Below are 57671 nucleotides of genomic sequence, written 5' to 3' on the forward strand. Positions count from 1 at the left end.
CGCGCCATTGGCCGTAGGCATCCAGAGCTGTAAATCCATCGGGGAAACGTGGCGTGACTTCCTTGTCGAGAAACGCCCGCCAGCGCGCGACATTGGCCTGATCATTCTCGCTGTCCAGCAAGCCCAGCGAAAAATACAATTCCGTGCGTAACCATATCGCTTGCGGCGGACGACCGCTGTCGCCCTGCAAGGTGGAAGTGCCTGGGTCAGTCGTGTGAACGGGAAGAGCGGGAGACGCGGAACAACCGACCAGCAGCATAAACAGGCCGGGTAGTAACAGGCGTGGCAACATCAGGGATTCCTGCAGTGGCATCGATAAAGAGGCTCACTATAAGAAGCCGGGCTAATGGTTAGAAATAATAAAAAACCTGTTTCCTGAAGCAAAAAGAATAAGCAAACTCCAACCCCGGTAAGAGCGAATTGATTCGTGAGACGTCATTGAAGGCGATACATCCTCTTCAAAACCAGTTCGCGAATGAATTCGCTCCTATGTATGCTCAAGGCGCCTTGATGGCCGCCGCAACCGAATCTTCAAAACGCTCCAGAACCATACCCACTTCCTCTTCGCTGATGGTCAGTGCCGGCAGGAATCGCAACACGGAGCTGTGGCGTCCTCCGGTTTCGATCATCAGGCCATTCTCGAAGCAGTTGAGCTTGATGGCACGTGCCAGTTGCGAGTGGCCTGGCCCGGTGCGTCCCTTTTCTTTGGGATGAGTGACCTCGACCCCCAGCATCAGACCGCGACCACGCACCTCGGCCAGTGCCGGGTAGCGTTGGGCAATGTCCTTGAGGCCGCTGGCAAGTCTTTCGCCTCGCTCTGCCGCCTGGGCTGCCAGGTTTTGTGATTGCACATGGCGGATAGTCGCAGCACCCGCAACCATTGCAATCTGATTGCCACGGAAAGTACCCGCATGCATGCCGGCGCTCCAGGTATCCAGATGTTCGGCAAAGACGATCACTGACATCGGATAACCGCCACCAATGGCCTTGGACAGCACCAGGATGTCCGGGACGATTCCGGAATGTTCAATGGCAAAGGTGCTGCCGGTACGGCCCAGGCCGGTCTGTACTTCATCGATGATCAGCAGGATTTCCTGCTCGCGGGTGATCTCGCGCAACTCGCGCAGCCAGTTTGCCGACGCCGCAATGCAGCCGCCTTCGCCCTGAATCACTTCGACGATCACTGCCGCGGGTTTCTGCACACCACCTTCGGGATCGCTGAGCACCGTGCGTATGTATTCGATAGACAGTTGGTCGGTCTGAGAGCCATCGGTACCGAAGGGGCAGCGCAGTGCATAAGGGAAGGGCAGGAAGTGAGTGCCGGGGTTGACCGCACCTGCGTTGATCTTGGGCTTGAGATTACCCATGGCCGACAGGGCGCCTGCGGTCATGCCGTGATAGCCGCCGTGAAACGCCATCAGCGGAGTGCGCTGGGTGTAATGACGGGCCAGCTTGATGGCGGCTTCCACTGCGTCCGAGCCGCTGGGGCCGCAGAACAGGATCTTGCTGTTATTGCGCATGGCCGCAGGCAATGTAGAGAACAGCGCCTGCACGAATTCATGCTTGGCCGGTGTGGCCAGGTCCAGACCCTGTTGCAGTTGATCGGTATCCAGGAATTGCAATACGGCTTCGCGGACAACGGCAGGATTGTGACCCAGTGCAAGAGTGCCGGCATTGGCCAGGCAGTCAAGGTATTCACGTCCCTGGTCATCCTTGAGGCGTGAACCGTTACCGCTGACGAACAGGCGTTGGAATGTGGCCGCGTAAGTCCTTGCGTTGGATTCGACTTTTTTCAGATAGCTCAACTCTTGCATAGTCGGTCACTCGTTTGCCTTGAGAAATGGGATCTCCTGCGAGTCGTCTGCACGCCCGCGTGGTGTAGTTGGATTCTGCTGCACAGGCCATGGACCGACAATTTCCCACGAGGCAATGTCCCCGCTTTCCGCGCCAGACAGTCATTGCGTCAAACGCTTCAATAGCGCCGTCAATGCAGCCGAGCGCCTGACCCAACGTCCAGGCATCAAGAGGACGTCATGGATATCTTCAAAACGGCAGCGAAACGTTCACTGCCGATACTCATTGCCCTGATCACCAGCGGCTGTGTGATGGGACCCGATTACCAGCCTCCGGCGGTCAGCATGCCCGCGCAATGGCATGCACCTTTGCCCCATGGTGCCAGCGTCAAGGCGCTGTCCGGCTGGTGGCAGCAATTCAACGACCCGCAACTCGAACGCCTGCTGCAATGGGCCGAGGCCGACAGCCCGACGCTGGATCAGGCCCGGGCAAGCATTCAGCAGGCCAGGGCGACCCTGGCGGTAAGTGATGCCGATGCGTCACCTACGTTGCGAGGCAGCCTTTCGCGCAACCGCACAGGCGAACGTCAAGACAGTACGCGACAGTCTTATTCCAGTTCATCGGCGGGTCTTGATGCTGCCTGGGAACTCGACCTCTTCGGCAAGTTCCGGCGCAATCGTGAAGCTGCAGCCAATCGTATCCAGGCTCGTGTCGATGACTGGCATGACGCACGGGTATCACTGGCTGCCGAAGTGGCCGATGACTATGTTCAATATCGAGGTTGTCAGCGCCTGGTCCTGGCCTATCAGGAGCAGCTCGACTCGCAACGCCAGACCGCCGAACTCACCGGGCTGTCCCTCAGGGCCGGCTTCACTGCACCGGCCGATCTGGTCCTGACCCAGGCGTCGGCAGCCAGCAGCCAGTCGACCCTGATCAATCAGCGCAGCGAGTGCGAGTTGCTGCTCAAACAACTGACTCAACTGACCGGCAGCGATGAAAACCGGGTGCGTGAATTGCTGGGCCAGGCCCCGGCAATATTGCCGTCGCCAGCCCGCCTGGATGTCCATTCCATTCCTGCCGACCTGATCCGCCAACGTCCCGACCTGGCCTCGCGAGAGCGCGAGCTGGCCGCTGCCAGCGCAGATATTGGCGTGGCCGAAGCACAGCGCTGGCCAAGTCTTAGCCTTTCCGGCTCGTTCGCCGTCGGTACCAGCAATGGTCAACTGCTGCGCAACTGGACGGTCGGGCCTTTATTGTCGCTACCACTGCTCGATGGTGGCCTTGGTCGCGCCACGGTCAAGAGTGCCGAGGCGGCCTATGACTCGGCGCTGGCGGCTTATCGGCAAACCTTGCGCACCTCTGTGGGTGAGGTGGAGCAGGCGCTGGTCCGACTCGATGCGGCGCGACGCCGTGAGGCCGATGTAGAGCGGGCGACCCAGGGCTATAGCGAATATTTTCAGGCCGTGGACAAATCCTGGCAGGCGGGTGGTGTGAGCATTCTGGACCGGGAGGTGGCTCGGCGTTCTGCGCTGGATGCCCGGATCGAACTGATCACCTTGCAGCAGGAGCAGGTGCGTTACTGGATTGCTCTTTATAAAGCGTTGGGTGGTGGCTGGCAGGACAGCCCTGAAAACCGGTCAGTCGCGCAGGCTTCGACAGGAGAGCGATCTTGATTGCCGGTCGTCGAAAGCGTGTCTGGATTGTGCTGGTACTGGGCGTTGTTCTGGCGCTTGTGTGGGTGATGCGCAGTCGCCCACAGGCCCCGGTCGCCGAGCCGGTGAGTAATCTCAGCAGTCTCAGCGTCGAAGTCACTCGTGCGCAGTGGCGTCCCTGGCCTGATGAGCTGACGGCAAGCGGCCGTCTCTTGCCCTGGCAGGAGGCGTTAATCAGTGCTGAAACCGGCAGCCTGCGCATCGCCAGTATTAATGCCGATATCGGCGACCGGGTACGCAAGGGACAGGTGCTGGCCACTCTGGCTCAGGACAGCCTGCAGGCCGAGCAGAGCAGGCAGCAGGCAACCGTCGAGCAGGCCCGGGCCAATCTGCAAAAGGCACAATCCGATGTGCGTCGCGCCGAGGTGGTCGGTGTGACCGGTGTGTTGTCCGCCCAGCAAAGCGAGCAATACCGTATTGCTCTGGCCACTGCCAAGGCCGAACTCGGCGTTGCGAGCGCCGATATGCAGAGCATTCGTATCCGTCTTGGTCAGACCCGAATCGTGGCGGTCGATGATGGCATCGTCTCATCGCGTACTGCGCTGCTGGGTAACGTGGTGAATGCCGGGACCGAACTGTTTCGGCTGGTGCGTGAAGGTCGCATCGAGTGGCAGGCCGAGCTGGATGCCCGGCAACTGCTTCAGGTCAAACCCGGACAGCACGCACAATTGACGCTGCCCGATGGCCAGTCGGTGTCGGGTCAGGTTCGTCTGCTGTCGCCCATCCTCGATAACAACACCGGTCGGGCGTTGGTGTACGTGGCGCTTGAGTCAGGCAGTGCGGCGCGCTCTGGCATGTATGCCAGTGGTCGCATCGAGTTGCCTGCCCGACCTGCGCTGACGGTCCCGGATACTGCCGTGTTTCTGCGTGATGGCCGTTCATGGGTATTCACTGTCGGTGCGGATGAGCGCGTTGCGCAGCGTCAGGTACAGGTCGGGCGTCGCCGGGACAATGCCGTGGAAATCGTCTCCGGGCTGGACGAGCGACAGACCATCGTGCGCTCCGGTGGAGCCTTCCTCAGTGATGGCGTCCATGTAACTCCGGTGGCCGCGGGGGCTGTGCAGCCATGACGCTGTCGTCCTTGTCCATTCGCTTTCCGGTCCCGGCAATCATGCTGTTTATCCTGCTGGGTGTGCTGGGCTTTATCGGCCTGCAACGGCTGGGTATTCAGGATTTCCCTGACCTCGATCTGCCCACAGTCACCATCAGCGCGTCCCTTGAAGGCGCGGCTCCCGAGCAACTGGAAACCGAGGTCGCCCGCAAGCTTGAGGACCGGCTTTCATCGCTGCGCCTGCTCAAGCATGTCACCACGACCATCACTTCCGGCAACGTACAGATCAATGTCAGCTTCGCCATCGAGAAGGATGGCAACGAAGCCCTCAACGAAGTCCGCAATGTGGTGGACAGCGCCATGGCGGAACTGCCCGCCAGCCTGGAAACTCCCAGCGTCTCGCGGATGACCATTCATGACACGCCGGTGCTGACGTATGTCATCGATGCGCCGGGCATGGACGAAGAGGCACTTTCCTGGTTTGTAGACAATGAGCTGAGCAAGCACCTGCAAGAGGTCAAGGGTGTTGCTCAGGTGCTGCGTGTAGGCGGTGTCGAGCGCGAGGTTCAGGTGGATCTCGATCCGACCATGATGGCCGGGCTGGGGCTGGGTGTCGCCGATGTGGAGACGCCGCTCAAGGCCATGGAAGTCGATAACTCCGGCGGGATGGCGGAGCTGGGTGGCGCACGCATGGCGGTACGCACTCTGGGTGGCATCGAGGACCCGCAGGCACTGGGCGCCGTTGATGTTCCGACTGGCGATGGTCGCTCTTTTGCGCTGCGCCAGTTGGCGACGATCCGTGACCATCATGCCGAGCGCCATTCCCTTGCATTCCTCGACGGCAAGCCGGTGATCGGTGTTCAGGTTATCCGCTCTCTGGGGTTTTCCGATGTCAGTATGGCTAGCGGGATTCGCGAGGCGGTGGCGGACTTCGTGGCCCGACAGCCTGGTATCAGCCTGACTGAAATCAGCGACAGCTCGGCCTCGGTACTGGAGAACTATCACGACTCCATGAATCTGCTGTACGAGGGGATTCTGCTGGCGGTACTGGTGGTGTGGTGGTTCCTGCGCGATCCACGGGCCATGCTGATTGTTGCAACTGCATTGCCGCTGTCGATCATCCCAACGTTTGGCTTGATGTACTTCGCCGGCTTTACCCTCAATACCGTTTCCTTGCTGGCCCTGGCGTTGATCATCGGTATTCTGGTGGACGATGCGATTGTCGAGGTGGAAAACATCGCCCGGCATCTGCGCATGGGCAAAAGCCCCCGTGAAGCTGCCATGGAGGCGGCGGATGAAATCGGCCTGGCGGTGATCGCTACCACCGTGACTCTGGTGGCGGTGTTTCTGCCGACTGCTTTCATGGGCGGTGTTGCGGGCAAGCTGTTCGTGCAGTTCGGGGTCACGGCGTCGGCGGCGCTGCTGTTTTCGTTGATGGTTGCGCGCTTGCTGACCCCGATGATGGCTGCGGCCTTTCTCAAGCCCGTGGAGCATGTCGAACAGGATGGCTGGCTGATGCGCCGCTATCTGGTGTGGATTCATCGCAGCCTTGAATGGCGCAAGACCAGCATGGCCCTGGCCGGGTTGTTCTTTGCCGGCTCACTGGCGCTGATCGGCTTCTTGCCTACCAGTTTTCTGCCAGCTCAGGACATTGCCCGATCCACCATTACCCTGGAACTGCCACCAGGTGCCACTCTTGAACAGACTGCCAGCCTGGCCCGGGATGCCAGCGCCCGACTGAAATCGATCCAGGGTATCCGGCATATCTTTTCCATGGCGGGGACGGCGGGCAGCGATGCGGGGGATGGCGCGATCGTCAACCGGGCGACGCTGACGGTTGAACTGGCTCGACGTCAGGATCGCGAACTCAGCCAGACCGAACTGGAAGCCCGCATGCGCGACGCCTTGCGTCCGCTGCCGGGGGCTCGTATCAGCGTTGGGGGCGATGGTAATGGCGAAAAACTCGATATCGTGCTGGCCAGCGAAGACGGGAATCTGCTGGAGCGAACCGCGCTGGCGCTTGAACCTCAGCTGCGTCAACTGAGCGGTGTGGGCAATATTGCTTCCAGCGCCTCACTGCAGGCGCCGGAAGTCCAGTTCCGGCCCGATTACACAAGGGCTGCGCAACTGGGAGTCACCAGCCAGCAGATTGCCGACACCTTGCGTCTGGCCACCTACGGCAGCTATTCCTCGGCACTGGGCAAGATCAATCTTTCCCAGCGTCAGGTGAATCTCAGGGTGCGTATGAGCCCTGACCTGCGGGGTGATCTCGAACGTATCGGCCAGTTGCGCGTCAATGGCCGGGATGGTCAGGTGGCGCTGGCCTCCCTGGGAGAGCTGAGCACTGGCAGCGGGCCGGCACAGATCGATCGTCTGGACCGTCAGCGTTACGTCACGCTGTCGGTCGAACTCAATGGTCGCAGCCTGGGCGAAGTGATGAACCAGGCCCGTCAGTTGCCGGGGCTTGCGCATCTGCCTGCCGGCGTCCGGCTGGTGGAGCAGGGCGAAGTGCAGTTGATGAGCGAGCTGTTTGGCAGCTTCGGCCTGACCATGGCCATCGGTGTGTTCTGCATCTATGCAGTGCTGGTGCTGCTGTTTCACGACTTCCTGCAGCCAGCCACCATTCTTTCCGCGCTGCCTCTTTCCCTCGGTGGTGCATTGCTGGGTTTGCTGGCCTGCGACCTGAGTTTTTCCCTCTCTTCGGTCATCGGTCTGCTGATGCTCATGGGCATCGTCACCAAGAATTCGATCCTGCTGGTTGACTACGCCATTCTCGCGCGCCGGGATTTCGGCATGAGCCGTTATGACGCACTGCTCGATGCCTGCCACAAGCGTGCGCGGCCGATCCTGATGACCACCATCGCCATGGGCGCCGGCATGCTGCCGACCGCTATCGGCGTGGGTGCCGATCCGGGATTCAGGCAGCCCATGGCGGTCGTGGTGATCGGCGGATTGCTGACCTCCACCGTGCTCAGCCTGTTGGTGATTCCGGTGATCTTTACCTACGTGGACGACCTGCTGCAGCTCTTCAAGCGCGCAACGAAGGCTTTTCAGCATGACTGACCTGCGCGGATCCGCTGTTCCAATCAACGCTAAAACCGAATGAGGGCATCAACATGAGTGGTTCAATCTTTCTGACGCTGCTTGCCGTGCTCGCGGTTCCCGGCCCGACCAATTCGCTGTTGTTCCAGACCGGCATGAACCGGGGGTTCAATGCGAAGTCACTGTTGTGGGTGGGGGCAGAGTGGCTGGCCTATATGATTCAGATCACGGCCTGGGGCCTGACCCTGGACCGGGTCGCTCGCGACTATCCCTGGGTGGCGACGCTCAGCAAGGCCTTTGCAGTGTGCTTCCTGTTCTATATTGCGATGAAACTCTGGTCCATGGCACGTTCCGGCCAGCACGCTGATGATGCCCCGGGCCTATCACCGACAGGTTTGTTCGTTGCGACACTGACCAATCCCAAGGGGTTGTTCTTCGCCTCGTTCGTGGCACCTGCCGGTACTTTCCTGAGTAGTGCGGACTACCTGGCATTCATGAGCACTTTTACCGCTGTCGTCCTGCCGGTCGGTTCGGCCTGGGTCATCTTCGGCGCCTGCTTCGGCAGCCGGTTGAGTTCACCGCGTTCTTCGCAACTGTTGAACAAGGGCGTTTCCATGGTGATCGGCCTGTTCGCGACCGGTCTGCTTTACAACCTGGCTTCGCATTCGTTTACCGTCTGATGTCAGTGGAGTTTACCCGCGAACAGGCCAGTGCAGTTGTATTGCATGGCCTCTTCGCGAATGAATTTGCTCCCTCAGAATTGCGTAGGGGCGAATTCATTCGTGAAAAGTTGACGGTATATTATTCAGGAGTGTAAATAAAAACGATCCTGCAGAAAGAGGATCGGAAAGGTAATGGCAGGCAGGAGTTATTAATTAACTAATGCTGTTAGTGCTTTATTGTTGAATGATATCGCTCGAAGAGTGCGACGTGCGAATCAGTGAGTGGGCGGCGTAGAAACCCAATACTCTTCGGCTTTTGGCGCGGTACTCACAAGCCACCAGAGACGAGGCGGGCAGGGAATCCGCCGCTCCGGCATTGATTACCTGCATCTTCCTGCCTCCCGAGCGCAGACGTACGTATTCACCGGGTTCGAAGCTGTTCATGTCATCGTCCTTTTTGCGTGAAACTGCCCAAACGTTACTTTCACGCTTGTATTCGAGCATTGCAGAGCAAGGTTGTCTGTGGTGAGAAACGGGGACAAGCTCCGCATACTTATTGTTTGTACCTTACGTCCTGTTTCTTGTCCGGGTATCCAGTGACATACATGTACCTGAGCGCCTGATTAAAGTTCCCTCATATCTACCGAAGTCACTGACTATTCGAGACAGAACATATGACGATTTTTGCTGGAAACAAGGCGGTCAAGTGGGTGTTGGATCGGGTGTCCGGTTATTGCGTGATTCAAGGAGCAGTTGCATGAACCAGTCCCTTTCCGTGCCTGACACTTACCCACTTACTGCCGCCCAGCGTGATATCTGGCTCGATCAGGCTGTAAACAGTGATATTCCTCTCTACAACCTGGTTGGATATGCCCCGATCAAGGGCAATATCGATGGCGAGCGTCTCCAGCGGGCTGCCACGAAACTGATTCGTCGCCACGATGCGTTGCGAATGGTGCTGTTGCATGGGACAGGTGACGATGGCCTGCCTGTACAGGCCTTTGTCGATCATCCGTCCTTGCAGATGACGCTGCATGATTTCTCCGGTCATGAGGACCCGGACACTGCGATACGGGAATTCGTGAGAGCACGTGCCCAGGTACCGTTCAAGATGGACGGTTCGCCACTGATACGCATGCAACTGCTCCGGGTCAGCGAGAACCTGAGCTGTTTCTGTCTTGAAGCCCACCACCTGATAATCGATGGCTGGGGTATTTCGCTCCTGCTCACGGATCTGGCCGAACTCTATGAGGCAGATGACGCTTCTGACGACTCGCAGGCGCCGTCCTACGTGCAATTCATTCAGGACGATATCGCCTACCGGTACTCGAAGCGTTATGCCCGTGATCAGGATTACTGGCTGAACAAGTACCAGGATGTACCCGAGCCGCTGCTGGAGCCGCGCCATCGGTCAGGCTCCGGTCTGGCGCCCTCGGGCCAGGTGTCGCGCAGTTACCCGCCAGCGTTGCTGGAGCGCATCGACCAGGTCGCACAGCCTCTGCAGTGCTCGCGCTTTCAGGTGTTGATGGCTGCGCTTTATGTGTACTTCATGCGTACATCCCGACGCGAAGAAGTGGTCCTCGGCCTGCCGATCCTCAACCGTTCCAATGCGAATTTCCGCAAGACCATGGGGCTGTTTACCCAGGTCAGTGCGGTGCGTCTGCGGTTCGATGCCGAACTGAGTTTCGGTGAGCTGGCGACTGAAATCGCCGGTGTTCTCAAACAGGACTACCGAAACCAGCGTTTTCCGCTAAGTGAAATGAACCGGTCCCTGGGCCTGTTGCGCGATGGTCGGGGCCAGGTCTTCGATGTGTCGGTTTCCTATGAGTTGACCGATCAGCGCCTGACTTTCGATGGGGCACCTGCATACATCGTCAAATGCAACAGCGGTTATGAGCAGACGCCGCTGGCCATTTATATCCGCTCCAATGCACATACCGATGAGTTCTTCATGGACTTCATCTACAACGAAGCGTTTTTCCAGGCTGATGAGGTCGAGAGCCTCGCCGAGCGCTTCATGCACATACTGGAGCAGGGGCTGCAAGACCCGAATCTTCAGGTGCGTGCCTTCAACCTGCCAACGCCTGCCGAGGCCCGGTTGTTTGAAGCATGGAACCAGAACCATGAGCAGGCTGCTGTACAGGACTATCAGACCATTCATGGCCAGTTCGAGGCGCAGGCACAGGCCCGTCCCGATGCGGTGGCGCTGCTGCATGAAGGCCAGAGTGTCACTTACGGCCAGCTCAACGCGCAGGCCAACCAGGTTGCGCATCGCCTGCGCCAGCTGGGTGCGGGTCCCGACAATCGCGTGGGGATCTGTGTCGACCGTGGCCCGCTGATGATCATCGGCCTGCTGGGTATCCTCAAGGCCGGTGCCGGTTATGTACCGCTGGATCCGGCCTATCCCCGGGAGCGTCTGACATTCATGCTTGACGACAGCATGCCGCTGGCGTTGTTGACCGAATCCGCACACCTCGAACATTTGCCGACCCAGGACATTCCACTGCTGCTTCTGGATCAGCCCGAGGCTTCCGGTATTGCCGGGCAGTCTCAGGAAAACCCACAGGTTGTCGGGCTTGAACCCGAGCATCTGGCCTATGTGATCTATACCTCGGGTTCTACCGGGCTGCCCAAGGGCGTGATGGTCGAACACCGCAATGTCCTGCGCCTGTTCTCGGCAACCCGTGAATGGTTCGACTTCGGCACCGATGATGTCTGGGCGCTGTTTCACTCCTTCGCCTTCGACTTCTCCGTCTGGGAAATCTGGGGTGCGCTGTTGCATGGCGGCAGCCTGTTGCTGGTACCGCAACTCACGACGCGCTCACCTGAAGCCTGTTATGACCTGTTGTGCGAAGCCGGTGTCACGGTCCTCAACCAGACGCCGAGTGCCTTCCGGCAGATCATTGCTGCCCAGGGTGAAAACCCTCGCCCGCATGCATTGCGGCAGGTGATTTTCGGTGGTGAAGCGCTGGATACCAGCATTCTCAAACCCTGGTACGCGCGCCAGGCGAATGCCGCTACACAACTGTTCAACATGTACGGCATTACTGAAACCACCGTACACGTCACTTGCTATCCATTGAGCAAGGACGATGTCGAAGGCGGTGTCAGCCCCATCGGCAAACGTATCCCGGACTTGCGTCTTTACCTGCTCGATGACCACGGCCAGCCGGTTCCACCGGGCGTCGTGGCCGAGCTGTATGTAGGCGGTGCCGGGGTTGCCAGGGGCTATCTGAACCGTCCCGAACTGAACACCGAACGTTTTCTGGCTGATCCCTTCGATGCCACTCCCCATGCACGGATGTACCGCTCGGGTGACCTGGCACGCTGGACGAAAGACGGCAGTCTCGACTATCTCGGGCGTAACGATGATCAGGTGAAAGTCCGCGGATTCCGTATCGAGCTGGGTGAAATCGAAAGCCGTCTGGCGGCCTGCGCCGGTGTCCGCGAAGCCGTGGTGATTGCACGTCAGGACGAGCCGGGCGACAAGCGCCTGGTGGGTTATGTCATACCGGAAGCCGGTCAGTCACCGACAGCGGCCGATCTTCGCTCCGAGTTGCTGGAGAACCTGGCCGATTACATGGTGCCCACAGCCTTTGTACTCTTGTCCGATTTTCCCCTGACCACCAACGGCAAGCTGGACCGCAAAGCCTTGCCTGTGCCGGACGCCGAGGCCTTCGCACGACGTGAATACGAAGCGCCGCAAGGCCCGGTTGAAACGCTTCTGGCCGGCCTGTGGGGTGAATTGCTGGGTGTCGAGCGCATCAGCCGTCATGACCAGTTCTTCGAGCTGGGAGGTGACTCGCTGCGTGCGGTCAAGTTGATCGAGCGCATGCGTGAAGTCGGGCTGCACGTCGATGTGCGTGTCCTGTTCGGTCAGCCCACGCTGCGAGTGCTGGCTGCAACGGCAGGTTCGGGTCGTGAAGTGGCGGTACCGGCCAACCTCATCGAGCCGGGTGTGCAGCGCATTACCCCGCAGATGCTGCCACTGGCTCGCCTGAGCCAGGAGCAGATCGATGCGGTGGTGGCCGGAGTGCCCGGCGGTGTCGCCAATGTCCAGGATATCTACGCGCTGGTGCCGTTGCAGGAAGGCATTCTCTATCACTATCTGTCGACACCCGAAGGCGATCCCTATCTGCTTCAGGGCACGCTGCGCATGGACAGCCGTGCTCATGTCGATTCATTCGTTCAGGCGTTGCAGGCCGTGGTTGCACGACACGACATCCTGCGCACCTCGATTGCCTGGGAAGGTCTGGACGAGCCGGTCCAGGTTGTCTGGCGCGAAGCGCCGCTGCGGGTTCATGAGCATGCACTGCACGTGATCGACGGCGATATTGCCGCTCAGTTGCAGGCCCGGCTCGATCCGCGTCACATGCGTTTCGATCTGCGCCAGGCGCCGTTGCTGGAGCTTCATCTGGCCCAAGATACCGCTCGAGGCGGCTGGGTTGCAGTGATTCTTCTGCATCACCTCATCGACGACGCGACTTCGCTGCGCATTCTGGGTATGGAAATCCAGGCTCATATCGACGGACGAAGTGCCGAGCTGGCGGCTTCTGTTCCGTACCGCAACTATGTAGCCCAATCCCGTCTCGGCATCAGCCGCGAGGAACACGAGGCATTCTTCAGCTCGGCCCTGGGCGATGTAAACGAGCCGACGCTGCCGTTCGGCTTGCAGGATGTGCAGGGCGATGGCATTGCCATCGAGCAGGCCGTCGTGGCGCTGGACGATCAGCTCGCTCAGCGCCTGCGTGCCCATGCCCGTGAGCTGGGCGTCAGCAATGCCAGCATTCATCACCTGGCCTGGGGGCAGGTGGTCGGTCGATTGTCGGGGCGTGATGATGTGGTATTCGGGACCGTCCTGATGGGCCGCATGCAAGGCGGCCAGGACGCCGATCGCGCCCTGGGGATGTTCATCAACACGCTGCCGCTGCGTGTGCCGGCCCTGGGGGCGAGCATCAGGGCGGCGATTCGTACCACCCATGAGCGCCTGGCGGCCTTGCTCGGTCATGAGCATGCACCCTTGGCCCTGGCGCAACGTTGCAGTGGTGTGGCGGCGCCGACGCCGCTGTTCAGTGCCTTGCTCAACTATCGTCATGCCGCGGTGGGTGCTTCTGCCGGTGAGGCCACAACTGTTCTGAAATGGGCAGGTTTCGAGCTGTCGGGCGGTGAAGAACGCACCAACTTCCCGTTGTCGCTTTCGGTCGACGATCTGGGCGAGGCCTTCAGCCTGACGGTGCAGGTCGTGCCGGGGATCGGTGCCCATCGCATCGCCGATTACATGCATGCAGTCCTGGCCGAACTGGCCGATGCACTTGATCGTACTGGCGAGGTCGAGCTGCAGAGCCTGGCCTACATGCCCGATGCCGAGCGTCAGCAACTGCTGCATGGCTTCAATGCTTGTGATGAGGCATACGCTTCGGGTCTGCTGGTGCATCAATTATTCGAAGCCCATGCCGAGCAGCAACCGGATGCACTGGCGGTGACTTTCGAGTCGCAGCGCGTGAGCTACGGCGAGTTGAATCGTCAGGCCAATCGTATCGCCCATAGGCTGCTGGAACTGGGCGTCGGTTTTGATGACCGGGTCGCCATCTGCTGCCGCCGTAGCCCGGAAATGATTGCCGGCCTGCTGGGCATTCTCAAGGCCGGGGCAGGGTATGTGCCGCTGGACCCGGATTACCCGGCAGAACGCCTGGAATACATGCTTAGCGATTCTGCCCCCAAGGCCGTGCTGAGCCAGGCCAGCGTTGCCGAACTCTTCAAGGACTCCATCGTGCCCGGCGTGCTGCTCGACGGCCTGGCCGAAGGTGCGGAAGAGTTCAGCCGCCAGCCTGATCACAACCCGGAACTGGCCGCTCTGGGGCTTGCTCCGCAGCACCTTGCCTACGTCATTTATACCTCCGGCTCCACCGGTCAGCCCAAGGGCGTGGCCATGCCTCATGCGCCGCTGGTCAACCTGATGCAGTGGCAGCTCGCTGAAGGCATCAGAAGCGGTAACCCGGCCCCGGCCACCGTGCAATTCGCGGCCCTGGGCTTTGACGTGGCATTCCAGGAAATCTTCAGCACCCTGTGCGCCGGTGCGCCGCTGTCATTGATTCATGCCGACACTCGCCTGGACTTGCGCAAGCTTTACCTGCATCTGTGCGAGGCGCGCATCGAACGTCTGTACCTGCCATGCATCGCTTTGCAGGCCCTGGCCGAGGCGTTGATCGACTATCCGGCATTGCGCGAGCAAACCTGTGCCTTGCGCGAGGTCGTCACTGCCGGTGAGCAATTGCGTATCACGGCGCCGATCCGCGCCTTGTTCGAGCATTTGTCCGAATGCCGACTGCATAACCATTACGGCCCGACCGAATCCCATGTCACCACTTCGTGTACCCTGCCGGTGAATGTTGCGCACTGGCCAACCTTGCCAGCTATCGGCGTACCGGTGGCCAATACCCGCATTTACCTGCTCGATGCGCAGTTCCAGCCGGTTCCGGTGGGTGTTGCGGGTGAGATCTACATTGGCGGCATCTGTGTTGCACGCGGTTACCTGAACCGTGACGACCTGACTGCCGAGCGTTTCCTGCGCGATCCCTTTACAGACGGCCGCCTGTACAAGACCGGCGACCTGGGTTGCCGCAGCTCCGATGGTGTAATCGAGTACCTGGGCCGTAACGATGACCAGATCAAGATCCGTGGTTTCCGGGTCGAACTGGGTGAAATCGAGTCTCGCCTGACCGATCATCTCTGCGTGCGTGATGCGGCGGTCGTGGCCCGTGAAGACAATCCCGGCGACAAGCGCCTGGTTGCCTATTTCACCCAACAGCCAGGCCAGGAACCTGCTTCGGCCGACGTGCTGCGGGCTCACTTGCAGGCGTGTCTACCGGATTACATGGTCCCGGCCGCTTATGTCGAACTGGAAAAAATGCCGGTATCGGCCAACGGCAAGCTGGACCGTCGTTCCTTGCCCGTGCCGGACGCCACGGCTTTTGTCAGTCAGGCTTATGAAGCACCGCGAGGCAACATCGAAACGACTCTGGCCGGTCTCTGGTCGCAGATACTGGGCGTCGCGCAGGTGGGTCGTCACGATCACTTCTTCGAGTTGGGCGGCCACTCGCTGCTGGCGGTGAAGCTGATCGAGCGCATGCGTAAGCTGGATATGGAGGCCGATGTTCGCGTGCTGTTCAGCCAGCCGACCCTGTCTGCATTGGCAGCAGCGGTGGGTGGCGTCGAAGAGGCCCGGCAGATCCCGGACAACGGGATTCCCGAAGGTTGCGAGCACATCACCGCGTCCATGCTGACCTTGCTGGATCTGGAGCAAAACGAGGTTGACCGGATCGTCGCCGCCATGCCGGGCGGTGCGGCCAATATTCAGGATATCTACCCGCTGGCTCCCTTGCAGGAAGGGATTCTCTATCATCATATTTCTGCGGAGCAGGGTGACCCCTACCTGTTGCAGGCTGCCTTTGCCATGGACAGCCGGGCACAGCTCGACAGCTTCATCACGGCGTTGCAGAGCGTTATCGATCGTCATGACATCCTGCGCACCGCGTTGATCTGGGATGGCCTGGAGCAACCACTGCAAGTGGTGCTGCGCAAGGCTCGCCTGATCGTTGAAATCCTTGATCTGGATGCGTCTGCGGGCGATATCGCTAGCCAGTTGCAGGCCTTGTTCGACCCGCGTGACCTGCGACTCGACCTGGGGCAGGCGCCGCTGATGCGTATGGCCTGTGCCCATGACGAAACAAACCAGCGCTGGGTCGCGATTTTGCTGTTCCACCACATTGCTCTGGACCATACCGCGCTGGAAGTGATGCAGCATGAAATGCAGCTCATCCTGAGTGGTGAATCGACCGGGCTCGAGATGCCAATGCCTTACCGGCGCTATGTGGCACAGGCCCGGATGGCCGTCAGCCAGGCGGCCCATGAAAGCTTCTTCCGCGAGATGCTTACCGACGTTGACGAGCCGACATTGCCGCTGGGCCTGCAAGAGGTGCAGGGTGACGGTCGCGGTGTCGAGGAAAGCCGGTTCAAGCTGGATGCGGCCTTGAGTGCGCGCCTGCGTGGCCTGTCCCGCAAACTGGGTGTGAGCCCTGCAAGCCTGCACCATCTGGCCTGGGCTCAGGTGGTGGGCAATCTGTCGGGACGTAGTGATGTGGTCTTCGGCACGGTATTGCTGGGCCGTATGCAGGCGGGCAGCGGTGCCGAGCGTGCCTTGGGGATGTTCATCAATACGCTGCCGGTGCGGGTTGCACTGGGTGCTGTCAGCGTCAGCCAGGGTGTACGCCAGACCCATGCGCGCCTGACTGCGCTGCTGGGCCACGAGCATGCATCCCTGGCGTTGGCCCAACGTTGCAGCGGCGTGCCGGCATCCATGCCGTTGTTCAGTGCTTTGCTCAACTATCGCCATAGTCCGATCCAGTCCGACGAAGAAGTCGAGCGCTGGGGCGGTGCAGAAGTACTCGAAGTGATGGAGCGGACCAACTATCCGTTCATGCTGTCGGTGGATGATCTGGGCGAAGGTTTCCTGCTCACTGTGCAGACCGTGGCAGCCATTGCTTCGCAGCGTGTTGCGGGCTACATGAGCACCGCACTGGAAAGCCTGGCTGATGCTCTGGAATCCGCGCCTGATCTGCCGTTGCATGCGCTGAAAATTCTGCCTGCACAAGAGCGGGACGAAGTGATTTCCGGATTCAATGCCACTCAGGCTCCGTATCCGCTCGATCAGACCGTTCATGGTTTGTTTGAGGCTCAGGTCGAGCGCACGCCTGATGCGATTGCGCTGGTGTTTGGCGATGAACATCTGAGCTATGGCGAACTGAATCAGCGGGCCAACCGTCTGGCGCATCATCTGCGCAGTCAGGGTGTGGTGCCGGATGCTCGTGTTGCGATCTGTGTCGAGCGCGGTATCGATATGGTGGTCGGCTTGCTGGCCATTCTGAAGGCGGGCGGCGGTTATGTGCCGCTGGATCCGGCGTATCCGCTGGAGCGTATTGCCTACATGCTGGAGGACAGTGCGCCGGCAGCGGTATTGGCCCAATCATCGACTTTGGACTTGCTGTCAGCCGCTGATGTACCTGTAATCAATTTCGATCAGCCCGATTGGCAGGAAAAATCCGTCTCCAATCCGGTGATCGAGGGCCTGACGCCAGCCCATCTGGCTTACGTCATCTACACCTCGGGTTCTACCGGTCTGCCTAAAGGCGTAATGATCGAGCATCGCAACACAGTCAACTTCCTGACCTGGGCGCAGCAGGCTTTTGAACCTGAAGTGCTGGCCAAGACGCTGTTCTCCACCTCGCTGAACTTCGACCTGGCGGTTTACGAGTGTTTTGCGCCGCTGATCTCGGGCGGCAGCATTGAAGTGGTCAAGAACGTACTGGCTCTGCAAGAAGGTCAGCATGATGTCACGCTGATCAACACCGTGCCTTCAGCCCTGAAAGCGCTGCTGGAGTCCGGTGGCCTTCAAGAGGGCGTGCATACCGTCAACGTCGCGGGTGAAGCGCTCAAAGGCTCGCTGGTGGAAAGCCTGTTTGAGCAAACCAGCGTCCAGCGTCTGTGCAACCTGTATGGACCTTCGGAAACCACCACCTACTCGAGCTGGGTGGCCATGGATCGTGCAAACGGTTTTGCGCCGCATATCGGTAAACCGGTGGCCAATACCCAGTTCTACCTGCTGGACGAACACCGCCAGCCCGTACCGTTTGGCGTGCCGGGCGAAATCTATATCGGCGGTGCCGGTGTGGCCCGTGGTTATCTGAATCGTGATGACCTGACCGCCGAACGCTTCCTTGAAGATCCGTTCAACGCCGGAGCGCGCATGTACCGCACTGGCGACCTGGGTCGCTGGTTGGCGGACGGGAATATCGAATATCTGGGTCGTAACGACGATCAGGTGAAGATTCGTGGTTTCCGTATCGAGCTGGGCGAGATCGAAACCAAACTGGCGCGCCATGAAAGCGTAAAAGAAACGGTAGTCATGGCACGTGAAGATGTGCCGGGCGACAAGCGTCTGGTGGCGTATTTCACCTCTACCGTTGCCGAAGTTGATCTGGAGACACTGCGCGCTCATCTGCAAGGTCAGTTGCCGGAATACATGGTCCCGGCAGCCTATGTCCATCTTGAAAAGCTGCCACTCACACCAAACGGCAAGCTGGACCGCAAGGCCTTGCCAGCCCCGGACCTGCAATCCCTGATCAGCCGTGGCTACGAAGCGCCACAAGGCAGCGTAGAAACCACCCTGGCGCAGATCTGGGCCGAAGTGCTGCAGGTCGAGCGAGTGGGGCGTCACGATCACTTCTTCGAGCTGGGCGGTCACTCGCTGCTGGCCGTCAAGCTGATCGAGAAAATGCGTCAGCAAGGCCTGAGCGCCGATGTTCGCGTCCTGTTTAGCCAGCCAACATTGATGGCACTGGCTGCTGCGGTAGGCAGCGGTACGGAAATCCGTGTCCCGGCCAATCTGATCGAACCGGGCTGCACGCATATCACCCCTGACATGCTGCCGCTGGTAACCATCAGCGAAGAGCAGCTTGAGCAGGTCATCGCTTCTATTCCGGGCGGCGCAGCCAATATCCAGGACATCTACCCGCTGGCGCCTTTGCAGGAGGGGATTCTCTATCACCACCTGGCGGCCAAACAGGGTGACCCTTACGTATTGCAGGCAGCTTTCGAGTTTGCCGACAAAGGCCGGCTGGATGCTTTCTCTAATGCACTGCAATCGGTAATAGAACGTCACGATATCCTGCGCACTTCGCTGTACTGGGAAGGGCTGGATGAGCCGGTGCAAGTGGTCTGGCGTCAAGCCACCTTGGGCATGGAGCACCTTGAGCTGGACCTGGAACAAGGCGATATCGCCAGCCAGTTGCAGGCGCGTTTCGATACCCGTCAGCACCGGATGGACATTCGTCTGGCACCGCTGATGCAGATCGCCTATGCCCAGGACTCTGCAACCCAACGCTGGGTGGCCTTGCTACTGTTCCATCACATGGCGCTGGACCATACCGCGCTGGAAGTGGTCCAGCACGAGATGGAAGCCTGGCTGCTGGGTGATACCGGGCACCTGAACGAGCCGGTACCGTATCGAAATTATGTGGCACAGGTACGCCTGAGCAACGATAGCCAAGCGCAGGAAGCCTTCTTCCGAGACATGCTGGGTGATCTGGACGAACCGACCTTGCCGTTTGGCCTGCATGAAGTGCAGGGTGAGGAACGTGGTATCGAGGAGCATCGCCTGACGCTTGACCTGCCACTGAGCAAGCGCCTGCGAGCCCATGCACGCCAGCTTGGGGTCAGTGTGGCGTCCCTGCATCACCTGGCCTGGGGTCAGGTATTGAGCGCGGCCAGTGGCCGTGACGATGTGGTCTTCGGCACTGTATTGGTGGGCCGCCTCAATGGTGGTGAAGGTGCGGATCGTGCACTGGGGATGTTCATCAATACCTTGCCGCTGCGTCTGCAATTGGGTGCAGGTGAAGTAAAAGCCGGTGTACGTGAAACTCACGCTCGTCTGAGCGCCTTGCTGGCCCACGAACATGCGCCGTTAGCCCTGGCTCAGCGTTGCAGCGGCGTACCGGCTTCAACGCCTTTGTTCAGCGCTTTGCTCAACTATCGCTACAGCGCGGCACCGGGCGAGTACAGCCTGTCGCCAGCCTGGGAAGGTATCGAACCGCTGAAAAGCGAAGAGCGCACCAACTACCCATTGACCCTGTCTGTGGATGACCAGGGCGAAGGTTTCGAACTGACGGTTCTGGTGCAGGATGGCATCGGCGCTGCGCGTGTCGCGTCCTATATGAATACGGCACTGACTGAACTGGCGGATGCGCTGGAGAACACGCCGACTGCACCGCTTTATTCGGTTTCGGTATTGCCTGCCGAAGAGCTCACGCAATTGCTCCATGGCTATAACGACACCGTCGCCGAATATCCGCTTGAGCAGACCGTTCATGGCCTGTTCGAGGCTCAGGTCGAACGCACGCCGAATGCCGTAGCGCTGGTGTTTGGCGGTGAGCAACTGAGCTATGCCGAACTGAATCAGCGGGCCAACCGACTGGCGCATCACCTGCGCAGTCAGGGCGTGGTGCCTGATTCGCGTGTGGCGATCTGTGTCGAGCGCGGGATCGAGATGGTGGTCGGTTTGCTGGCCATCTTGAAGGCCGGCGGCGGTTATGTGCCGCTGGATCCGGCGTATCCGGCCGAGCGTATTGCCTACATGCTGGAAGACAGTGCGCCTGCGGCGGTACTGGCGCAATCGGCCACGCTGGACCTGGTATCAGCGGCAGGCGTGCCGGTTATCAATCTGGATCAGTGCGATTGGCAGGACAAATCCGTCTCCAATCCGGTGGTTGAGGCGCTGACACCGGCTCATCTGGCTTATGTGATTTACACCTCCGGCTCTACCGGCCTGCCGAAAGGCGTGATGATTGAGCATCGCAATACGGTCAACTTTCTGACCTGGGCGCAGCAGGCGTTTGAGTCTGAAGTGCTGGCCAAAACGCTGTTCTCCACCTCGCTGAACTTCGACCTGGCGGTTTACGAGTGTTTTGCACCGCTGATCTCGGGCGGCAGCATTGAAGTGGTCAAGAACGTGCTGGCTCTGCAAGAAGGTCAGCATGATGTCACGCTGATCAACACCGTGCCTTCGGCACTGAAAGCGCTGCTGGAGTCCGGTGGCCTTCAAGAGGGCGTGCATACCGTCAACGTCGCGGGTGAAGCGCTCAAAGGCTCGCTGGTGGAAAGCCTGTTTGAGCAAACAAACGTCCAGCGTCTGTGCAACCTGTATGGACCTTCGGAAACCACCACCTACTCGAGCTGGGTGGCCATGGATCGTGCAAACGGTTTTGCGCCGCATATCGGTAAACCGGTGGCCAATACCCAGTTCTACCTGCTGGACGAACACCGTCAGCCTGTGCCGTTTGGCGTGCCCGGCGAAATCTACATCGGTGGCGCAGGCGTGGCCCGTGGTTATCTGAATCGTGATGACCTGACCGCCGAACGCTTCCTTGAAGATCCATTCAACGCCGGAGCGCGCATGTACCGCACTGGCGACCTGGGTCGCTGGTTGGCTGATGGCAATATTGAATACCTGGGCCGTAACGACGATCAGGTGAAGATTCGCGGCTTCCGCATCGAGCTGGGCGAGATCGAAGCCAAGCTGGCGCGCCATGAAAGCGTAAAAGAAACGGTAGTCATGGCCCGTGAAGACGTGCCGGGCGACAAGCGTCTGGTGGCGTATTTCACCTCAAGCGTTGCCGAAATCAATCTGGAAACCCTGAAAGTCCATCTGCAAGGCCAGTTGCCTGAATATATGGTCCCGGCAGCCTATGTCCATCTTGAAAAGCTGCCCCTGACCCCGAACGGCAAGCTGGACCGCAAGGCCTTGCCAGCCCCTGATTTGCAATCCCTGATCAGTCGTGGCTACGAAGCGCCACAAGGCGAAACCGAAACCACTCTGGCGCAGATCTGGGCCGAAGTGCTGCAAGTCGAGCGCGTCGGGCGTCACGATCACTTCTTCGAGCTGGGCGGTCACTCGCTGCTGGCCGTCAAGCTGATCGAGAAAATGCGTCAGCAAGGCCTGAGCGCCGATGTTCGCGTGCTGTTCAGTCAGCCAACATTGGCAGCCCTGGCTGCTGCCGTGGGCAGCGGTACGGAAATCCGTGTCCCGGCCAACCTGATCGAACCGGGCTGCACGCATATCACCCCTGACATGCTGCCGCTGGTAACCATCAGCGAAGAGCAGCTTGAGCAGGTCATCGCTTCTATTCCGGGCGGCGCAGCCAATATCCAGGACATCTACCCGCTGGCGCCTTTGCAGGAGGGGATTCTTTATCACCACCTGTCTGCCGAGCAGGGCGATCCCTATGTGCTGCAAGCGGTGTTCGGTTTTGCCAATCAAGAGCGACTGAATGCCTTCACCGGCGCTCTGCAATCTGTCATTGAACGCCACGATATCCTGCGCACTTCACTGTACTGGGAAGGGCTGGACGAGCCGCTTCAAGTGGTCTGGCGTGAAGCCACCCTGGGTGTTGAGCACCTTGAGCTGGACCTGGAGCAAGGCGATATCGCCAGCCAGTTGCAGGCGCGTTTCGATACCCGTCAGCACCGCATGGACATTCGTCAGGCCCCGTTGATGCGGATTGCCTATGCCCATGATCCGGTCAATCAGCGCTGGGTCGCTTTCCTGCTGTTCCATCACCTGGCACTGGACCATACCGCGCTGGAAGTGGTTCAGCACGAGATGGAGTCCTGGCTGCTGGGCGATACGCAGTCTCTGAGCGAGCCGGTGCCGTATCGCAATTATGTGGCCCAGGCGCGTCTGGGCACCGATCGCGAAGCGCAGGAAGTCTTCTTCCGCGACATGTTGGGGGACCTGGACGAACCGACCTTGCCGTTTGGCCTGCATGAAGTTCAGGGCGAAGGTCGTGACATCGAGGAGCATCGTCTGCCTCTGGATCTGGACCTCAGCAAGCGACTGCGAGCGCAGGCTCGTCAGCTTGGGGTCAGTGTGGCGTCACTGCATCATCTGGCCTGGGGGCAGGTGGTCAGTGCGGCCAGCGGTCGTGACGATGTGGTGTTCGGCACTGTACTGATGGGCCGCCTGAATGGTGGCGAAGGTGCGGATCGTGCCCTGGGGATGTTCATCAATACCTTGCCGCTGCGCCTGCAACTGGGTGCCGGGGAGGTAAAAGCAGGTGTTCGCGAAACTCACGCTCGTCTGAGCGCCTTGCTGGCCCACGAACATGCGCCGTTGGCCCTGGCTCAGCGTTGCAGCGGCGTACCGGCGTCAACGCCTTTGTTCAGCGCCTTGCTCAATTATCGCTACAGCGCGGCGCCGGGCGAGTACAGCCTGTCGCGAGCCTGGGAAGGTATCGAACCTCTGAAAGGCGAGGAACGTACCAACTATCCGCTGACCCTGTCTGTGGATGATCAGGGCGAAGGTTTCGAGCTGATCGTGCTGGTGCAGAATGGTATCGGTGCCGCTCGTGTGACCGCTTATATGAATACCGCGCTGACCCGTCTGGTCGAAGCGCTGGAGCAGAATCCACAGGCTTCGCTCGGCAGTCTGTCGGTACTGCCGCAAGATGAGCTTGAACAAGTGCTGCGCGGCTTCAACGCGACCGATGCCGAGTATCCGCTCGACCAAACGGTGCATGGCCTGTTTGAAGCTCAGGCCGAACGTACGCCGCAGGCGATTGCGCTGGTGTTTGGCGATGAACATCTGAGCTATGGCGAACTGAATCAGCGGGCTAACCGCCTGGCGCATCATCTGCGCGGTCAGGGTGTGGTGCCGGATGCTCGTGTTGCGATCTGTGTCGAGCGCGGTATCGATATGGTGGTCGGTTTGCTGGCCATTCTGAAGGCTGGCGGTGGTTATGTGCCGCTGGATCCGGCGTATCCGCTGGAGCGTATTGCCTACATGCTGGAGGACAGTGCGCCTGCTGCCGTGTTGGCACAGACTGCGACGCTGGAGTTGGTGTCGGCTGCGGATGTACCTGTGGTTAATCTTGATCAGCCCGATTGGCAGGACAAATCCGTCTCCAATCCGCTGATTGAAGGCCTGACGCCAGCCCATCTGGCTTACGTCATCTACACCTCGGGCTCTACAGGCTTGCCTAAAGGCGTAATGATCGAGCATCGCAATACGGTTAACTTCCTGACCTGGGCTCAGCAGGCCTTTGAACCTGAAGTGCTGGCCAAGACGCTGTTCTCCACCTCGCTGAACTTCGACTTGGCGGTTTACGAGTGTTTTGCGCCGCTGATCTCGGGCGGCAGCATTGAAGTGGTCAAGAACGTGCTGGCCCTGCAGGACGGCGAGCATGACATTACCCTGATCAACACCGTACCTTCGGCGTTGAAAGCGCTGCTGGAGTTCGGTGGCCTTCAAGCGGGCGTGCATACCGTCAACGTGGCGGGTGAAGCGCTCAAAGGCTCGCTGGTCGAAAGCCTGTTTGAGCAAACCAGCGTCCAGCGTCTGTGCAACCTGTATGGCCCTTCGGAAACCACCACCTATTCCAGCTGGGTTTCGATGGATCGTGAAGACGGTTTTGCGCCGCATATCGGCAAGCCCGTCGCCAATACCCAGTTCTACCTGCTGGATGAGCATCGTCAGCCTGTACCGTTTGGCGTGCCGGGCGAGATCTATATCGGCGGTGCCGGTGTGGCGCGGGGTTATCTGAATCGTGATGACCTGACCGCCGAACGCTTCCTTGAAGACCCATTCAACGCCGGAGCGCGCATGTACCGCACTGGCGATCTGGGTTGCCGGCTGACTGATGGCAATATTGAATACCTGGGCCGTAACGACGATCAGGTGAAGATCCGCGGCTTCCGCATCGAGCTGGGCGAGATCGAAGCCAAGCTGGCGCGCCATGAAAGCGTAAAAGAAACGGTAGTCATGGCCCGTGAAGACGTGCCGGGCGACAAGCGTCTGGTGGCATATTTCACCTCAAGTGTTGCCGAAATCAACCTGGAAATTCTGAAGGCGCACCTGCAAGGCCAGTTGCCTGAATACATGGTCCCGGCAGCTTATGTGCATCTGGACAAACTGCCCCTGACCCCGAACGGCAAGCTGGACCGCAAGGCCTTGCCAGTCCCTGATTTGCAATCCCTGATCAGCCGTGGCTACGAAGCGCCACAAGGCAACGTAGAAACCACCCTGGCGCAGATCTGGGCCGAAGTGCTGCAAGTCGAGCGCGTCGGGCGTCACGATCACTTCTTCGAGCTGGGCGGTCACTCGCTGCTGGCCGTCAAGCTGATCGAGAAAATGCGTCAGCAAGGCCTGAGTGCCGATGTGCGCGTGCTGTTCAGTCAGCCAACATTGGCAGCCCTGGCGGCTGCCGTGGGCAGTGGCACTGAAATCCGCGTGCCGGCCAATCTGATCGAGCCCGGCTGCACGCATATCACCCCTGACATGCTGCCACTGGCAACCATCAGCGAAGAACAGCTTGAACAGGTCATCGCTTCCATCCCCGGTGGTGCAGCCAATATTCAGGATATCTACCCACTGGCCCCATTGCAGGAAGGAATTCTTTATCACTACCTGGTTACCGAGGATGATGATCCCTATGCCGTGCAGACGCTTTTCGGCTTTGCCAGCGAGGAGAGGCTGAATGCGTTCTCCGGCGCGCTGCAAAGCGTTATCGAACGTCACGACATCCTGCGCACGTCGTTCTTCTGGGAAGGACTGGATGAACCGGTACAGGTGGTCTGGCGTCAGGTTCACCTGGAAGTCGAAGCCCTTGAACTGGACCCTGCGCAGGGCGATATCGGAGCGCAACTGGAGGCGCGTTTCGATGCCCGCCAGTACCGCATGGATATCCGTCAGGCTCCGCTGCTGCGGATTGTCTATGCCCATGACCCGGTCAATCAGCGTTGGGTAGGGTTGCTGCTTTCTCATCACCTGATCCTGGACAACACCGCATTGGCCGTTGTGACCCAGGAGATGGAAGCCTGTCTGCTGAATACGACACAGCACTTCAATGAATCGGTGCCGTATCGCAACTATGTGGCTCAGTCTCGCCTCGGAGTCGATCAGGCAGCCCATGAAGCGTTCTTCCGGAGCGTGCTGGGCGATCTCGACGAGCCGACTCTACCGTTCGGTCTGCATGAAGTTCAGGGCGACGGTTACAGTGTCGAAGAGCATCACCTGGCGCTGGACCGTGACCTGAGCCTGCGCCTGCGAGCGCAGGCCCGCCAGCTCGGGGTCAGCGTGGCGTCTCTGCATCACCTGGCCTGGGCGCAGGTGCTCAGCGCAGCCAGCGGTCGCGATGACGTGGTGTTCGGCACCGTCTTGATGGGCCGCCTCAGTGGTGGCGAAGGGGCCGACCGTGCCTTGGGCATGTTCATCAACACCTTGCCGCTGCGCCTGCAACTCAATGCCCTTGAAGCGCGCACCGGCGTTCGTGAAACCCATGCCCGCCTGAGCGCCTTGCTGGCTCACGAGCATGCGCCGTTGGCCTTGGCTCAACGCTGCAGCGCAGTGCCAGCCTCGACGCCACTGTTCAGCGCCTTGCTCAACTATCGCTACAGCGCCGCGCCGGATGAGCACAGTCCTTCGCCTGCGTGGGAAGGTATTGAACCCCTGAAAGGCAGCGAGCGTACGAACTATCCGCTCACTCTGTCGGTGAATGATCAGGGCGAAGGTTTCGAGCTGACCGTGCTGGTGCAGGAAGGTATCGGGGCTGCGCGTGTAGCGGCTTACATGAGTGCCGCCTTGGCCGGATTGGTAGCGGCGCTGGAAAACACACCTGCCGCTCCGCTTCATGAAATCAGCGTGTTGCCTGCCGAAGAACTCACGCAGTTGCTGCATGGCTATAACGACACCGATGCCGAGTATCCACTCGACCAGACGGTGCATGGCCTGTTTGAAGCACAGGCCGAACGTACGCCGCAGGCGATTGCACTGGTATTTGGCGGTGAGCGTCTGAGCTATGGCGAGCTGAATCAGCGGGCCAACCGTCTGGCGCATCATCTGCGCGGTCAGGGCGTGGTGCCGGATGCTCGCGTGGCGATTTGTGTCGAGCGCGGTATCGATATGGTGGTCGGCCTGCTGGCCATTCTGAAGGCGGGCGGCGGTTATGTACCGCTGGATCCGGCGTATCCGCTGGAGCGTATTGCCTACATGCTGGAGGACAGTGCGCCTGCTGCCGTGTTGGCACAGACGGCGACGCTGGAGTTGCTGTCGGCTGCGGATGTACCTGTGGTTAATCTCGATCAGCCCGATTGGCAGGACAAATCCGTCTCCAATCCGCTGATCGAGGGCCTGACGCCAGCCCATCTGGCTTACGTCATCTACACCTCGGGTTCTACCGGTCTGCCTAAAGGCGTAATGATCGAGCATCGCAACACAGTCAACTTCCTGACCTGGGCGCAGCAGGCTTTTGAACCTGAAGTGCTGGCCAAGACGCTGTTCTCCACCTCGCTGAACTTCGACCTGGCGGTTTACGAGTGTTTTGCGCCGCTGATCTCGGGCGGCAGCATTGAAGTGGTCAAGAACGTACTGGCTCTGCAAGAAGGTCAGCATGATGTCACGCTGATCAATACCGTACCTTCGGCACTGAAAGCGCTGCTGGAGTCCGGTGGCCTTCAAGAGGGCGTGCATACCGTCAACGTCGCGGGTGAAGCGCTCAAAGGCTCGCTGGTGGAAAGCCTGTTTGAGCAAACCAGCGTCCAGCGTCTGTGCAACCTGTATGGACCTTCGGAAACCACCACCTACTCGAGCTGGGTGGCCATGGATCGTGCAAACGGTTTTGCGCCGCATATCGGTAAACCGGTGGCCAATACCCAGTTCTACCTGCTGGACGAACACCGCCAGCCCGTACCGTTTGGCGTGCCGGGCGAAATCTATATCGGCGGTGCCGGTGTGGCCCGTGGTTATCTGAATCGTGATGACCTGACCGCCGAACGCTTCCTTGAAGATCCGTTCAACGCCGGAGCGCGCATGTACCGCACTGGCGACCTGGGTCGCTGGTTGGCGGACGGGAATATCGAATATCTGGGCCGTAACGACGATCAGGTGAAGATTCGCGGCTTCCGCATCGAGCTGGGCGAGATCGAAGCCAAGCTGGCGCGCCATGAAAGCGTAAAAGAAACGGTAGTCATGGCTCGTGAAGACGTGCCGGGCGACAAGCGTCTGGTGGCGTATTTCACCTCAAGCGTTGCCGAAATCAACCTGGAAATTCTGAAAGCGCACCTGCAAGGCCAGTTGCCGGAATACATGGTCCCGGCAGCCTATGTCCATCTTGAAAAGCTGCCACTGACACCAAACGGCAAGCTGGACCGCAAGGCCTTGCCAGCCCCTGATTTGCAATCCCTGATCAGCCGTGGCTACGAAGCGCCGCAAGGCGAAACCGAAACCACCCTGGCGCAGATCTGGGCCGAAGTACTGCAAGTCGAGCGCGTAGGTCGTCACGATCACTTCTTCGAGCTGGGCGGTCACTCGCTGCTGGCCGTCAAGCTGATCGAGAAAATGCGTCAGCAAGGCCTGAGCGCCGATGTTCGCGTCCTGTTTAGCCAGCCAACCCTGATGGCACTGGCTGCTGCGGTAGGCAGCGGTACGGAAATCCGTGTCCCGGCCAATCTGATCGAACCGGGCTGCACGCATATCACCCCTGACATGCTGCCGCTGGTAACCATCAGCGAAGAACAGCTGGAACAGGTCATCGCTTCTATTCCGGGTGGCGCAGCCAATATCCAGGACATCTACCCGCTGGCGCCTTTGCAGGAGGGGATTCTCTATCATCACCTGTCTGCCGAGCAGGGCGATCCCTATGTGCTGCAAGCGGTGTTCGGTTTTGCCAATCAAGAGCGACTGAATGCCTTCACCGGCGCTCTGCAATCTGTCATTGAACGCCACGATATCCTGCGCACTTCGCTGTACTGGGAAGGGCTGGACGAGCCAGTCCAAGTTGTCTGGCGTGAGGTGCAACTGGGCGTTGAAGAGGTCGAGGTGGATATTGCCCTGGATGCCGTCACCCAGTTGCAGCAGCGCTTCGATACCCGTCAGCACCGCATGGACATTCGTCAGGCTCCGTTGATGCGGATTGCCTATGCCCATGATCCGGCCAATCAGCGCTGGGTCGCCTTCCTGCTGTTCCATCACCTAGTCATGGACCACACCGCCCTGGAAGTGGTCAGCCATGAGATGGAGTCGTGGCTGCTGGGCGATACGCAGCCTCTGAGCGAGCCGGTGCCGTATCGCAATTATGTGGCCCAGGCGCGTCTGGGTGCTGATCGCGAAGCTCAGGAAGCCTTCTTCCGCGACATGTTGGGGGATCTGGACGAACCGACCTTGCCGTTTGGCCTGCATGAAGTGCAGGGCGACGGTTGTGCCGTCGAGGAGCATCGTGAAGCGCTGGACCGTGACTTGAGCCTGCGACTGCGGGCACAGGCCCGGCAGCTCGGGGTCAGCGTGGCGTCTCTGCATCACCTGGCCTGGGCGCAGGTGCTCAGTGCAGCCAGCGGTCGCGATGACGTGGTGTTTGGCACCGTACTGATGGGCCGCCTGAGTGGCGGTGAGGGCGCCGATCGTGCTCTGGGGATGTTCATCAATACCTTGCCGCTGCGCCTGCAACCGGGTGCCCATAAGGCTCAAACGGTTATTCGTGAAACCCATGCTCGCCTGAGCGCCTTGCTGGCTCATGAACATGCGCCTTTGTCGCTGGCTCAACGTTGCAGTGGTGTGCCGGCTTCGACGCCGTTGTTCAGTGCCTTGCTCAACTATCGCTACAGCGCTGCGCCGGGTGAGCACAGCCTGTCGCCAGCCTGGGAAGGCATCGAAGCCCTGCAAGGTGAAGAACGCACCAACTACCCACTGACTCTGTCTGTGGATGATCAGGGAGAAGGCTTTGAACTGACCGTTCTGGTGCAGGAAGGTGTCGGGGCTGCGCGGGTAGTGGCTTATATGAGCACTGCACTGGCTCGTCTGGTTGAGGCACTGGAGCAGTCTTCACACGCTGCGTTCAGCAGTGTCTCGGTACTGCCGGAAGATGAGCGGGAGCAACTGCTGCACCGCTTCAACGACAGCGGCACAGACTATCCACGGGACCGCTCCGTTCATGCCCTGTTTGAACAACAGGTGGCCGAACGTCCTGAAGCGCTGGCCGCTGTTCATGGCGAGCAGTCGCTGACGTACGCCGAACTCAACAGCCGGGCCAATCGACTGGCTCATCATCTGATCAGCCAGGGTGTGATTGCTGGCGATGCCGTAGCCATTCTGCTGCCACGCTCCCTGGATCTGCTGGTGGCGCAACTGGCGATTAATAAATGTGCCGCTGTTTATGTACCGCTGGACGTCAATGCACCCCAGGAACGTCAGGCGTTCATGGTGCAGGACAGCGGCGCTCGCCAGATTCTGACCCATGGCGATCTGGATGTGCCTCAAGGCGTTGCGCGAATTGATCTGGACCGCCTCGACCTTTGCCAGCAGCACGGCGACAACCCGAAGTTGACCTGCTCCAGCGAAAGTGCGGCCTACATCATGTACACCTCGGGTTCCACCGGGACGCCAAAAGGCGTGCTGGTGCCGCATCGCGCCATTGCCCGACTGGTGATCAATAACGGCTATGCCGAGTTCAAGGCTTCGGACCGAGTGGCCTTTGCCTCCAACCCGGCCTTCGACGCCAGCACCCTGGATGTCTGGGCTCCGTTGCTCAATGGCGGCTGTGTCGTGGTTGTGGATCAGGACGTGCTGCTGTCGCTGCCGGAGTTCAAGGCCTTGCTGCTGGAGCAGTCAGTCAGCGTGCTGTGGATGACGGCTGGTTTGTTCCATCAATATGCTTCGGGCCTGCACGACGCTTTTGCCCAGTTGCGCTATCTGATTGTCGGCGGCGATGTGCTGGATCCTACGGTCATCGCTCAGGTCCTGAAAAACGGTGCGCCTGGACACCTGTTGAACGGCTATGGCCCGACCGAGGCCACGACGTTCTCGGCGACCCATGAAATCAAGGCTGTAGGCGAGGGCAGCATCCCTATCGGCAAGCCGTTGGCCAATACTCGCTTGTACGTACTCGATGCCCGTCAACAGCCAGTGCCACTGGGCGTAACCGGCGAGCTGTATATCGGTGGCGATGGTGTGGCCCTGGGTTATCTGAACCGTGCCGACCTGACCGAGCAAGTGTTCGTGGCTGATCCGTTCAGCACCGACCCGGCAGCCCGTTTGTACCGTACCGGCGACCTGGCGTGCTGGCTGGCAGATGGCACGGTGGAATACCGTGGCCGTAATGACCAGCAGGTGAAGATTCGCGGCTTCCGTATCGAACCGGGCGAGATCGAAACCCGACTGGCCAGCCATGAAGCGGTCAGAGAGGCCGTGGTACTGGTGCGTGAGGACGTCCCGGGCGACAAACGCTTGGTGGCGTATTTCACCGCTACCAGCACCGAAGTCGATCTGGATGCGTTACGTACCCATCTGCAAGGCCAGTTACCGGACTACATGGTCCCGGCTGCCTATGTGCAACTGGACAGCCTGCCGCTGACCAACAACGGCAAGCTGGACCGCAAGGCCTTGTCCGCGCCGGATCACCAGGCGTTTATCAACCGTGGCTACGAAGCGCCACAAGGCGAAACCGAAACCACCCTGGCGCAGATCTGGGCCGAGGTGCTGCAGGTCGAGCGTGTGGGTCGTCATGATCACTTCTTCGAGCTGGGCGGTCACTCGTTGTTGGCGGTGAAGCTGATCGAGAAGATGCGCCAGGAAGGGCTGAGCGCCGATGTGCGTGTGCTGTTCAGCCAGCCGACATTGGCAGCCCTGGCGGCTGCCGTGGGCAGTGGCACTGAAATCCGTGTACCGGCCAACCTGATCGAGCCGGGTTGCACCCGGATCACGCCGGACATGTTGCCGCTCCTGACTATCGGCGAAGAGCAGCTTGAGCAGGTTGTCGCCTCCATTCCCGGCGGCGCGGCCAATATTCAGGACATCTACCCGCTGGCTCCGCTGCAGGAAGGGATTCTCTATCACTACCTGACGGCCGAAGCCGGTGACCCTTATGTGTTGCAGGCGCAGTACGCCTTCGATAGCCGCGAGCATCTGGATATTTTTGTCCAGGCCCTGCAATCGGTCATCGAACGTCACGATATCCTGCGTACGGCCGTGCTCTGGACAGGTCTGGATGAGCCGGTGCAGGTGGTGTGCCGAAATGTCACGCTGCAACCGCAATGGGTCGATCTGGACCCGGCTGATGGTCCGGTCACTGAGCAATTGTCGGAGCGTTTCGATGCGCGCCACTATCGCCTGGATCTGACCCGCGCGCCGTTGCTGCATTTGGCCTGCGCCGAGGACAAGGAGCAAAACCGCTGGGTAGCCACGCTGCTGTTCCATCACCTCATTCTGGACCACACCGCACTGGAGGTTATTCAACTGGAAATGCAGGCCTTCCTGCTGGGGACTGCCGACCGGTTGGGCGAGCCTGTGCATTATCGCAACTACGTGGCTCAGGCCCGCCTGGGTGTCGAGCCAGCCGTTCATGAAGCGTTCTTCCGCGACATGCTGGGGGATATCGACGAGCCGACCCTGCCGTTTGGCATGCACGATGTCCAGGGTGATGGACGCGGTATCGAAGAGGTCCATCATCCCGTGGATCTGCAACTGTCCGTCCGCCTGCGTCATCAGGCACGGCAACTGGGTATCAGTGCAGCCAGTCTGGTGCATCTGGCCTGGGCGCTGGTGCTGGGTAAGGTGTCGGCCACCGATGATGTGGTGTTCGGCACTGTACTGCTGGGCCGTATGCAAGGTGGCGAAGGGGCTGATCGTGCCTTGGGCATGTTCATCAATACCTTACCGCTTCGCGTGTCCCTCGATCTGCATTCGGTTCGCCGTAGCGTGTCCAATATCCATGAGCGGCTCACGGCCTTGCTGGCCCACGAACATGCCTCGCTGGCGCTTGCTCAGCGTTGCAGCGGTGTAGCGGCCCCCGCGCCACTGTTCAGTGCCTTGCTCAACTACCGGCACAGTGCGGCTGCAGAGAGCAACGAAAGTCTGCAGGCCTGGGACGGTATGCATGTATTGGGCGGCAGTGAGCGCACCAACTACCCGCTGACCCTGAACGTCGATGACCTGGGTGAAGGCTTCAAGTTGACCGCCCTGGCGGTGGCCTCCATCGGTGCCCAGCGTATCTGCAACTACATGCAGGTTGCGCTGGAGCAACTGACTGAAGCTCTGGAGCAGGCCCCGCAAACCCCGCTGGGCAGTCTGTCGATCCTGCCGGACAGCGAGCGTGAGCAACTGCTGCATCAGTGGAATGCAAGCGATTCGACCTTTGCCGACGACCACCTGATTCATCGGGCCTTCGAGGCCTGGGCTGTGTCGAATCCTTCGGCTTCGGCAATCCGTTTCGAGAATCGTCGCCTGACCTATGGCGAACTCAATGCTCAGGCCAACCGGGTCGCCCATCGTTTGATCGAGCTGGGCATCGGCCCGGATGATCGTGTGGCGATCTGCGTCGAACGTGGTCCTGAAATGATCATCGGCCTGCTGGGCATCCTCAAGTCTGGTGCGGGTTACGTGCCGATGGACCCGGCGTATCCGGCTGAGCGTCTGGCGTACCTGCTTCAGGACAGCGCGCCCGTGGCCGTACTGGTCCAGCGTGCGACGGCCAAGGTCTTGGCCCAGGTCAGCGTCCCGGTTATCTGCCTGGATGACGGCAGTCTGCAAGGCATGGGTTTGAACAATCCGCAGGTGGATTCGGCCTCGTCAAACCTGGCTTATGTGATCTACACCTCGGGCTCTACCGGTCTGCCGAAGGGCGTACAGGTCGAGCATCGCAACGTGGCACGGCTGTTCTCGGCGACCCAGTCGTGGTTTGAGTTCGGCCCGACCGATACCTGGGCGCTGTTCCACTCCTTTGCCTTTGACTTCTCGGTCTGGGAAATCTGGGGCGCGCTGGTACACGGTGGCGAATTGCTGATCGTGCCGCAACTGGTCAGCCGCTCGCCTCAGGAATGCTATGCCTTGATTTGCGAGGCTGGCGTGACGGTGTTGAACCAGACGCCAAGTGCTTTCCGTCAGTTGATTGCGGCCCAAGGCGAAAGCCAGCAGTCGCACTCGTTGCGTCAGGTGATCTTTGGTGGTGAAGCCCTGGAAACCGGGATTCTCAAGCCGTGGTACGCCCGTGCGGTGAACGCCGGAACGCAACTGGTCAACATGTACGGCATTACCGAAACCACGGTACACGTGACTTATCGTGCGCTGGAAGCGGCGGATGCCTTGCACGCGGGTGTCAGCCCGATTGGCGTGCGAATTCCTGATTTGCAGACCTATGTGCTGGATGCCAACCGTGAGCCCGTGCCGGTCGGTGTGGTCGGTGAGTTGTATGTCGGCGGTGCAGGCGTGGCACGGGGTTACCTGAACCGCCCTGAATTGAATGAAGAGCGTTTCATTGCTGATCCGTTCAGCCAACGTCCGGGAGCTCGTCTGTACCGCACCGGCGACCTGGCTCGCTGGACCGCCGAAGGCAGCCTCGATTACCTGGGCCGTAACGACGATCAGGTGAAGATCCGCGGTTTCCGTATCGAGCTGGGTGAAGTTGAAGCCCAGCTTGCAGCCTGCAATGGCGTACGCGAAGCGGTGGTTATCGCTCGCGAAGACGTTCCGGGCGACAAGCGTCTGGTGGCTTATGTCATTCCAGAAGAAAACGTGACGCCATCTGCCGCTGACCTGCGCGACCAACTGTTGCAAGCCTTGGCCGAGCACATGCTGCCAAGTGCCTTTGTGATGCTGGAATCGCTACCGCTGACTACTAACGGCAAGCTGGACCGCAAGGCGCTGCCTGTGCCGGATCAATCGGCATTGGCCAGCCGGGCCTATGAAGCGCCGCAAGGCAAAGTCGAAACGGCGATTGCCGAACTCTGGCAGGAATTGCTGGGTGTTGAGCAAGTGGGTCGTCATGACCACTTCTTCGAGCTGGGCGGTCACTCGTTGTTGGCAGTGAAGCTGATCGAACGGATGCGTCAACAGAATCTCAGCGCCGATGTGCGTGTGCTGTTTGGCCAACCAACCCTCGAAGCCCTGGCGGCGGCAGTGGGTGGCGGGACGCGCGGCGTAATTGTTCCCGACAACCTTATTCCTGCTGGCTGTGAGCGTATTACGCCGCAGATGTTGCCACTGGTTCGTCTGAGTCAGGAGCAGATCGACACGGTCGTGGCCAGTGTGCCGGGCGGTGTTGCCAATGTGCAGGACATCTATGCCCTGGCTCCGCTGCAGGAGGGGATCATGTATCACCACCTGGCGGCCTCCGTTGGTGACCCGTACCTGCAATATGTGATGTTCGGCTTTGACAGTGAGAGTCGGATCGAAGCTTTCGCCCAGGCCTTGCAGGCCGTTATTGCCCGTCACGACATCCTGCGCACCGCTGTGCTGTGGGAAGGTCTGGACGAACCACTGCAAGTGGTCTGGCGTGAAGCGGAGCTGGGTGTTGAAGTCGTGAGCCTGGATCCTGCTGACGGCGATATTGAAACCCGTCTGCATGAGCGTTTCGATCCACGCCATTACCGCCTGGACATCCGTCAGGCTCCCCTGATGCGCATTGCCTGCGCGCGGGATCCGCTCAACGATCGTTGGGTGGCCATCCTGCTGTTCCATCACCTGATAGACGATGCAACCTCGCTGGCCGTGCTTTCCCATGAGATCGAGGCGTTCATGCAAGGCAGCGAGCATACGCTGGCGGCCTCGGTGCCTTACCGCAACTACGTGGCCCAGGCCCGCCTGGGAGCCAGTCGCGAAGAGCACGAAGTGTTCTTCCAGAATATGCTCGGGGATATCGACGAACCGACACTGCCTTTCGACCTGCAGGATGTGCAGGGCGATGGCAGCGGTATCGAAGAGGTTCGCCAGGCCGTGGATGCCGATCTGACACAGCGACTGCGCCATCAGGCGCGTGGGCTTGGCGTCAGCATGGCCAGTCTCTATCACCTTGCATGGGCGCAGGTCCTGGCCAGGGTCACTGGTAAGGAAGAAGTGGTCTTCGGCACGGTATTGATGGGGCGCATGCAGGGCGGCGAGGGTGCCGATCGGGCGCTGGGGATGTTCATCAACACCTTGCCGTTGCGCGTGAGTGTCGGTGATATCAATGTTCAGGATGCGGTCAGGAACACTCACCGCCGTCTGAGCGGACTGCTTGTCCACGAATATGCCTCACTGACGCTCGCGCAGCGCTGCAGTGCTGTAAAAGCGCCATTGCCTCTGTTCAGTGCCTTGCTCAATTACCGCCATACGGGAGCATCCCGCTCTCGTGAAGGCATGGATGGCTGGGCGGGCATAGAACTGCTCAAAGGTGAAGAACGCACCAACTATCCACTGACGCTGTCGGTGGATGACGAAGGTCAGGGCTTTGCTTTCTCGATCATGACCTCTGCTGATGTGGGCGCCAGACGCGTCTGTGACTATGTGCAGCAGGCGCTGGCAGGGCTGGCCGATGCGATGGAGCGGGCAACGGTTTCAAGGATGCGGGACGTCTCCATTCTGCCGGTTCAAGAGCGAGAACGTGTGATCACGGAGTTCAATGCGACCCGTGTGGCGTATCCGCTCGATAAGACCGTCCATGGCCTGTTTGAGGCCCAGGCAGTGCGCACACCAGAGGCCATTGCACTGGTGCATGAGGATCGGCAACTGAGCTACGCCGAACTGAACGAGTGTACCAATCGCCTGGCCCGGCATTTGCGCGACCAGGGTGTGGTTGCCAATGCCCGAGTGGCGATCTGTGTCGAGCGTGGTATCGAGATGGTGGTCGGCCTGCTGGCGATCATGAAGGCGGGTGGCGCTTATGTGCCGCTTGATCCGGACTATCCGGCCGATCGCTTGAACTACATGCTGGACAGCAGTGCTCCTGTGGCCTTGTTGACCCTGGGTCAGATACCGGAAGGCCTGTCCTGCGGTCGTGTAGCGACCATCGATCTCGGCCCTGAGGCGTCCTGGCGCTCAGGGCCGGCTGATCCGGTCACTGGCCAGGCCGATTCCCGGCAGTTGGCTTATGTGATCTACACCTCCGGTTCCACCGGCAAGCCCAAGGGGGTGATGGTCGAACAGCGGGGCGTGGTCAACCTCCTGTGTGCCATGCGCGACATGGTTCAGGCGACGCCGCAAGATCGCATGCTGGCACTGACCACCATCAGCTTCGACATTGCCGGCCTTGAGCTTTACATGCCGCTGATCTGCGGCGCCCGTACCGTGCTGCTGGATCGCCGTCAAAGCCATGACCCGCAATTGCTGGCCGAGGCCATCAGCCACAGCGGTGCAACACTGATGCAGGCCACGCCCGCCACCTGGCGACTGTTGCTGGATTCCGGCTGGTCCGGTGCTTCCGGGCTCAGGGCTTTGTGCGGTGGTGAGGCGCTGCCTCTGGAGCTGGCACAGCGTGTGGCCGCCAGAGTTGAAACGCTCTGGAACGTCTACGGCCCGACCGAAACCACCATCTGGTCGTCGTCGCTGCAATTTGACGTCAATGACAAGGTATCGACCCGTGTCGGTATCGGGCGGCCGATTGCCAACAATCGTTTTTACCTGCTGGACGAGCAGGGCGAACCGGTGCCCATGGGCGTGGCGGCCGAGTTGTACATCGGTGGTGATGGCGTGGCACGGGGTTACCTGAACCGGGATGACCTGACTGCCGAACGCTTCATGGACGACCCTTTCAGCACCGACACCGGCGCCCGCATGTACCGCACCGGCGACCTGGGCCGCTGGCTGGCAGACGGCAGTATCGAATACCTGGGCCGTAACGACGATCAGGTGAAGATTCGCGGCTTCCGTATCGAGTTGGGCGAGATCGAGGCCCGGTTGGCACGTCATGAAACCGTGAAAGAAGCGGTGGTCATTGCCCGTGAGGACGTGCCGGGTGACAAGCGTCTGGTGGCTTATTTCACTTTGACGGTTGCCCAGGTCGATCTGGAAGTCCTCCGCACGCATCTGCAAGACCAGTTGCCGGGTTACATGGTGCCTGCGGCCTATGTCCATCTTGAACATTTGCCTCTGACACCTAACGGCAAGCTGAATCGCAAGGCACTGCCGGCACCCGACCAGCAGGCCGTTATCAGCCGTGGCTATGAAGCGCCCCAAGGCGAAACCGAAATCCTTCTGGCACAGATCTGGGCTGAAGTGCTCAAGGTCGAGCGGGTAGGACGCCATGACCACTTCTTCGAGCTGGGCGGCCATTCGCTGCTGGTGGTCAGCCTGATGGAGAAAGTGCGTCAGGCGGGCATGGAAGCCGACGTCAAAACCCTGTTTGAACAACCTACCCTCGCGAAATACGCCGCTGCGACGGAAAAAACGGAGATTTTCCTGTGAATTTGATTGAACTGCTGGCAACACTGGAAGAAAAAGGCGTCGAGCTTTCCGTTTCGGGTGAGCAACTGGCTGTACGCGGTCGTAAGCAGTCACTGGCCGAGCCAGCCGTCCTTGCCTTGTTGCGTGAACACAAGGCAATGCTGATCGAGTCGATCAAGAACGGCACGTATGCCACCACCCTGGCGAGCCTGCAGAATGTGCCAGCCAACGGCATTGTTCCGGGTTGTGAGCACATCACTGCGGATATGCTGCCGTTGCTGACCCTGGATCAGGCGGCCATCGACAGGATCGTGGCCAGTATTCCGGGCGGCACTGCCAATGTTCAGGACATCTACCCGCTGGCACCGTTGCAGGAAGGGGTTCTCTATCATCACCTGACTGCCGAGCGTGGTGATCCTTACGTGTTGCAGGCCGACTTCACCATGGCAAGCCGCGAGCGACTGGATGATTTCGTCGCGGCCTTGCAGAGCGTGATCGACCGGCATGACATCTTGCGCACATCGCTTGTGTGGGAAGGTTTGGATGAGCCGGTACAGGTGGTCTGGCGTGAGGCGAAGCTGGGCGTCAGGGACATCAGCCAGGAACTGGAAGAGGGTGAAGTGTTGCCGCAACTCAAGGCACGCTTCGATCCTCGTCATTACCGCCTGGATATCGGCCAGGCTCCGCTGATGCTGTTGGTGGTCAGCGAAGACAAGGCCAACCAGCGCTGGCTGGGCATGCTGCTGTTCCATCACCTGGCCATCGACCATGCTGCGCTGGAGATCGTGCAGCATGAAATGCAGGCGTTTTTGACCGGTCAGTCTAAAACCCTCCAACCCCCTGTGCCTTATCGCAACTATGTGGCGCAAACCCGCCAGCCCGGAAAGCGTCAGGGCCACGAAGCGTTTTTCGGCGAGATGCTGGGAGACATGGATGAGCCTACCTTGCCGTTCGGCCTGCAGGATGTGCTGGGCGACGGTAACGGAGTCGAAGAGGCGCACCTGACGTTGTCCCCTGAGCTTGGGCAACGCTTGCGTACCCAGACCCGACAACTGGGCGTCAGCGCCGCCAGTCTCTGCCATCTGGCCTGGGCCCGGGTGCTGAGCGTGGTATCGGGCCGCGACGATGTGGTGTTCGGTACGGTCATGCTAGGTCGCATGCAGAGCATGCAGGCCAGCGGGCAATCCCTGGGCATGTTTATCAATACCTTGCCGTTGCGTGTGCGTATCGGCGGGCAGAATGCCCGTGACGGGGTATCGAATACCCACGCCACGCTAACTCAATTGCTGGGCCATGAGCATGCATCACTGGCGCTTGCCCAGCGTTGCAGCGGCGTACTCGCCCCGACACCGCTCTTCAGCGCCTTGCTGAACTACCGGCACAGCGCTGACGCCGGGCAACCGCTGGATGCGCAGACACTGGCCGCCTGGAAAGGTATTGAAACCCTGAGTGCGGAAGAGCGGACCAACTACCCGTTGATTCTGTCGGTTGACGATTTCGGTGAGCATTTTGCACTCAACGTGCAGGCATCGGTGCAAATCGGCGCGCAACGTGTTGCAGGTTATATGGCCTCGGCCATGACTCATCTGGTCAGCGCTCTGGAGGCGGGTGGTCAAACCGAACTGACGGATATTCCGGTTCTGCCCGAGGCCGAATGTGAGCAACTGCTGCACAGCTTCAATCACAGTGCTGCCGACTATCCACGGGACAGCTCCGTTCATGCCCTGTTTGAACAACAGGTGGCCGAGCGTCCTGAAGCGCTGGCCGCTGTTCATGGCGAGCAGACGCTGACGTACGCCGAACTCAATAGCCGGGCCAATCGACTGGCTCATCATCTGATCAGCCAGGGTGTGATTGCTGGCGATGCCGTAGCCATTCTGCTGCCACGCTCCCTGGATCTGCTGGTGGCGCAACTGGCGATTAATAAATGTGCCGCTGTTTATGTACCGCTGGACGTCAATGCACCCCAGGAACGTCAGGCGTTCATGGTGCAGGACAGCGGCGCTCGCCAGATTCTGACCCATGGCGATCTGGATGTGCCTCAAGGCGTTGCGCGAATTGATCTGGACCGCCTCGACCTTTGCCAGCAGCACGGCGACAACCCGAAGTTGACCTGCTCCAGCGAAAGTGCGGCCTACATCATGTACACCTCGGGTTCCACCGGGACGCCAAAAGGCGTGCTGGTGCCGCATCGCGCCATTGCCCGACTGGTGATCAATAACGGCTATGCCGAGTTCAAGGCTTCGGACCGAGTGGCCTTTGCCTCCAACCCGGCCTTCGACGCCAGCACCCTGGATGTCTGGGCTCCGTTGCTCAATGGCGGCTGTGTCGTGGTTGTGGATCAGGACGTGCTGCTGTCGCTGCCGGAGTTCAAGGCCTTGCTGCTGGAGCAGTCAGTCAGCGTGCTGTGGATGACGGCTGGTTTGTTCCATCAATATGCTTCGGGCCTGCACGACGCTTTTGCCCAGTTGCGCTATCTGATTGTCGGCGGCGATGTGCTGGATCCTACGGTCATCGCTCAGGTCCTGAAAAACGGTGCGCCTGGACACCTGTTGAACGGCTATGGCCCGACCGAGGCCACGACGTTCTCGGCGACCCATGAAATCAAGGCTGTAGGCGAGGGCAGCATCCCTATCGGCAAGCCGTTGGCCAATACTCGCTTGTACGTACTCGATGCCCGTCAACAGCCAGTGCCACTGGGCGTAACCGGCGAGCTGTATATCGGTGGCGATGGTGTGGCCCTGGGTTATCTGAACCGTGCCGACCTGACCGAGCAAGTGTTCGTGGCTGATCCGTTCAGCACCGACCCGGCAGCCCGTTTGTACCGTACCGGCGACCTGGCGTGCTGGCTGGCAGATGGCACGGTGGAATACCGTGGCCGTAATGACCAGCAGGTGAAGATTCGCGGCTTCCGTATCGAACCGGGCGAGATCGAAACCCGACTGGCCAGCCATGAAGCGGTCAGAGAGGCCGTGGTACTGGTGCGTGAGGACGTCCCGGGCGACAAACGCTTGGTGGCGTATTTCACCGCTACCAGCACCGAAGTCGATCTGGATGCGTTACGTACCCATCTGCAAGGCCAGTTACCGGACTACATGGTCCCGGCTGCCTATGTGCAACTGGACAGCCTGCCGCTGACCAACAACGGCAAGCTGGACCGCAAGGCCTTGTCCGCGCCGGATCACCAGGCGTTTATCAACCGTGGCTACGAAGCGCCACAAGGCGAAACCGAAACCACCCTGGCGCAGATCTGGGCCGAGGTGCTGCAGGTCGAGCGTGTGGGTCGTCATGATCACTTCTTCGAGCTGGGCGGTCACTCGTTGTTGGCGGTGAAGCTGATCGAGAAGATGCGCCAGGAAGGGCTGAGCGCCGATGTGCGTGTGCTGTTCAGCCAGCCGACATTGGCAGCCCTGGCGGCTGCCGTGGGCAGTGGCACTGAAATCCGTGTACCGGCCAACCTGATCGAGCCGGGTTGTACCCGGATCACGCCGGACATGTTGCCGCTGGTCGAACTGGACCAGAATACCCTGGATCTTGTTGTAGCAACGGTTCCCGGCGGTGCTGCCAATGTGCAGGACATTTACCCGCTGGCACCGCTTCAACAAGGCATTCTTTATCATCACATCAGCGCCGGGCAGGGCGACCCCTATGTGTTGCAGGCAACGTTCTCGGTCAAGAGCCGGGAACGCCTCGATGCGTTTGCCAATGCACTGCGTCATGTGATCCAGCGTCACGACATTCTGCGCACAGCCGTGGTCTGGCAAGGGCTGAGCGAGCCGCTGCAAGTGGTGTGGCGTGAGGCTGACCTGAGTGTGGAGTTCCTTAAACCGGATCCTCGCGACGGCACCATTGCCGAACAGTTGAGCGAGCGTTTCGCCAGCAGCCACTATCGTCTCGATCTGGCCGAAGCACCCTTGATCCGGCTGGCCTGTGCCCGTGATGGCGACAGCTGGGTCATGCTGCTGATCTTCCATCACCTGGCGCTGGACCATACCGCGATGGACGTGGTGCGCGAGGAGATGCAGGCCTTCATGCTGGGCGAAGCCGATTTGCTGCCCGCTGCCGTGCCATACCGCAACTACGTGGCTCAGGCTCGCCTGGGGCTGGGTCAGGAAGAACATGAAGCCTTCTTCCGCGACATGCTGGGCGATGTCGATGAGCCGACTCTGGCTTACGGTCAGGCCTCGTTGCCCGATGATGGCGGCCATATCGAAGAAGCGCGTGTGCAACTGGATACCGGGCTGTGCCGTCGGGTACGGGTGCAGGCTCGTCAGCTTGGTGTCAGTGCCGCGAGCCTGATGCACCTGGTCTGGGCGCTGGTGGCCAGCAAGGCCAGCGGCCGCGCCCAAACTGTGTTCGGTACGGTTCTCATGGGCCGGATGCAGGGCGGCGACGGTGCTGACCGTGCCTTGGGGATGTTCATCAACACGCTGCCGCTGCGTGTGGATATCGACGGGCGCAGCGTGGTCGAGGGTGTGAAGTCTACCCATGCGCGCCTCAGTGCATTACTGGGGCATGAGCATGCCTCGCTGGCCCTCGCACAACGCAGCAGTGCCGTGGCAGCGCCTTCGCCACTGTTCAATTCACTGCTCAATTATCGTCACAGCGCAGCCGATATGGCCTCCAGTCAGGCCTTGTCTGCCTGGGAAGGTATCGAAAGCCTGAGCAACGCAGAGGGCACCAACTATCCACTGGCCATTTCCGTGGATGACCTGGGTGAGGGCTTTGTCCTCAGCGTGCTGGCGATGCAGGAAATCGGTGCCCGGCGTGTCTGTGACACCTTTGCCTACACCTTGCAGCAACTGGTCGAGGCCCTTGATGGCCGTCCGCAGACTGCTTTGCACGATGTGCCGGTCATTGCGCCTCTGGAACGTCAGCGTCTGCTTGAAACATTCAACGACACTACAACGGATTACCCAAGGGACCAGACGCTGCAGCCTCTGTTCGAGGCCCAGGTTGCCGAACGACCTGAAGCCATTGCCGCCGTGCACGGCGAGCAGTCGCTGACCTATGCCGAACTCAACAGCCGCGCCAACCGTCTGGCCCATTATCTGGCTGGTAAGGGCGTGAAGGCCGGTGATGCCGTGGCGATTCTGCTGCCGCGTTCGCTGGATCTGCTGGTGGCGCAACTGGCGATCACCAAGTGCGCCGCCCTCTATGTACCGCTGGACGTCAATGCACCGCTGGACCGTCAGGCCTTCATGGTCCGTGACAGCGGTGCCCGGCAGTTACTGACCCTGCATGGCCGTGAGATTCCAGAAGGTGCAGAGCGTCTGGATCTGGACCGGCTCGATGTGAGCAGCCAGCCTGACCATGACCCGCAAAACCGCAACACTGCAGAGTCGGCGGCTTACATCATGTACACCTCAGGCTCTACCGGCACTCCCAAAGGGGTCATCGTGGCGCACCGTGGCATTGTCAAACTGGTGCGCAACAACGGTTTTGCCGACTTCAACCAAAACGACCGCCTGGCATTCGCCTCGAATCCGGCATTTGACGCCAGTACCCTGGAAGTCTGGGGCGCGTTGCTCAATGGCGGGCAAGTGGTGGTGATCGATCATGAATTGCTGCTGGACCCACTGCGTCTGGCCGAAGAACTGGTGGCGAAGGCAATCACGTCACTGTTCGTGACCACTGCGGTGTTCAATCAGTACGTCAGCCTGATTGGCGAAACCCTGGCAGGGCTGCGAATTCTGATGTGTGGCGGTGAGCGGGCCGACCCGCAAGTATTCCGGGACCTGCTGGCCATTGCTCCGGATCTGCGCTTGATTCACTGCTACGGCCCGACGGAAACCACCACCTACGCCACGACTCTGCACGTGACCGATGTGCCGCTGCAGATGAGCAATGTGCCCATCGGCAAGCCGCTGGCCAATACCCAGGTCTATGTGCTGGATGCCCGTCAGCAGTTGGTACCCACGGGCGTTGCCGGAGAAATATGCATCGGCGGCGATGGTGTTGCGCTGGGTTACCTGAATCGTCCCGAATTGACCGCCCAGGCATTTATCACTGACCCGTTCAGCCCTGTGAAAGGCGCGCGCCTTTATCGCTCCGGCGACCGCGGTTGCTGGCGTGCAGATGGCAGCCTTGAGCATCTGGGGCGTGGTGACGGCCAGGTGAAAATTCGCGGTTTCCGTATCGAGCCGGGTGAGATCGATGCGCGCCTCAAAGCCTGTCCGGGCGTGCATCAGGCTTCGGTGGTGATACGCGAGGACGTGCCAGGGCAAAAGCAACTGGTGGCGTATTACACCGCCGAATCAGCCGATTCGATGCTGACTGTCCAGAGCGTCCAGGCCTGGCTGCGTGAAGCCTTGCCGGAATACATGGTGCCTTCGGCCTTCGTGCGCCTGGAGCACTGGCCTTTGAACAACAACGGCAAGCTTGACCAGAAGGCGCTGCCTGTTCCCGACGCGCAGGCACTGACAAGCAGTGTCTATGAAGCCCCGTCAGGTGACGTGGAAGCCTTGCTGGCCAGTATCTGGTCTCAGGTGCTGAGGGTGGAGCGCGTAGGGCGCTTCGATAATTTCTTTTCTCTGGGCGGCCATTCGCTGTTGGCGGTGACACTGATTGAACGCATGCGCCAGGAAGGTTTGCGCGCCGATATCAAGGTCTTGTTCAACCAGCCTACATTAGCGGCACTGGCGGCTTCCCTGACGACTGAGCAGGACATTCAGGTTCCGGCCAATCTGATTCCCGCCGACTGCCAGCGGATTGAACCCTGGATGCTGCCTCTGGCCAGCCTGGAGCAGACGTCCATCGATGATATCGTCGCCGCAGTGCCGGGCGGTGTGGCCAATGTGCAGGATATCTATGCACTCGCGCCGCTCCAGGAAGGCATCCTGTATCACCATGTCGCGGCACGCGAGGGCGATCCCTTCATCCTGCAGTCATTGCTCGCGATGGACAGTGAAGCCCGTTTGAAATCTGCCATGCTGGCTTTGCAGAAAGTGATCGAGCGCCATGACATTCTGCGCACGGCGGTGTTCTGGAAAGGCCTTGAAGCACCTGTGCAGGTGGTCTTGCGGCACGCCACGTTGTCCAGCGAATGCGTTGAGCTGGACCCGGAGGATGGCGATATCCTCGGACAGATGCGTGAGCGGTTCGATGCCCTGAGTTTTCGCATGGACATCAGCCAGGCGCCTCTGATCTGCATGCCCTACGCCTGGGATTCGGTTAACCAACGCTACGTGGTGGCGCTGGTGTTCCACCACCTGATCATGGATCACGTGGCCTTCGATGTCGTGGTATCCGAAATACAAAGCCTGTTACTGGATGAAGCGACACCGCTGCCCGAGCCGGTTCCTTACCGAAACTACATCGCTCAGGTGCGCCTGGGGGCCGATGATGCGGCCCATGAGCGCTTCTTCCGCGACATGCTGCAAGACGTCCGCGAACCTACATTGCCGTTTGGCCAGCAGGTATCCGAAGGCGTGATGCATGAAATCCACGACACGGTAGATACCGACATCGCGCAACGTGTCCGCAGCCTTGCCCGAAGCCTGGGCGTGAGTGCGGCCAGTCTCTATCACCTGGCATGGGGTCTGGTGGTGGGGCGTGTCTCGGCAAGTGACGATGTGGTATTCGGTACTGTGCTGGTCGGGCGGATGCGCGGCGGGGAAGGCGCAGACCGGGCACTGGGCATGTTCATCAACACCTTGCCGATCCGTGTGGAACTGGGGCAGCAGGCTGTGGCCCAGGCCGTCAGGCAGGTGCATGCACGTTTGAGCGGGTTGCTTGAGCATGAACATGCGCCTTTGGCTCTGGCACAGCGTTGCAGTGGCGTTGCAGCACCGGCTCCGCTGTTTGGCGCACTGCTCAATTTCCGCCACAGCGCGGCGGATGACTCTGCACAGGCTCACACCGCCTGGCAGGGTATCCAGGGGCTTGAGGCCCATGAGCATACGGCTTATCCCTTGTCGCTGGCGGTAGACGATACAGGTGCCGGGTATCTTCTGACGGTTCAGGCCAGCGGAGGCATCGATGCCCGGGCGCTGTGCGATTACATGCAGTGCGCCTTGCAGAACATGCTTGAAGCACTTGAACAGGCCCCGTCGACCGCCTTGAATCGCATTTCGATACTGTCTGCTGCCGAGCGCCTGCGGTTGCTGACATCGTTCAACGATACCGATTGTGTTTATCCGGATCAGGCAACCGTTCACGGGCTGTTCGAGGCTCAGTCGCAACGTACGCCCGATGCCGTGGCGGTGGTGCATGGCGAGCAGAGCCTGACTTATCGTCAGCTGGATCAACAGGCCAATCGACTGGCGCACTGCCTGACGCCATTGCTTGGCGGGCAGAATGCCCCGGTCGCGTTGTGTGTCGAACGTGGCCTGGAAATGCTGGTGGGCTTGTTGGGCATTCTCAAGGCGGGCGGTTGTTATGTGCCGCTGGACCCCGGTTATCCAGCCGATCGCTTGAACTACATGCTTGCCGACAGCTCTCCGGTGGCCTTGCTGACACTGGGCAACCCGCCTGACGGCCTGGACAGCGGCAGTATCCCGGTCATCGCTCTGGACCGCGATGCAGAATGGCGTTCAGGCCCGACAGCGCCTGTGGAGCGCGAAACCGATGCGCGACAACTGGCCTACGTGATCTACACCTCCGGCTCCACCGGCAGACCCAAAGGGGTCATGCTCGAACAACGGGGCGTGGTCAACCTGCTCTGTGCCATGCGCGACCTGACCCGTACCGGGCCAGAAGACCGCATGCTGGCCCTGACCACCATCAGCTTCGACATTGCCGGCCTGGAACTCTACATGCCGCTGATCTGCGGCGCCTGTACGGTACTGCTTGACCGCCACGGGGCTCAGGACCCCGTGTTGCTGGCCGAAGCGATCGCTCAGAGCGGTGCGACCATGATGCAGGCCACGCCGGCTACCTGGCGACTCTTGCTGGATTCCGGCTGGTCGGGAGCTACCGGGCTCAAGGCGTTGTGTGGTGGCGAGGCGCTGCCTCTCGACCTGGCACAACGAGTGGCCGCAAGAGTCGGCACGCTCTGGAACGTCTATGGCCCTACCGAAACCACCATCTGGTCATCAGCGCTGGAGTTCGATGCCAGTGACAGGACTTCGGCCAGCGTCAGTATCGGCCGTCCGATTGCCAATAACCGTTTCTACCTGCTGGACGAGCAGGGCGAGCCCGTCCCCATGGGCGTGGCTGCCGAGCTGTATATCGGTGGCGACGGCGTGGCCCGTGGTTATCTGAACTGGGAGCAACTGACTGCCGAACGCTTTATCGATGACCCGTTTTCCTCGAAGCCCGGAGCGCGTCTTTACCGTACTGGCGACCTGGCACGCTATCGCCCCGATGGCAGCCTCGAATACCTGGGCCGCAACGATTTCCAGGTGAAGATTCGTGGCTACCGGATCGAACTCGGAGAAATCGAAGCCAGACTGGGCGCTGTGTCCGGTATCCGCGAAGCAGTGGTCGTAGCCGTCAACGACGCCCATGGCGACCTGCGGCTGGCGGGCTATTACACCGGAGAAAACTGTGCAAGCAGTCTGCTGCGTGAGTCCTTGCTGGCCAACTTGCCGGAGTTCATGGTTCCGACCGTGTTCGTACACCTGGAAAAACTGCCGCTGACCCCCAACGGCAAACTGGACCGCAAAGCGTTGCCGGCTCCCGAAACCGATATCACGCGTCACTACGAAGCGCCTCGTGGGGAGCAGGAAATCAGTCTTGCCGCGACATGGGCCGAGTTGCTCAAGGTCGAGCGGATCGGACGCGACGATGACTTCTTCGAACTGGGCGGGCACTCGCTGCTGGCCATGCGTCTGGTGTCTCTGGTTCGTCAGCAGTGGGGCGTCGAACTGCAACTGGCCGAGCTGTTTGCCCACCCTCAGTTGAGTGCAGTGGCCGAGCAGATTGCGTTGGCAACACGCAGCACCTGGCCGGATATCACACCGATTTCTCGTGATGAAGCCTTGCCGCTCTCGTTCGCTCAGCAGCGCCTGTTGTTCCTGGCGAAAATGGAAGGTGCCAGTGCCGCCTATCATCTGCCCGCCGGGCTGCGCCTCAGGGGAGCGCTCGACGTGTCCGCACTGCAACGTGCCCTGGATCGCATCGTGGCGCGACATGAGGCTCTGCGTACCTGCTTTGTCCAGCCTTCGGGTGGTGCGGCAGTGCAACGTATCCTGCCACCGGACATCGGTTTTGCGCTGACCCGGGTGGATATCTCGGGGCTCGACGATCCGTCGGCCACCTTGAACGAGATGACCGGGCAGGAGGCGCTGCAAAGCTTCGATCTGCAGCACGGGCCGCTGATTCGCGGACAGTTGATCCGTCTGGCGGAGCAAGAGCATGTGCTGCTGGTCACCCTGCACCATATCGTTTCCGATGGTTGGTCCATGGGCGTATTGACGACCGAGCTGGGTGAACTCTACGCAGCATGTGTGCGTGGTGAAGCGGACCCTCTGCCGGAGCTGACCTTGCAGTACGCCGACTATGCTGCCTGGCAGCGTCGCCTGCTGGATGGCGAGGCCTTGAAGGCCCAGACCGACTGGTGGCGCAAGACGCTGGCCCAGGCTCCGGCGGTGCTGACACTGCCGACCGACCAGCCTCGTCCGGCACTGCAGGACTATTCGGGAGCCGCGATACCGGTCTGCTTCGATGCGCAGTTGACCGCGCAGCTTCAGGACCTGAGCAAACGCCATGGCACCACGCTATACATGACGGTGCTGGCAGCCTGGGCGGCTACATTGGGTCGTTTGTCCGGTCAGGATCAGGTGGTCATCGGCTCGCCGGTGGCCAACCGCATGAATGCAGAAGTCGAAGGGCTTATCGGTCTGTTCGTCAACACACTGGCACTGCCGGTCGATCTGTCCGGCAAACCCGACTTCGCCGAGTTGCTGTGCAGGGTCAGAACCCTGGCCCTGGAAGCACAGGCCCGTCAGGCATTGCCTTTCGAACATGTGGTGGAGGTGGTCAAACCGGTTCGCAGCCTGTCTCACAGCCCGTTGTTCCAGGTCATGCTGTCGTGGCAGAACAACGAAAGTGTCGACCTTCAGTTGGGCGACCTGACGCTGGAAGGCATTGGCGCACCGAGAAACAGCGCCAAGTTCGATCTGTCCCTGGACCTCGGCGAAATCAACGGCCAGCTGCAGGGCAGCCTGGAGTTCGCCACCGCCTTGTTCTACCCGCAAACCATCGAGCGTTATCGCGGTTATCTGGAGCGTCTGCTACGTGCCATGGTGGCCGATGCAGGACAGTCCGTGTACGGCATTGCTTTGCCGGACGAAGCGGAGCGTCTGCATCTGGCCCGTTTCAACGACACGCAACACTACTATCCGCCGGCACAAACCGTTCATGGTCTTTTCGAGGCTCAGGTACTGCGTACGCCTGATGCTCCGGCCCTGATCCATGGCGGGGAACAGCTGAATTACCGGCAGTTGAACGAGCGAGCCAATCGTCTGGCCTGGCATTTGCGCGCACGGGGCGTCGAGCCGGATGCCCGGGTGGCTATCTGCATGGAGCGTGGTACGGAAATGGTGGTCGGTCTGCTGGCCATCCTCAAGGCGGGCGGCGGTTATGTGCCGTTGGACCCTGCGTATCCGGTCGAGCGTATCGCCTACATGCTGGAGGACAGCTCGCCGACCGTGGTGCTGGCCCATGGGCCGACTCTCGGTCTGCTGTCTGCCACCCGCGCTCCGGTGATCGACCTGGACAACAGCACCTGGCTCGGACAATCACCGGAAAACCCGGACGTTCCCGGCCTGAGCGCTACGCACCTGGCCTATGTGATTTACACCTCCGGGTCCACCGGCATGCCCAAAGGCGTGATGATCGAGCATAGAAACACGGTCAATTTCCTGACCTGGGCAAAACGGGCGTTCGAGCCGTCAGTGCTTGCCAGGACCCTGTTCTCCACCTCGTTGAACTTCGACCTGGCGGTCTATGAATGCTTCGCTCCGCTGACCACCGGTGGCTGCATCGATCTGGTGAAAAATGCCCTCGAATTGCAGCGAAACGAGCACGATGTGACACTGATCAACACCGTGCCTTCAGCGCTCAAGGCGCTGCTGGAATCCACCGGGCTGAGCCAGGGTGTGCATACGGTCAACGTGGCGGGCGAAGCACTCAAGCGCAGTCTGGTTGAAAAACTGTTCGAGCAGACTCAGGTCAAGCAGTTGTGCAACCTCTACGGGCCTTCGGAAACCACGACTTACTCCAGTTGGGTCGCCATGGATCGAGAAAGCGGTTTCAGTGCGCATATCGGAAAACCCATTTCCAATACTCAATTCCATGTGCTCGATGAGTATCTGAACCCGGTGCCGCTGGGCGTTGCGGGCGAACTCTTCATCGGTGGCGCGGGCGTGGCGCGCGGGTATCTCAACCGTGACGAACTGACGGTCGAGCGCTTCCTCGATGACCCGTTCAGTGATGCTCCGGGGGCTCGCATGTACCGCACCGGTGACCTGGGGCGCTGGTTACCGGACGGCAATATCGAGTACCTGGGTCGCAATGACGATCAGGTGAAGATTCGCGGCTTCCGTATCGAACTGGGTGAGGTCGAAGCGCGCCTGGCTAGTCATGAAGCGGTCCGGGACGCGGTTGTCCTGGCCCGGGAAGACGAGCCTGGTGATGTGCGGCTGGTGGCGTATTACACGCTGCAGAGCGAGAAACTGGTGGTCGACAGTGGGTTGTTGCGAGCGCATTTGCAGGCGCAATTGCCTGAGTACATGGTGCCTGCCGCCTATGTGCACCTCGATACCTTGCCGCTGACGCCCAATGGCAAGCTTGATCGCAAGCGCCTGCCGTTGCCCGACAGCAACGCTTACGTGACGCATCGTTACGAAGCGCCTCAGGGCGAAAACGAAACCCGGCTGGCTATGCTCTGGGCCGAACTGCTGAAGGTGGAGCGAGTAGGGCGTCACGACCACTTCTTTGAACTGGGCGGGCATTCGCTGCTGGCGGTCAGTCTTATCGAGCGCATGCGCCAGGAGGGGCTGGAAGCCGATGTTCGTGTCCTGTTCGGGCAGTCGACCCTGGCCGCCGTCGCGGCATCGGTGGTGCCACTGCGCACCGTCGAAGTCGCGGCTTCCCGTGTCCCTACCCAGCAACGCAAACGCCGTATCTGATCCGTCTCTCTGCTGACCCTGCGGTGTCCCCATTCAAGGGGACGCCGCTTTCCCAAAGCCCCTGCCGTCCTGCATCCCGCCTGTCCCTACATACCGTGACAGACAGTCCAGAACCGATGCTCTAGTTTTTTCCCACCCTAGAAAGGCGGTCTTTCGCCTTTTCACGAAGCCGTCTTGTGTTTTTCGTCGACTTCTCCAGAACTCATACAGCGCAGGTTATTCGATGCTCTTCAACGAATTGATGGCTATCATTTCCGGTCACCCGATCCGACTCCAGCACGAGGAAGGTGACCTTGTCATTCTGGGCGATGACGAGGGATTCGATGATGCGCTGATAGACAGCATGCGACTGCACAAGCATGCGCTGATCGATCTGGTGAAGAGAAACGGCGGTGACTGGCTGAGCCCGGCCTTCCGCATCACACCCGACATGCTGCCTCTGGCCGGACTGAGCCAGGACGCAATTGACCGGATCGTCGAAACCGTGCCGGGCGGTGCCGCAAACGTGCAGGATATCTATCCGCTGGCGCCGTTGCAGGAAGGTATTCTCTACCATCATATTTCCGCCACCCAGGGCGATCCGTATGTCCTGCACACTGTTTTCAGTGCAGAGAGTCCACAGAAGCTGGAAGGTTTTGCCCAGGCGCTGCAAGGCGTCATCAATCGTCACGATATCCTGCGTACTGCCATCGTCTGGGAAGGGCTCGACGAGCCCATGCAGGTGGTCTGGCAAGAAGCCCGGCTGGGGTTTGATGAAGTCGTTCTGAACCCGGCCGACGGGGACATAGTCCGGCAATTGCAGGAGCACTTCGATCCGCGCCATTACCGCATGGATGTGCGTCAGGCACCGCTGATGCGTTTTGTCTGGGCAGCGGACCCGATCAACTCTCGCTGGGTGGCCATGCTGCTGTTTCATCACACGGCTCTGGACCACGCTGCACTGGAGCTTGTGCAGCATGAAACCCAGGCATTCCTGCTGGGGACCGAAGACACGCTGCCTGAGGCGGTTCCCTATCGCAACTATGTGGCCCAGGCGCGCATGGGAAGCGGGCGTGAGGAGCATGAAGCGTTCTTTCGCGACATGTTGTCGGACGTGGAAGAACCGTCCCTGCCATTCGGTTTCACCGATGCGCTGAATCCCGACGCGATCGTCGAAGAAGTCCACTTGTCCATTGATGAGGCTCTGGGTGCGAGTCTGCGTAGCCATGCCCGTCGTCTGGGCGTAAGTGCTGCAAGCCTGGTGCATCTGGCCTGGGCGCAAGTGCTGGGCCGTATATCCGGCCGTGAAGACGTGGTGTTCGGCACCGTACTGATGGGGCGTATGCAAGGCGGCGAGGGCGCAGACCGTGCCCTTGGCCTGTTTATCAATACCTTGCCGTTACGGGTCGAACTGGGCTCCCAGAGCGTGGACGCGAGTGTCAAGTCCACTCACCAGCGTCTGACCGGTCTTCTGGGCCATGAGCATGCATCGCTGGCTCTGGCCCAGCGTTGCAGTGGTGTGGCCGCTCCGACGCCGCTGTTCGGTTCGTTGCTCAACTATCGCCACGGCAGCGCGGCGCAGGCAGTGACCACTCAGGCGCGTGAAGCCTGGCATGGTCTGCAGGTATTGGGCGGGGAAGAGCGCAGTAACTACCCGATCACGGTATCGGTGGATGATCTGGGCGATCGCTTCTCGATTAGCGTTCTGGCGCTGGCACAGATCGGCGCCCAACGCATGGGTGATTATCTGCTGAGCGCTTTCGAGCAACTGGCCGAGGCCCTGGAGCATGATCCGCGTCAGGCCTTGAGTTCGCTGGACTTGCTGCCACCCACCGAGCGCAATCAGTTGCTGGTTGCATTCAACGACACGACGCGGTCCTATCCACGAGACAGCAGCATAACGGCACTTTTTGAAGCTCATGCTGAACGCCATCCCGACGCGACGGCGGCCGTACATGGCGAGCAGCAGTTCGGTTACGGCCAGTTGAATGCCCGTGCCAACGCAGTGGCCGGACATTTGCGTGCTGCAGGCGTCCAGCCCGGTGATCGAGTCGCTATCGAGCTTGAACGTTCGTTCGAGTTGCTGATCAGCCAGTTGGCGATTCTCAAGTGCGGCGCCGTCTACGTGCCTCTGGACGTCAATGCACCTGCCGAACGCCTGCAATTCATCCTCGAGGACAGCCAGGCCCGTGTATTGCTGAGTGTCAGCAGCCGTACGCCACTGGCAGATATTCCGCGCCTGGATCTCGACAGCCTGGATCTGGATGCAGAGGTTGAACCCGCACCGCAACAGGCACTGCGCGGCGGCGCGCCGGCTTACGTCATGTACACCTCCGGCTCCACGGGAACACCCAAAGGCGTGCTGGTGACGCATCGGGCAATCAGCCGTCTGGTCCTCGATAACGGTTACGCCGATTTCAATGCTGAAGACCGGGTGGCGTTTGCCTCCAACCCGGCGTTCGATGCCAGTACGCTGGAAGTCTGGGCTGCGCTGCTTAATGGTGGTTGCGTGGTGCTGGTGGATCAGGATGTGTTGTTGTCCAGAGAACATTTCGCCGGGCTGCTGCTGGAGCAGTCGGTGAGTGTGCTGTGGATGACCGCTGGCCTGTTTCACCAATACGCAGCGGGCCTGAGCGATGCATTTGCCCGGTTGCGCTACCTGATCGTCGGCGGTGATGTGCTGGACCCAGCCGTGATTGCACGGGTTCTGGCAAATGGCGCGCCTCGTCATTTGCTCAATGGTTACGGTCCCACCGAAGCGACCACATTCTCGACCACCTGGGAGATCGAGCGGGTCGACGGGCCGAGCATTCCCATTGGCCGGCCGATAGGCAATAGCCGCGTCTATATCCTGGATGAGTACCTGCGGCCTGCGCCGCTGGGTGTGACAGGAGAGTTGTATATCGGCGGTGATGGCGTCGCCCGGGGCTACCTGAATCGTCCTGATCTGACCCTTGAGAAATTCATTCCCGACCCTTTTGCCTGCGACACCGACGCCACGCTTTACCGTACTGGCGATCTGGGTTGCTGGCGAGCTGACGGCAGCATCGAGTATCGCGGACGTAACGACGATCAGGTGAAAATCCGCGGTTTCCGGATCGAGCTGGGAGAAATCTCTGCCCGCCTGAGCACCTGCGCTGGCGTTGCTGACGCCACGGTGCTGGTTCGTGCGGATCAGGAAACCTCCGGCCAGAAACGTCTGGTCGCGTATGTGATTGCCCAGGCGGGCGTTGAACTCAATGCTCAGGCCTTGCGCGAGGAACTGCTTGGCTCGCTGGCCGAGTACATGGTGCCTGCGGCCTTTGTCATACTGGAAAGCTTCCCGCTGACCGCCAACGGCAAGCTGGACCGTCGTGCCTTGCCTGAACCGGGTGCCGAAGCTTTCGCCAGTCGAGAATATGAAGCCCCTCAAGGCCCGGTCGAAGAAACCCTGGCTGCGCTCTGGGCACAGTTGCTCAAGGTCGAGCGAGTGGGGCGTTTCGATCACTTTTTCGAGCTGGGCGGCCATTCGCTGCTCGCCGTCAGCCTGATCGAGCGCATGCGTCAGGTGGGGCTGAGCGCGGATGTGCGAGTACTGTTCAGCCAGCCGACCCTGGCAGCTCTGGCTGCCGCGGTTGGCAATAATCACGAGATCAGTGTCCCGGCCAATGCCATAACCGCCGATTGTCAGCGCATCACGCCCGCTATGTTGCCACTGGCGGATCTGGACCAGGCCTCCATCGATCACCTCGTGGCCACTGTGCCGGGAGGTATTGCCAATATTCAGGACATCTATGCGCTGGCGCCGTTGCAGGAGGGGATTCTCTATCACCACCTGGCTGCCGAGCAGGGTGATCCGTATGTGCTGCAGACATTGTTCGGCCTTGCGGACCGTGGGCGCCTGAATGACTTCGTCCAGGCATTGCAGGCTGTTGTCGATCGCCATGACATCATGCGCACAGCGGTTTTCTGGGAAGGTCTCGACAGTCCGGTCCAGGTGGTCTGCCGTCAGGCACGTCTGAGCGTCGAAGAGGTCAGCCTTGACCCGGCTGAGGGCGACATTGCCGAACAATTGCAGGCGCGCTTCGATCCACGGCATTTCCGACTCGATCTGACGCAGCCGCCTTTGCTGCGTATCCAGTTTGCTGAGGATGTCGTCAACCAGCGTTGTGTCGCCTTGCTGTTGTTCCATCACCTGGCGCTGGACCATACCGCCCTGGAAGTGGTTCAGCATGAAATGCAGGCCTGGCTGTTGGGTCGCCAGCAGGAACTGGGCGAGGCCATCGCTTACCGCAACTATGTGGCCCAGGCTCGTCTGGGCGTCAGTCGTGAAGCTCATGAGTCATTCTTTCGCGGCATGCTGGGCGATGTAGAAGAGCCCACGCTGCCTTTCGGCCTGCAGAATGTGCAGGGCGACGGTGAGGGTATCGAGGAAGCGACCCAACTGCTGGTCGCCGGTCTGGATCAACGCCTGCGTAATCAGGCACGGCATCTGGGTGTGAGCCTTGCCAGCCTGGTTCACCTGGCATGGGGTGTGGTGCTGGGTGCCATTGCGGGCAAGCAGGACGTGGTGTTCGGTACCGTATTGATGGGCCGCATGCAAGGCGGCGAAGGCTCTGACCGTGCCATTGGTCTGTTCATCAATACCTTGCCGTTGCGTCTTGCCGTCGCAGAGCAGGGGGGCCGTGCCGGAGTCCGGGCTGCTCATGGGCGGCTGACCGAATTGCTGGGCCATGAACATGCTTCGTTGGCACTGGCCCAGCGCTGCAGCGGCGTGCCCGTATCCATGCCATTGTTCAGCGCGCTGCTCAACTATCGGCATAGCGCTGCCGGGGAGATCACGCCAGAGGCCCGCGAGGCCTGGAAGGGCATCGAGGGTCTGTCTGGTGAGGAGCGCACCAACTATCCGCTGACCCTGAACGTCGACGATCTGGGAGATAACCTGCTGCTGACTACGCTGGCACAGAAGGGTGTCGATGCCCGGCGTGTCTGCGGCTATATGCAAGCGGCGTTGCAGCAACTGGTCGAAGCGCTGGAGCTGACGCCTCAGGCGCCGTTGCGCAGCCTGTCGGTATTGCCCGAGGCTGAGCGTGAACAAGTGCTGCGCGGCTTCAACGCGACCGATGCCGAGTATCCGCTCGATCAGACCGTTCATGGTTTGTTTGAGGCTCAGGTCAAGCGCACGCCTGATGCGATTGCGCTGGTATTTGGCGATGAACATCTGAGCTATGGCGAGCTGAATCAGCGGGCTAACCGTCTGGCGCATCATCTGCGCGGTCAGGGTGTGGTGCCGGATGCTCGTGTTGCGATCTGTGTCGAGCGTGGGATCGATATGGTGGTTGGCTTGCTGGCCATTCTGAAGGCGGGTGGTGGTTATGTGCCGCTGGATCCGGCGTATCCGCTGGAACGTATTGCCTACATGCTGGAGGACAGTGCGCCTGCTGCCGTGTTGGCACAGACTGCGACGCTGGAGTTGGTATCGGCGGCCGGTGTATCTGTTATCAATCTCGATCAGCCCGACTGGCAGGACGAATCCGTCTCCAATCCGGTGATCGAGGGCCTGACGCCGGCCCATCTGGCTTACGTCATCTACACCTCGGGTTCGACCGGTTTGCCGAAAGGCGTGATGATCGAGCATCGCAACACAGTCAACTTCCTGACCTGGGCGCAGCAGGCCTTTGAACCTGAAGTGCTGGCCAAGACGCTGTTCTCCACCTCGCTGAACTTCGACCTGGCGGTTTACGAGTGTTTTGCGCCGCTGATCTCGGGCGGCAGCATTGAAGTGGTCAAGAACGTGCTGGCTCTGCAAGAAGGTCAGCATGATGTCACGCTGATCAACACCGTGCCTTCAGCCCTGAAAGCGCTGCTGGAATCGGGCGGTCTGGGGCAGGGCGTGCATACCGTCAACGTGGCGGGTGAAGCGCTCAAAGGCTCGCTGGTGGAAAGCCTGTTTGAGCAAACCAGCGTCCAGCGTCTGTGCAACCTGTATGGCCCTTCGGAAACCACCACCTATTCCAGCTGGGTTTCGATGGAGCGTGAAGACGGTTTTGCGCCGCATATCGGTAAACCGGTGGCCAATACCCAGTTCTACCTGCTGGATGAGCATCGTCAGCCTGTACCGTTTGGCGTGCCCGGCGAGATCTATATCGGTGGTGCAGGCGTGGCGCGGGGTTATCTGAATCGTGATGACCTGACCGCCGAACGTTTCCTGGACGACCCATTCAACGCCGGAGCGCGCATGTACCGCACCGGCGACCTGGGTCGCTGGTTGGCGGACGGCAATATTGAATACCTGGGCCGTAACGACGATCAGGTGAAGATTCGCGGCTTCCGCATCGAGCTGGGCGAGATCGAAGCCAAGCTGGCGCGCCATGAAAGCGTAAAAGAAACGGTGGTCATGGCCCGTGAAGACGTGCCGGGCGACAAGCGTCTGGTGGCGTATTTCACCTCAAGCGTTGCCGAAATCAACCTGGAAATTCTGAAAGCGCACCTGCAAGGCCAGTTGCCGGAATACATGGTCCCGGCAGCCTATGTCCATCTTGAAAAGCTGCCACTGACGCCAAACGGCAAGCTGGACCGCAAGGCACTCCCAGCCCCGGACCTGCAATCCCTGATCAGCCGTGGCTACGAAGCGCCACAAGGCAGCGT

Annotated in this window: 10 protein-coding genes (2 of these 10 running past the window's edge); 7 read left to right on the plus strand and 3 right to left on the minus strand. The window is 60.2% G+C overall.

Going from position 1 to position 57671, the window contains the following annotated elements:
* On the minus strand, positions 1-292 hold the 5' portion of the coding sequence (locus tag KGD89_RS12585; protein ID WP_025260135.1) for a DUF3574 domain-containing protein. 170 nt of this gene lie to the left of the window's left edge; 292 of the gene's 462 nt are visible here — the first part of the coding sequence; the start codon lies at positions 290-292; its stop codon lies off the left edge, out of view.
* Positions 293-497: 205 nt separating this feature from the next.
* Positions 498-1814 (minus strand): diaminobutyrate--2-oxoglutarate transaminase family protein, encoded by a 1317-nt coding sequence (locus tag KGD89_RS12590; RefSeq protein WP_025260136.1) that lies wholly within the window; start codon positions 1812-1814, stop codon positions 498-500.
* 219 nt (positions 1815-2033) lie between these two features.
* On the opposite strand from KGD89_RS12590, the gene KGD89_RS12595 reads away from it, so the two are divergent.
* The 4 genes from KGD89_RS12595 (at position 2034) to KGD89_RS12610 (ending at position 8279) form a co-directional block, all read left to right on the plus strand.
* Positions 2034-3467, plus strand: coding sequence for an efflux transporter outer membrane subunit (locus KGD89_RS12595; RefSeq protein ID WP_025260137.1), 1434 nt, complete (start codon positions 2034-2036; stop codon positions 3465-3467).
* Positions 3468-3535: 68 nt separating this feature from the next.
* Entirely contained in the window at positions 3536-4576 is a 1041-nt protein-coding gene (locus KGD89_RS12600; protein ID WP_051427774.1) for an efflux RND transporter periplasmic adaptor subunit, read from the plus strand.
* Positions 4573-7620 (plus strand): efflux RND transporter permease subunit, encoded by a 3048-nt coding sequence (locus KGD89_RS12605; protein ID WP_025260139.1) that lies wholly within the window; start codon positions 4573-4575, stop codon positions 7618-7620. Before KGD89_RS12600 ends, KGD89_RS12605 begins: the two co-directional genes overlap by 4 nt.
* Positions 7621-7673: 53 nt before the next feature.
* Positions 7674-8279, plus strand: a complete 606-nt coding sequence (locus KGD89_RS12610) for a LysE family translocator (RefSeq protein ID WP_025260140.1) — start codon at positions 7674-7676, stop codon at positions 8277-8279.
* Between the two features lie 216 nt (positions 8280-8495).
* On the opposite strand, the gene KGD89_RS12615 is transcribed toward KGD89_RS12610, so the two are convergent.
* Positions 8496-8705: a hypothetical protein gene (locus tag KGD89_RS12615; RefSeq protein WP_025260141.1), complete on the minus strand. Its 210-nt coding sequence runs from the start codon at positions 8703-8705 to the stop codon at positions 8496-8498.
* A gap of 313 nt (positions 8706-9018) precedes the next feature.
* Here KGD89_RS12615 and KGD89_RS12620 point away from each other — a divergent pair, with 313 nt between their 5' ends.
* From KGD89_RS12620 to KGD89_RS12630, 3 genes are all read left to right on the plus strand, one after another.
* Positions 9019-38010 (plus strand): non-ribosomal peptide synthetase, encoded by a 28992-nt coding sequence (locus KGD89_RS12620; RefSeq protein WP_081741934.1) that lies wholly within the window; start codon positions 9019-9021, stop codon positions 38008-38010.
* Entirely contained in the window at positions 38007-51065 is a 13059-nt protein-coding gene (locus tag KGD89_RS12625; protein ID WP_025260144.1) for a non-ribosomal peptide synthetase, read from the plus strand. Before KGD89_RS12620 ends, KGD89_RS12625 begins: the two co-directional genes overlap by 4 nt.
* A 223-nt stretch (positions 51066-51288) precedes the next feature.
* Positions 51289-57671: the beginning of a non-ribosomal peptide synthase/polyketide synthase gene (locus KGD89_RS12630; RefSeq protein ID WP_213149634.1), read on the plus strand. It continues 24469 nt past the right edge of the window; the window shows 6383 of its 30852 coding nt (coding positions 1-6383); its start codon is at positions 51289-51291; its stop codon lies beyond the right edge, outside the window.

This window comes from Pseudomonas cichorii, from assembly GCF_018343775.1.
Classification (GTDB): Bacteria; Pseudomonadota; Gammaproteobacteria; order Pseudomonadales; family Pseudomonadaceae; genus Aquipseudomonas; species Aquipseudomonas cichorii.

Bases quoted from the DNA above. Each gene is read 5' to 3' on its own strand.
- KGD89_RS12615 (WP_025260141.1), bottom strand. From the start codon at position 8,705: ATGAACAGCTTCGAACCCGGTGAATACGTACGTCTGCGCTCGGGAGGC.
- KGD89_RS12590 (WP_025260136.1), bottom strand. From the start codon at position 1,814: ATGCAAGAGTTGAGCTATCTGAAAAAAGTCGAATCCAACGCAAGGACT.
- KGD89_RS12595 (WP_025260137.1), top strand. From the start codon at position 2,034: ATGGATATCTTCAAAACGGCAGCGAAACGTTCACTGCCGATACTCATT.
- KGD89_RS12605 (WP_025260139.1), top strand. From the start codon at position 4,573: ATGACGCTGTCGTCCTTGTCCATTCGCTTTCCGGTCCCGGCAATCATG.
- KGD89_RS12620 (WP_081741934.1), top strand. From the start codon at position 9,019: ATGAACCAGTCCCTTTCCGTGCCTGACACTTACCCACTTACTGCCGCC.
- KGD89_RS12610 (WP_025260140.1), top strand. From the start codon at position 7,674: ATGAGTGGTTCAATCTTTCTGACGCTGCTTGCCGTGCTCGCGGTTCCC.
- KGD89_RS12600 (WP_051427774.1), top strand. From the start codon at position 3,536: ATGCGCAGTCGCCCACAGGCCCCGGTCGCCGAGCCGGTGAGTAATCTC.